At 64.4% G+C, this 57357-nt stretch carries 53 protein-coding genes, 1 tRNA gene and 1 riboswitch (1 of these 55 only partly in view); of the genes, 23 read left to right on the plus strand and 31 right to left on the minus strand.

The annotated features are described in order from the left end of the window. From VFG49_RS03980 to VFG49_RS04000, 5 genes are all read left to right on the plus strand, one after another. Positions 1-751 (plus strand): DUF5655 domain-containing protein (locus tag VFG49_RS03980; RefSeq protein WP_324858214.1); only part of this gene is annotated, 751 nt, incomplete at its 5' end. Positions 752-1012: 261 nt separating this feature from the next. Beyond that, the gene (locus VFG49_RS03985) at positions 1013-1546 is read left to right on the plus strand and encodes a MarR family transcriptional regulator (protein ID WP_324858215.1); all 534 of its coding nucleotides are present in this window, start codon (positions 1013-1015) and stop codon (positions 1544-1546) included. Continuing rightward, a complete protein-coding gene (locus tag VFG49_RS03990) occupies positions 1533-2228 on the plus strand; it encodes a hypothetical protein (RefSeq protein ID WP_324858216.1) in 696 nt (231 codons plus the stop codon). Before VFG49_RS03985 ends, VFG49_RS03990 begins: the two co-directional genes overlap by 14 nt. Before the next feature lie 53 nt (positions 2229-2281). Continuing rightward, positions 2282-5389 (plus strand): type I restriction endonuclease subunit R, encoded by a 3108-nt coding sequence (locus VFG49_RS03995; RefSeq protein ID WP_324858217.1) that lies wholly within the window; start codon positions 2282-2284, stop codon positions 5387-5389. A gap of 33 nt (positions 5390-5422) precedes the next feature. After that, positions 5423-6259 (plus strand): DUF3883 domain-containing protein, encoded by an 837-nt coding sequence (locus tag VFG49_RS04000; protein WP_324858218.1) that lies wholly within the window; start codon positions 5423-5425, stop codon positions 6257-6259. Positions 6260-6378: 119 nt separating this feature from the next. Here VFG49_RS04000 and VFG49_RS04005 read toward each other — a convergent pair whose 3' ends face one another. Together VFG49_RS04005 and gcvP are read right to left on the minus strand one after the other, a co-directional pair. Continuing rightward, on the minus strand, positions 6379-7938 hold the full coding sequence (locus VFG49_RS04005) for a carbohydrate-binding protein (RefSeq protein WP_324858219.1): 1560 nt from the start codon (positions 7936-7938) through the stop codon (positions 6379-6381). 561 nt (positions 7939-8499) lie between these two features. Beyond that, positions 8500-11499, minus strand: coding sequence for an aminomethyl-transferring glycine dehydrogenase (gene gcvP, locus VFG49_RS04010; RefSeq protein ID WP_324858220.1), 3000 nt, complete (start codon positions 11497-11499; stop codon positions 8500-8502). A 38-nt stretch (positions 11500-11537) separates the two neighbouring features. After that, positions 11538-11631: riboswitch (glycine riboswitch) on the minus strand. 201 nt (positions 11632-11832) lie between these two features. On the opposite strand from gcvP, the gene VFG49_RS04015 reads away from it, so the two are divergent. Then, positions 11833-12258: a VOC family protein gene (locus tag VFG49_RS04015; protein ID WP_324858221.1), complete on the plus strand. Its 426-nt coding sequence runs from the start codon at positions 11833-11835 to the stop codon at positions 12256-12258. Between the two features lie 85 nt (positions 12259-12343). On the opposite strand, the gene VFG49_RS04020 is transcribed toward VFG49_RS04015, so the two are convergent. The 5 genes from VFG49_RS04020 to napE are packed head-to-tail and all read right to left on the minus strand — an operon-like array spanning position 12344 to position 16526. Further along, a complete protein-coding gene (locus VFG49_RS04020; RefSeq protein ID WP_324858222.1) occupies positions 12344-12931 on the minus strand; it encodes a cytochrome c3 family protein in 588 nt (195 codons plus the stop codon). 14 nt (positions 12932-12945) lie between these two features. Beyond that, positions 12946-13524: a nitrate reductase cytochrome c-type subunit gene (locus VFG49_RS04025; protein WP_324858223.1), complete on the minus strand. Its 579-nt coding sequence runs from the start codon at positions 13522-13524 to the stop codon at positions 12946-12948. 1 nt (position 13525) lies between these two features. Next, a complete protein-coding gene (gene napA / locus VFG49_RS04030; RefSeq protein ID WP_324858224.1) occupies positions 13526-16030 on the minus strand; it encodes a periplasmic nitrate reductase subunit alpha in 2505 nt (834 codons plus the stop codon). An 11-nt stretch (positions 16031-16041) separates the two neighbouring features. After that, on the minus strand, positions 16042-16365 hold the full coding sequence (locus tag VFG49_RS04035; protein WP_324858225.1) for a chaperone NapD: 324 nt from the start codon (positions 16363-16365) through the stop codon (positions 16042-16044). Between the two features lie 2 nt (positions 16366-16367). Then, on the minus strand, positions 16368-16526 hold the full coding sequence (gene napE / locus VFG49_RS04040; RefSeq protein ID WP_343215347.1) for a periplasmic nitrate reductase, NapE protein: 159 nt from the start codon (positions 16524-16526) through the stop codon (positions 16368-16370). A 171-nt stretch (positions 16527-16697) separates the two neighbouring features. On the opposite strand from napE, the gene VFG49_RS04045 reads away from it, so the two are divergent. Beyond that, the gene (locus VFG49_RS04045) at positions 16698-17228 is read left to right on the plus strand and encodes a molybdopterin-dependent oxidoreductase (protein WP_324858226.1); all 531 of its coding nucleotides are present in this window, start codon (positions 16698-16700) and stop codon (positions 17226-17228) included. A gap of 9 nt (positions 17229-17237) precedes the next feature. Here the strand turns inward: VFG49_RS04045 and VFG49_RS04050 are convergent, their stop codons facing one another. From VFG49_RS04050 to VFG49_RS04080, 7 genes are all read right to left on the minus strand, one after another. Next, a complete protein-coding gene (locus tag VFG49_RS04050) occupies positions 17238-17471 on the minus strand; it encodes a formate dehydrogenase subunit delta (RefSeq protein WP_324858227.1) in 234 nt (77 codons plus the stop codon). Continuing rightward, positions 17468-18316: a formate dehydrogenase accessory sulfurtransferase FdhD gene (gene fdhD / locus VFG49_RS04055; RefSeq protein ID WP_324858228.1), complete on the minus strand. Its 849-nt coding sequence runs from the start codon at positions 18314-18316 to the stop codon at positions 17468-17470. The genes VFG49_RS04050 and fdhD overlap by 4 nt, the downstream gene beginning before the upstream one ends. Next, positions 18313-21213 carry a formate dehydrogenase subunit alpha gene (fdhF, locus tag VFG49_RS04060; protein ID WP_324858229.1) on the minus strand — a complete coding sequence of 967 codons (2901 nt, stop codon included), beginning with the start codon at positions 21211-21213 and terminating at the stop codon, positions 18313-18315. Before fdhF ends, fdhD begins: the two co-directional genes overlap by 4 nt. Positions 21214-21224: 11 nt before the next feature. Continuing rightward, complete coding sequence (locus VFG49_RS04065) at positions 21225-22784, minus strand: formate dehydrogenase beta subunit (protein ID WP_324858230.1); 1560 nt, start codon at positions 22782-22784, stop codon at positions 21225-21227. Continuing rightward, the gene (locus VFG49_RS04070) at positions 22781-23281 is read right to left on the minus strand and encodes a formate dehydrogenase subunit gamma (RefSeq protein WP_324858231.1); all 501 of its coding nucleotides are present in this window, start codon (positions 23279-23281) and stop codon (positions 22781-22783) included. The genes VFG49_RS04065 and VFG49_RS04070 overlap by 4 nt, the downstream gene beginning before the upstream one ends. A 23-nt stretch (positions 23282-23304) precedes the next feature. Next, a complete protein-coding gene (locus tag VFG49_RS04075) occupies positions 23305-24954 on the minus strand; it encodes an OFA family MFS transporter (protein WP_414649053.1) in 1650 nt (549 codons plus the stop codon). 144 nt (positions 24955-25098) lie between these two features. Further along, a complete protein-coding gene (locus VFG49_RS04080; protein WP_324858233.1) occupies positions 25099-25563 on the minus strand; it encodes a hypothetical protein in 465 nt (154 codons plus the stop codon). Positions 25564-25579: 16 nt separating this feature from the next. Between VFG49_RS04080 and glp the strand changes: the two genes are divergently transcribed. The 11 genes from glp (at position 25580) to VFG49_RS04135 (ending at position 33992) form a co-directional block, all read left to right on the plus strand. Continuing rightward, complete coding sequence (glp, locus tag VFG49_RS04085) at positions 25580-26842, plus strand: gephyrin-like molybdotransferase Glp (protein WP_324858234.1); 1263 nt, start codon at positions 25580-25582, stop codon at positions 26840-26842. Beyond that, positions 26839-27183, plus strand: a complete 345-nt coding sequence (locus VFG49_RS04090; protein ID WP_324858235.1) for a hypothetical protein — start codon at positions 26839-26841, stop codon at positions 27181-27183. The genes glp and VFG49_RS04090 overlap by 4 nt, the downstream gene beginning before the upstream one ends. Before the next feature lie 70 nt (positions 27184-27253). Further along, positions 27254-28027, plus strand: a complete 774-nt coding sequence (gene modA / locus VFG49_RS04095; protein WP_324858236.1) for a molybdate ABC transporter substrate-binding protein — start codon at positions 27254-27256, stop codon at positions 28025-28027. A gap of 17 nt (positions 28028-28044) precedes the next feature. Next, the gene (gene modB / locus VFG49_RS04100; RefSeq protein ID WP_324858237.1) at positions 28045-28722 is read left to right on the plus strand and encodes a molybdate ABC transporter permease subunit; all 678 of its coding nucleotides are present in this window, start codon (positions 28045-28047) and stop codon (positions 28720-28722) included. After that, positions 28715-29803, plus strand: a complete 1089-nt coding sequence (gene modC / locus VFG49_RS04105) for a molybdenum ABC transporter ATP-binding protein (protein ID WP_324858238.1) — start codon at positions 28715-28717, stop codon at positions 29801-29803. The genes modB and modC overlap by 8 nt, the downstream gene beginning before the upstream one ends. A gap of 88 nt (positions 29804-29891) precedes the next feature. Continuing rightward, positions 29892-31094, plus strand: coding sequence for a molybdopterin molybdotransferase MoeA (locus tag VFG49_RS04110; RefSeq protein ID WP_324858239.1), 1203 nt, complete (start codon positions 29892-29894; stop codon positions 31092-31094). A gap of 1 nt (position 31095) precedes the next feature. After that, the gene (gene moaA, locus VFG49_RS04115) at positions 31096-32145 is read left to right on the plus strand and encodes a GTP 3',8-cyclase MoaA (protein WP_414649050.1); all 1050 of its coding nucleotides are present in this window, start codon (positions 31096-31098) and stop codon (positions 32143-32145) included. A gap of 50 nt (positions 32146-32195) precedes the next feature. Then, the gene (moaC, locus tag VFG49_RS04120) at positions 32196-32711 is read left to right on the plus strand and encodes a cyclic pyranopterin monophosphate synthase MoaC (RefSeq protein WP_324858240.1); all 516 of its coding nucleotides are present in this window, start codon (positions 32196-32198) and stop codon (positions 32709-32711) included. Beyond that, positions 32708-33307 (plus strand): NTP transferase domain-containing protein, encoded by a 600-nt coding sequence (locus VFG49_RS04125; RefSeq protein WP_324858241.1) that lies wholly within the window; start codon positions 32708-32710, stop codon positions 33305-33307. Before moaC ends, VFG49_RS04125 begins: the two co-directional genes overlap by 4 nt. Continuing rightward, on the plus strand, positions 33304-33546 hold the full coding sequence (locus tag VFG49_RS04130; RefSeq protein WP_324858242.1) for a MoaD/ThiS family protein: 243 nt from the start codon (positions 33304-33306) through the stop codon (positions 33544-33546). Before VFG49_RS04125 ends, VFG49_RS04130 begins: the two co-directional genes overlap by 4 nt. Then, positions 33546-33992 carry a molybdenum cofactor biosynthesis protein MoaE gene (locus VFG49_RS04135; protein WP_324858243.1) on the plus strand — a complete coding sequence of 149 codons (447 nt, stop codon included), beginning with the start codon at positions 33546-33548 and terminating at the stop codon, positions 33990-33992. The genes VFG49_RS04130 and VFG49_RS04135 overlap by 1 nt, the downstream gene beginning before the upstream one ends. Before the next feature lie 385 nt (positions 33993-34377). Here VFG49_RS04135 and VFG49_RS04140 read toward each other — a convergent pair. Beyond that, positions 34378-34462 (minus strand) — tRNA-Leu (locus tag VFG49_RS04140). A gap of 260 nt (positions 34463-34722) precedes the next feature. Here VFG49_RS04140 and rnr point away from each other — a divergent pair. From rnr to sugE, 4 genes are all read left to right on the plus strand, one after another. Further along, positions 34723-37209 (plus strand): ribonuclease R, encoded by a 2487-nt coding sequence (rnr, locus tag VFG49_RS04145; protein WP_324858244.1) that lies wholly within the window; start codon positions 34723-34725, stop codon positions 37207-37209. Further along, complete coding sequence (gene rlmB, locus VFG49_RS04150) at positions 37206-37952, plus strand: 23S rRNA (guanosine(2251)-2'-O)-methyltransferase RlmB (protein WP_324858245.1); 747 nt, start codon at positions 37206-37208, stop codon at positions 37950-37952. The genes rnr and rlmB overlap by 4 nt, the downstream gene beginning before the upstream one ends. Then, positions 37949-38236: a CBU_0592 family membrane protein gene (locus tag VFG49_RS04155; protein ID WP_324858246.1), complete on the plus strand. Its 288-nt coding sequence runs from the start codon at positions 37949-37951 to the stop codon at positions 38234-38236. The genes rlmB and VFG49_RS04155 overlap by 4 nt, the downstream gene beginning before the upstream one ends. A gap of 126 nt (positions 38237-38362) precedes the next feature. Beyond that, the gene (gene sugE / locus VFG49_RS04160) at positions 38363-38686 is read left to right on the plus strand and encodes a quaternary ammonium compound efflux SMR transporter SugE (protein ID WP_324858247.1); all 324 of its coding nucleotides are present in this window, start codon (positions 38363-38365) and stop codon (positions 38684-38686) included. Between the two features lie 226 nt (positions 38687-38912). Here the strand turns inward: sugE and phoU are convergent, their stop codons facing one another. The 6 genes from phoU to rnt form a co-directional block, all read right to left on the minus strand. Further along, positions 38913-39644, minus strand: coding sequence for a phosphate signaling complex protein PhoU (gene phoU / locus VFG49_RS04165; RefSeq protein ID WP_324858248.1), 732 nt, complete (start codon positions 39642-39644; stop codon positions 38913-38915). Between the two features lie 95 nt (positions 39645-39739). Next, positions 39740-40555, minus strand: a complete 816-nt coding sequence (gene pstB, locus VFG49_RS04170; RefSeq protein ID WP_324858249.1) for a phosphate ABC transporter ATP-binding protein PstB — start codon at positions 40553-40555, stop codon at positions 39740-39742. Between the two features lie 35 nt (positions 40556-40590). Beyond that, positions 40591-41466 (minus strand): phosphate ABC transporter permease PstA, encoded by an 876-nt coding sequence (gene pstA, locus VFG49_RS04175; protein ID WP_324858250.1) that lies wholly within the window; start codon positions 41464-41466, stop codon positions 40591-40593. Further along, the gene (pstC, locus tag VFG49_RS04180) at positions 41466-42485 is read right to left on the minus strand and encodes a phosphate ABC transporter permease subunit PstC (protein ID WP_324858251.1); all 1020 of its coding nucleotides are present in this window, start codon (positions 42483-42485) and stop codon (positions 41466-41468) included. The genes pstA and pstC overlap by 1 nt, the downstream gene beginning before the upstream one ends. 190 nt (positions 42486-42675) lie before the next feature. Then, a complete protein-coding gene (pstS, locus tag VFG49_RS04185; RefSeq protein ID WP_324858252.1) occupies positions 42676-43710 on the minus strand; it encodes a phosphate ABC transporter substrate-binding protein PstS in 1035 nt (344 codons plus the stop codon). A 185-nt stretch (positions 43711-43895) separates the two neighbouring features. Next, positions 43896-44555 (minus strand): ribonuclease T, encoded by a 660-nt coding sequence (gene rnt, locus VFG49_RS04190; RefSeq protein WP_324858253.1) that lies wholly within the window; start codon positions 44553-44555, stop codon positions 43896-43898. Positions 44556-44767: 212 nt separating this feature from the next. On the opposite strand from rnt, the gene VFG49_RS04195 reads away from it, so the two are divergent. Further along, positions 44768-46396, plus strand: coding sequence for a hypothetical protein (locus tag VFG49_RS04195; protein ID WP_324858254.1), 1629 nt, complete (start codon positions 44768-44770; stop codon positions 46394-46396). Between the two features lie 172 nt (positions 46397-46568). Here the strand turns inward: VFG49_RS04195 and VFG49_RS04200 are convergent, their stop codons facing one another. The 10 genes from VFG49_RS04200 to metG all read right to left on the minus strand — a co-directional run. Next, entirely contained in the window at positions 46569-48044 is a 1476-nt protein-coding gene (locus VFG49_RS04200; RefSeq protein WP_324858255.1) for an efflux transporter outer membrane subunit, read from the minus strand. Between the two features lie 4 nt (positions 48045-48048). After that, on the minus strand, positions 48049-49224 hold the full coding sequence (locus tag VFG49_RS04205) for an efflux RND transporter periplasmic adaptor subunit (protein ID WP_324858256.1): 1176 nt from the start codon (positions 49222-49224) through the stop codon (positions 48049-48051). After that, positions 49214-52453 carry an efflux RND transporter permease subunit gene (locus VFG49_RS04210; protein WP_324858257.1) on the minus strand — a complete coding sequence of 1080 codons (3240 nt, stop codon included), beginning with the start codon at positions 52451-52453 and terminating at the stop codon, positions 49214-49216. The genes VFG49_RS04205 and VFG49_RS04210 overlap by 11 nt, the downstream gene beginning before the upstream one ends. A 317-nt stretch (positions 52454-52770) precedes the next feature. Further along, complete coding sequence (locus tag VFG49_RS04215) at positions 52771-54171, minus strand: ATP-binding protein (RefSeq protein ID WP_324858258.1); 1401 nt, start codon at positions 54169-54171, stop codon at positions 52771-52773. After that, a complete protein-coding gene (locus tag VFG49_RS04220) occupies positions 54168-54833 on the minus strand; it encodes a response regulator (RefSeq protein WP_324858259.1) in 666 nt (221 codons plus the stop codon). Before VFG49_RS04220 ends, VFG49_RS04215 begins: the two co-directional genes overlap by 4 nt. Positions 54834-54898: 65 nt before the next feature. Continuing rightward, a complete protein-coding gene (locus VFG49_RS04225) occupies positions 54899-55036 on the minus strand; it encodes a hypothetical protein (protein ID WP_324858260.1) in 138 nt (45 codons plus the stop codon). A 46-nt stretch (positions 55037-55082) separates the two neighbouring features. Beyond that, positions 55083-55385 (minus strand): hypothetical protein, encoded by a 303-nt coding sequence (locus VFG49_RS04230; RefSeq protein ID WP_324858261.1) that lies wholly within the window; start codon positions 55383-55385, stop codon positions 55083-55085. 141 nt (positions 55386-55526) lie between these two features. After that, a complete protein-coding gene (gene nth / locus VFG49_RS04235) occupies positions 55527-56165 on the minus strand; it encodes an endonuclease III (RefSeq protein ID WP_324858262.1) in 639 nt (212 codons plus the stop codon). Then, entirely contained in the window at positions 56162-56770 is a 609-nt protein-coding gene (gene rsxB, locus VFG49_RS04240; protein WP_324858263.1) for an electron transport complex subunit RsxB, read from the minus strand. The genes nth and rsxB overlap by 4 nt, the downstream gene beginning before the upstream one ends. A gap of 4 nt (positions 56771-56774) precedes the next feature. After that, a protein-coding gene (gene metG, locus VFG49_RS04245; protein ID WP_324858264.1) for a methionine--tRNA ligase crosses the window boundary here: on the minus strand, positions 56775-57357 show its 3' portion. 1514 nt of this gene lie beyond the right edge of the window; 583 of the gene's 2097 nt are visible here — the last part of the coding sequence; the start codon falls outside the window, past its right edge; it ends in the stop codon at positions 56775-56777.

The following is a 57357-nucleotide window of genomic DNA, read 5'->3' on the forward strand; positions in this document are numbered from 1 at the left end:
CTCGCTTGGGCTGGATGAAAACAGCTGCCCGGTAATCGTCGAATACAAGCGGCACAGCAACGAGAATGTCATCAATCAGGGCTTGTTCTATCTCGATTGGCTGCTGGATCACCAGGCCGAGTTTCGCTGGCTGGTGATGGAAAAGCTTGGCAAGCAGATAGCGGACGCCATTGATTGGAGCGGCACCCGTTTGCTGTGCATCGCTGGCGATTTCACCCGTTACGACGAGCACGCGGTGCAACAGATTCCGCGCAACATCGAGCTGTTGCGCTACAAGCTGTTCGCCGATGATTTGCTGCTGCTTGAACTGGTCAACACGGTCAGCGTGGCCGATGCCACAGCATCCAAAGCTGGAGCCAGCGATGCGGCAACGTCGGCGAAGCCTAAACTCGTCGGCAAGGACAAGACGGCGGAGGAACAGCTCAGCCAGGCGCAGCCCGTCATCAAGGCGCTTTATGCGAGTCTGGTCGGTTACCTGCTGGCCCTGGGCGATGACGTGCAGGAGAAGCACCTGAAACTGTACGTCGCCTTTCGCCGCCTGAAGAATTTCGCCTGTCTTATTCCTTATAAGGACAAGCTGCTGGTGATGCTGAAGCTTGACCCGGATACGGTCGCGCTGGAGACGGGATTCAGCCGCGACGTACGCAACATCGGCACGTGGGGAACGGGCGATCTGGAGCTGTGCCTGCGGACCCTCGCGGATCTGGAGCGGGCCAAGCCGTTGATTGACCGCAGCTACGGTGAGAGTTGATGGTCATGGCGGGCGCGAAACGGTCATGGCTGGTGTTGCCATGAAGGCAACCATCGTTGCTGATTGAGCAACAGGTTCTATCGGAGCGTTGCCCGCGCGGCGGGTTCCGGTGGGTCCGGTGGAATCAGCAGCATCATCATCGTCAGCAGCAGCAGCAGCCGATCAATCGCCACGACCGCTGCCGCCCCTGCATTGCACTTGCGTCCTGACACCCCTTGGGCAATATTCGCAATTCGCGAATGGCGAATATCGAGTCCCGCGATGGAACTGAAGCCCCAGGATCTGCTGGTGTTGTTCAAGGTGGCCGCGCATCCACGACAGCGCTGGACCTATGCGGCGTTGGGTGAGGCCTTGTCGATGAGCGCGTCGGAGGTGCACGCCAGCGTGAAGCGCGCGACGGCGGCCGGCCTTGCCGTGATGCGCGGTCCGGGTGACTGGTCGCCTGTACGGCCTGCGCTGCTGGAGTTTGCCTTGCATGGTGTTCGCTATGTGTGGCCGGCCGTGCCTGGGCCGGTCAAGCGGGGCGTGCCGACTGGGTTCGGGGCCGAACCGTTGGCGGGCAAGATCACGGCGACGCCTGGCGAAGCGCCGGTGTGGGCACACCCAAGCGGCAGCGCCAAGGGCCCCAGCTTGTCTCCGATCTATCGCACGGCACCGCTGGCCGCGCTGGCCGATCCCGTGCTGCACCGCTTGCTCGCCCTGCAGGATGCCCTGCGCGCCGGCCGCGCCCGCGAACGCGCGCTGGCCGCCGAGCTGCTGCCGAAGGAGCTGGAGGCTGCGCATGCGTCGCGATGATCCCAACCTGCCGTGGTTGCGTCTGGTCGCCGAGGCGCTGGGCGATCTTCGCGAGCAGGTAGTGTTCGTCGGCGGCGCGGTGGCAGGCTTGTTGGTGACCGACCCGATGGCGGAGGGCGTGCGCGCGACCCGGGATGTCGATGCGGTGGTCGAGGCGGCGCGTGCCAATTTCCACCGTATCGAGCAACAGATTGAAGCTCGCGGCTTCGTGCGTGACTTGGACAGCGCGGTCATCTGCCGTTGGGTCCATCGCGATTCCGGCGTGCTGTTCGACCTGATGCCGGTCGATCCGGGTGTATTGGGTTTCACCAATCGCTGGTACGCCTACACCGTGGCGACGGCCGAGCGACTCGAGCTGGCGCCTGGCATATCGATTCGTCTGGCGAGCGCCGTGGCATTTGTCGCGACCAAACTGGAAGCGTTCGCGGATCGCGGCGCGGGCGACATGCTGGCCAGCCACGATCTGGAGGACGTGTTGAACATCGTGGATGGTCGTGAGGCATTGGCTGACGAGCTGCTGCTCGCGCCACCCTTGCTGCAACAAGCCGTGGGCACGTCGTTCGAAAATCTGCTGGCTCGTCCGGATTTCGCCAACGTTCTACCGGGCCTGATCGCCGAGCCGGAGCGCGCCGGTATCGTGGAACAGCGTCTGCGGCGCATGAGCGGATCTGCAACAAACTAAGCAAGCCCGTGTGCCGTCACGCGGCGACGGGCGGATCAAGAGTCGGGGGATGAATGAATCTGCATCAGGAACACCACTTCGAACAGGAAATCTGCCACGACCTGGCAGCCAACGGGTGGCTGTATACCGAAGGCGATGCGGTCGGTTATGACCGGCACAACGCGCTGTATCTTGCAGACCTGCTGGCCTGGATCGAGGCGACGCAGCCCGACAGCTGGCAGCGCCTGAGCAAGACGCACGGCCCCGCGGTGGGCGAGCGCATCGCCGAGCGCGTGCGCAAAAGCCTCAACGAGCGCGGCACGCTGGAAGTGCTCCGTCGCGGCGTGGAAATGCTGGGGCTGAAGGAGCCGCTGTCGCTGGTGCAGTTCAAGCCGGCGCTGGCGATCAACGCGACGATCCAGCAGCGTTACGAGGTCAACCGGTTGCGCGTGGTGCGGCAGGTGCGGCATTCACCCAACAACCCGAACGATGCGCTGGACCTGGTGTTGTTCGTCAACGGCATGCCGGTGGCCACGGCGGAGCTCAAGTCGGATTTCACTCAAAGCGTGAACGACGCCGTGGACCAGTACCGCTTCGATCGCCTGCCGCAGCCCAAGGGCGGCGTGGCCGAACCGCTGCTCGGCTTTCCTGGTGGTGCCCTGGTGCATTTTGCGGTGAGCCAGGCCGAGGTGAGGATGACCACGCGGCTGGCCGGGCCGGCGACGCGATTCCTGCCGTTCAATCGCGGCAACGAGGGCGCCGCGGACAACCCGCCCAACCCGGATGGCTTTGCCACCGCCTACCTTTGGGAAGAGGTGTGGGCACGCGACAGCTGGCTGCAAATATTGGGTCGCTACCTGATCGGCAAGCGGGACGACAAAAAGCAGCTCACCAGCGTGATTTTTCCGCGCTACCACCAGCTCGATGCCACCCGCCGGCTGGTCGCCGACGTGTTGGACAAGGGGGCGGGCGAGCGCTACCTGATCCAGCATTCGGCGGGTTCGGGCAAGACCAACTCGATTGCGTGGAGCGCCCATTTCCTGGCCGATCTGCACGGCGCCGACAACGCCAAGCTGTTCGACAGCGTGCTGGTGGTGTCCGACCGCAACGTGCTGGATGCGCAGTTGCAGGAGGCGATCTTTGATTTCGAGCGCACCACCGGTGTGGTCGCCACCATCACCAGCGAGCATGGCAGCAAGAGCGCGCAGCTTGGCCAGGCGCTGAAGGAAGGCAAGAAGATCATCGTCTGCACCATCCAGACGTTTCCCTTCGCGTTGCAGGCCGTGCAGGAGCTTGCCGCCACCGAGGGCAAGCGCTTCGCGGTCATCGCCGACGAGGCGCACAGCTCGCAGACCGGCGAGGCGGCGTCCAAGCTCAAGCAACTGCTGAGCGCGCAGGAGTGGGCCGAACTGCAGGATGGCGGCGAGGTCGATACCGAGGCGCTGCTGGCGGCCAACATGGGCGCGCGTGCCGGCAGCAAGGGGCTGACCTATGTTGCCTTTACCGCCACGCCAAAGCAGAAGACGTTGGAACTGTTTGGACGGCCGGGCCCCGACGGCCTGCCGCAACCCTTCCATGTGTATTCCATGCGCCAGGCCATCGAGGAGGGCTTCATCCTCGATGTGCTGAAGAACTACACGCCTTACAAGCTCGCCTTCCGGCTGGCCCACGACGGCAAGGAGTTCGACGAGACCCAGGTCGAGCGCAGTGCGGCGATGAAGGGCATCATGCAGTGGGTGCGCCTGCATCCCTACAACATCGCGCAGAAGGTGCAGATTGTGGTGGAGCACTACCGCCAGAACGTGCAGCCGCTGCTGGAGGGCAACGCCAAGGCGATGGTGGTGGTGGCCAGCCGCAAGGAGGCCGTGCGCTGGCAAAAGGCCATCCGCGCCTATATCGAGCGGCAAAACTATTCCCTGGGCGTGCTGGTCGCGTTTTCCGGCGAGGTGGATGACCCGGAGAGTTACCCCGAGCCTGTCAGCGAAACCAGCGCGGCGCTCAACCCCGGCTTGCAGGGGCGCGACATTCGCGAAGCTTTTGCCAGGCCGCCGTTCCACCTTCTGCTGGTGGCCAACAAGTTCCAGACCGGCTTTGACCAGCCACTGCTGTGCGGCATGTACGTGGACAAGATGCTGGGCGGCATCCAGGCGGTGCAGACGTTGTCACGCCTGAACCGTGCGCACCCCGGCAAGGACACCACCTATATCCTGGATTTCGTCAACGACGCGGCGGAAATCCTCAAGGCGTTCAAGACCTACTACGAAACCGCCGAACTGGAAGCCACCACCGATCCGCACCAGGTGTATGACCTGCGCGCCAAGCTCGATGCCAGCGGCCATTACGATGATTTCGAAGTGGAGCGGGTAGCGAAGATAGAGACCGACCCGCGCGGTACGCAGGCGCAGCTGAGCGCCGCCATCGCCCCGGTGGCCGACCGGCTGCTCAAGCGCTACAAGGCGGCGCAGCAGGCGAGGGCGGCGGCACTCGAAGCAGGTGACGACAAGGCCGCGCAGGCAGGCAAGGACACGCTGGACGCGCTGGCGCTGTTCAAGAACGACATGGGCGCATTCGTGCGCCTGTATGCGTTCCTCTCCCAGGTGTTCGACTACGGCAACACGGATATCGAGAAGCGCTACCTGTTCTACAAGCGGCTGATCCCGTTGCTGGAGTTCGGCCGGGAGCGCGATACGGTGGATTTGTCCAAGGTCGTGCTGACCCACCATACGCTGCGCAGCGCAGGCCGCCAGTCGCTCAATCTCAACGCCGACGGCAGCTACAAGCTGGCACCGATGGATGCGGTGGGCAGCGGCGCCGTGCAGGAGAAGCAACAGGCCTACCTCGCCGAGATCATCGAGCGGGTCAATGGGTTGTTCGAAGGCCAGCTGACAGACGATGACCAATTGGTTTATGTCAACGGCGTGCTCAAGGGCAAGCTGCTGGAGAACGAGACGCTGATGCAGCAAGCCAGCAGCAACAGCAAGGAGCAGTTCGCCAATTCCCCGGATCTGAAGGATGCATTGCTGCACGCCATCATGGACGCACTCGAAGCGCATTCCAGCATGAGTTCGCAGGCGCTGGGTTCGGAGCGCGTGCGGGAGGGACTGAAGGACATTCTGCTGGGGCCAGGGCAGTTGTACGAGGCGCTCCGTGCCAGGTCGGGTGGGCCGGAGATCCGGCCGTGATGGCCGGCACGGGCAGGCGTTTGGTGGCTGGCCATGGCTGAGGCCTGGGCACGGCTTGAGGTCGAGGCTGCCGTGGCCGATTACCGGCACATGCTGATCCTTGAACTCAATGGGCAGTCATACAACAAGGCGGCGCACCGGCGGCAACTGATGGCGCGCTTGCAGCAGCGCAGCGAGTCGTCGGTGGAGCGCAAGCACCAGAACATCAGTGCCATCCTGCGTGATGCGGGTTGTCCGTACATCGATGGCTACAAGCCGCTGGGCAACTACCAGGTGTTGCTGGCGGACGTGGTCGCCGAAGTGATCCTTGATGATCCCCAGTTCGACCGGGCCGCGACGGCCGCCGCCGAACAACCGGCCCTGCCACGCATCGATATGGATTTCAGGCAGTGGACGGATCAGCCGCCGCGGCCGCGCGAAGTGCGTGAAGCGCCGGTTTCCTACGGATTCCAGCCTGTCCATCGCGATTATCTGGCGCTGGAAGCGCGCAACCGCAGTCTCGGGTTGGCGGGGGAGGAGATGGTGATGGCGTACGAGAGGGCGCGCCTGCTTCAGCTGGGCAAACCTTCGCTCAGCGATAAGGTCGAGCATGTTTCCAAGGCGCGCGGCGATGGCCTGGGTTATGACGTGCTGTCTTTCGAGCGCGATGGGCGTGAGCGTTTCATCGAGGTGAAGACGACGGCGTTTGCGAAGGAGTTTCCGTTTTTCATGAGCCGGCGCGAGCTGGACTTTTCTTCGCAGGTGGGCGACCAGTTTCACCTCTATCGGCTTTTCGAGTTCCGGCGCGAGCCGCGCATGTTCGAGCTTCACGGTGATATGCGACATCGGCTGTGGCTTGACCCGGTGAGCTACAGGGCCATGGTGGCCTGACGCGACCGCTGATTTGCCGTTGCCATGGCAATGGCGCGAGCTTGATGGGTCATGGCCGGCTTCGTCGATTTTGATGTGGAAAGCATGGAGCGGCGCATGGCCGCTCCATGCGATGGTGCTTATCTCCCCAGATCGCTCAGGAACCGTTTGGTGAACTGCAGCCGCGTACTCGAAGGCACCGAGTTGCAGGTAGGCGAGGCGGTGCTCTGGTTGCAGGGGTTGTCGCGGTCGAGCGACCAGAAGTGCAGGCCGGCGAGGCCGTTGCTGACGGCGTAGCTGGTGATGACGTCGGCGTTGGATACCGAGAAGTTCTCGCTGGAAACGTCGTTCACACCGATCATCGGCGTCAGCTCGATCTTGCTGGCCGGGATGCCGTAGGTGTGCTGCAGGTTGGTCACCGCCTGGATCGCCGACTGGCCCATGTCGCAGACGCCACCCGATACCACGCACACGCCGGCGCTCGGCCCGCCGAAATCCATCACCATCAGGTTGATCGTGTAATGGGTAAGCGAAGAAGCCTTGATGGCTTTCACCACCTGGTCGCCCACGCTGTTGAGGCCGCCATAGCTGCCGTCGGACGCGCCGAGCGTGGCCAGGGTGAAGGAGAAGCGCAGGTTGGGGTACACGCTCTGGCCGTAGACTGCGGCCGCCACCAAGGCATTGATCTGCGCCTGCGACTGGCCACCTTCGATATCGAAATCCACGCCGACCATCTGCGGTGACATGTAGCGCGTCAGGAAGGCCGCGAAGTTCGCGGTACTACCGCAAGTAAAGGCGCCTGCCTGGCCGCCGGTGGAGACCACATAGGGCAGGCCAGCATTGGCCAGCGCGCTGATGTTGGCGCTGGCGAAGTTGGCACCGGGCACGCCGCCCCAGTTCTCGCTGCCGCATTCGCCGGTGGCGAAGGCGAGGGTGATTGCGCTGAGGTTGGTGACGTAATTCGACTTCAGGCTGCCGCTGCCGACGACCGGAATCGACGCGCCAGTGGCCGTGGCCGTCTGCATCACGTTGGTGTTCCAGTTGAGGTTCACCGTGATGTCCTTGTACGGACTGAACAGCAGGTTGGCGCCGGTGCCGGGCGGATTCGCGGTGCCGCCACCGCCGGTTCCACCACCGCCCGAGCCGCCGCCGTCACCGCCGCCGCTGGAGCCGCCGGTACACGATCCTTGCGACGTCCACGGCTGGGCGGAGCCGGTTGGCCCGCTGTTGGTGGCCGGATCATTGCCTTGCGTCCACCAGTTGGCGACGTAATTGTTGCCGTTCTCGCTGGCGAGCTGGCCGCCCGTATACACCTGGCTTGCCACCCACGCCGCAGCGCAGGTGCCGCCCGAACCGGTGCCACCACCGCCACCACTGCCTCCCGTTCCACCACCGGAGCCGCTGCAGGCTCCCTGCGAGGTCCACGGCTTGCCGGACCCGCTGCCGCCGCTGCTGGTGGCAGGATCGTTGCCCTGCGTCCACCAGTTCGCCACGTAGTTGTTGCCGTTCTCGCTGACCACGGCGCCGCCGTTGTACGCGGTACTGGCGCTCCACGCTGCCGCGCAGGCTGGCGTGCTTTGCGCCTGTGCCGTCTGCACGGGCGCCATCGTCATCAGGCTCATGGCCATCACGCCGCCGGCAGTGCTGCCGAGTGCGTGAAGGGCCGTGCGAAACCACATCACCGATTGCTTTACACGCATAAGGGTTTCTCCTTGGGTGACTGCAATGTCAGGGTGGATGTACTGCGGCGACTGGCCGGTTCCTGCTGGCCCACCGGGTCCGATCGTTCCCATGTCCTTACACGCCATGGCGAGCGCCATGCCTGGAGCGATGTCGTCTTGTGTCCCCGTGATGACAACGTTGTCCTCAATGACTCGCGGCAACTGTGACGTGCGCCGTGAAATTGAAGAAGATGCGCGACGCCGATGAATGCCCGGCCAGGTTCCGCGCTGCAGCAGGAATCTCTTGCTATGCAGCATATTTATCGTGCGCATGGCGATAAAATGCCGCGAGTTGGATGTTGCGCCGCGATCAGTGCTGGCAGCTATCCAAAGGCGCCTCGGTCCTTCGGTGACAACGTTGTCCTGAAAGACTCTTCTGCAGGAGCGCACCCAGTGCGCGAAAAGCCAACGAAGCGGAAACGACATGGTGCCGTGGTCGCGCACCGAGTGCGCGCCTACACGGGCGAGCAGGCCCTCGGTCAGGACACAAGAAGGGCCCCGCGAACGGAGCCCTTCTTGATGACGACATGGTGCGGTGTGTTACGCCACGTTCGGCTCGCTGAACGCCTCGATCTCGCCCTTGAATGCTTCCACCGGCACGCAGCTGCAGAACACGTTCTTGTCGCCGTAGACATTATCCACGCGGGCCACTGGGCTCCAGTATTTCTGGAACTTCAAGCTGGGCAGCGGGAAGGCGGCCAGTTCGCGGGTGTAGGCGTGGGTCCACTGCGAGGCCGACACCATCACCGCGGTGTGCGGGGCATGCTTGAGCGGGTTGTCTTCGCGGTCCAGCTTGCCGCTTTCGATGGCGCGGATTTCGTCGCGGATCTGGATCATCGCGTCGATGAAGCGATCCAGTTCGTACTGCGATTCGCTTTCGGTCGGCTCGACCATCAGCGTGCCGGCCACCGGGAAACTCAGTGTCGGTGCGTGGAAGCCGAAGTCGATGAGGCGCTTGGCGACGTCTTCGGCGCCGATACCGGTGGCGTCCTTGATCGGGCGCACGTCGAGGATGCACTCATGTGCCACCAGGCCGTTGCGGCCGGTGTAGAGCGTCTCGTAGTGCGGAGCCAGGCGCTTGGCGATGTAGTTGGCGTTGAGCAGGGCTACCTGGGTGGCACGGCGCAGGCCGGAGGCACCCATCATGGTGATGTACATCCAGCTGATTGGCAGGATGCTGGCGCTACCGAAGCTGGCAGCCGACACCATGCCCACGGAGCCGCCGCTCTTGTGAGAAGTGTTGCCATGGATGGCAGCTTCTTGATCTTCGCCGACAGGGATGTCGGCATAAGTACGGGGCAGGAACGGAGCCAAGTGCGACTTCACCGCGCACGGACCGACACCCGGGCCGCCGCCGCCGTGCGGAATGCAGAAGGTCTTGTGCAGGTTGAGGTGCGAGACGTCCGAGCCCCACTTGCCGGGCTTGGCGACGCCAACCAGCGCATTCATGTTGGCGCCGTCGGTGTACACCTGGCCGCCGTGCTGGTGCACGATCTCGCAGATATTGACGATGTCTTCCTCGAACACGCCATGCGTGGACGGGTAGGTGATCATCAGCGCGGCGAGGCGGTCGCTGAACTTCTCCGCGGCACGCTGGATGTCGGCCACGTCCACGTTGCCGTTCGCGTCGCACTTGGTCACCACCACCTGCATGCCGCACATCTGCGCAGAGGCCGGATTGGTGCCGTGGGCCGATTCCGGGATGAGGCAGATGTCGCGATGGCCTTCGCCGCGCGAGCGATGGTAGGCGCGGATCGCCAGCAGGCCGGCGTATTCGCCCTGCGCACCGGAATTGGGCTGCAGGCTCACCGCGTCGTAGCCGGTGCATTCCACCAGCATCGCTTCCAATTCGTCGACCAGCTGCTTGTAGCCGGTGGCCTGTTCGGCCGGGGCGAGCGGATGGATGTTGGCGAACTCCGGCCACGTCACCGGGATCATCTCGGCGGTGGCGTTGAGCTTCATGGTGCAGCTGCCCAGCGGGATCATGGTGCGATCCATCGCCAGATCCTTGTCGGCCAGCGAACGCATGTAGCGCAGCAGCTCGTGCTCGCTGTGGTGCGTGTTGAAGGCCGGGTGGGTGAGGAACTTGCTCTTGCGCACCAGCTGGGGCGGCAGCGCGTCATGCACGCTGGCATCGAGTGCATCGATGGTCGCTTTCGGCGTCCTGCCTTCAGCGACACTCGCGCTGTCCTGCGCACCGTCCGCAATGGCACCGCCGAACACCGCGACCAGCGCAACGATGTCAGCACGCGTGGTGGTTTCGTCGAGGCTGATGCCGACGCTGTTGGCATCGATCGCACGCAGGTTGAGGCCGGCAGCACGTGCCTTGGCATGCAGGGCGGCAGCATCGACACCGGTGATGTGCAGCGTGTCGAAGAAGTCGGTGCCGACGGTTACGCCGGCCTGGCGCAGTGCGACGCACAGGATCGCGGCGAGGCGATGCACGCGACGCGCGATGCGCGTGAGGCCTTCCGGACCGTGATACACGGCGTACATGCTGGCCATTACCGCCAGCAGCACCTGCGCGGTACAGATGTTGGAGGTGGCCTTCTCGCGGCGGATGTGCTGCTCGCGGGTCTGCAGGGTGAGACGGTAGGCCGGCTTGCCCTCGGCGTCGATGGACACGCCGATGAGGCGGCCCGGCATCGAACGCTTGTAGCTGTCGCGGCAGGCCATGAAGGCGGCGTGCGGGCCGCCGAAGCCGAACGGCACACCGAAGCGCTGGGTGTTGCCCACCACGATGTCGGCACCCCATTCGCCCGGCGCGGCGATCAGCGTGAGCGCGAGCAGGTCGGTGGCCACGCAGACCACGCCGTGGCGCGCGTGCACATTGTCGGCCAGCGCCTTGTAGTCGTTGATGCGGCCGAAGGTATTGGGGTACTGCAGCAGCACGCCATAGCAATCGACGCTGGCCGCTTCGCTGTCGTCGCCGATGTGCAGGTCGATGCCCATCGCCTCGGCGCGGGTCTTGATCACTTCCAGCGTCTGCGGGTGCACGGCGTTGGAAACGAAGAACACGTTGGACTTGGACTTGGCCGAGCGCTTGGCCAGGGTCATCGCCTCGGCGGCGGCGGTGCCTTCATCGAGCAGGGAGGCGTTGGCGATCTCCATGCCGGTGAGGTCGGCGCACATGGTCTGGAAGTTGATCAGCGCTTCCATGCGGCCCTGCGAGATTTCCGCCTGATACGGCGTATAGGCCGTGTACCACGCCGGGTTCTCCAGGATGTTGCGCAGGATGACGTTCGGCGTGTGCGTGCCGTAGTAGCCCTGACCGATGAAGCTGCGGAACACCTGGTTCTTGTCCGCGATGGCGCGGATCTTGGCGATAGCCTCCACCTCGGTGATCGGAGCGGGCAGTGCCAGCGGAGCCGGCGACTTGATCTTGCCCGGCACGATGGCGTCGGTCATCGCTTCCAGCGAGTCATAGCCGACCACGCTGAGCATGGTGGCGATTTCCGCATCGTTGGGGCCGATGTGGCGCTCGATGAAGGCGTCGTGGTGCTCGAGGTCGCGCAGGGAAGGATTGGCGTTCTGGCTCATGGCAGGGGCGTCCGAAAGTAGCGTGCAAGCCGCACGCGAAGCGCCCCTCTGTCCTTTTGCCTGAGAGTTTGGAAGCTTTCGCTTCGTGCCCCTTCGGCGCCGGATTGAACCGGTCTCTCCAGAGTGTTTGTGCGAATGATGGTATGGGGCCTGAGCGATTACGGGCTTTTGCGCCTTCGGCAGCGGCTCTCGCCGCTTCTCCCACCACACGCTAAACGCCGATTATAAGGTGCCGGGGCCGGCTTTGCCTCTCTTGACTGCCATCCTTTCCGTCGCGATGTGGCGCGAGTCTCATCCCGCGTAAGATGGGACTTTCTTCGCCCAGGTCATGCCATGACGCCTCCCTTCCAGCTCGCCCGGATCGACCACGTGGTGCTGCGCGTGCGCGACGTGCCCGCCATGCAGCGCTTCTACTGCGAGGTGCTCGGGTGCAGGGAGGAGCGTCGGCAGGACGAAATCGGGCTGGTGCAGCTGCGGGCCGGCGATTCGCTGATCGACCTGGTGGCACTGGATGGCAAGCTGGGCCGGCTGGGCGGAGCCGGACCGGGCGAGCAGGGGCACAACATGGATCATCTGTGCCTGCAGGTGGAGAACTACGACGAGGACGCCATCGTGGCGCATCTCAAGGCACATGGTGTGCGCGTCGGCGACATCGGCTCGCGCTACGGCGCGAAAGGCGAGGGCCCCTCCATCTACCTGTATGACCTGCAGGGCAACATGGTGGAGTTGAAGGGGCCGCCGACGGCGCCGCGCGCGTGACTGAGCGCGATATACGGAGGGCAAAGTCATCCAGTGACTTTCGACCGTTGCCTCAGCGCCCGTTGCACAACCACGCGCCGTCCATTCAACCCTGCGGAATCCCCGCCATATCCGGCAGGTGATGCGCGATGCCCTTGTGGCAATCGATGCAGGTCTTTTCGCCCGAACCCAGCCATCGCTTGTGGATTTCCGCTGCGCGCGACGATTGTCGCGTGAGATCCATCGACGTGTAGTTGTGGCAGTTGCGGCACTCGAGCGAATCGTTCGCTTTCAATCGCGCCCATTCATGCTCGGCCAGTTCGAGGCGATGGTCGAGGAATTTCTCGCGCGTATCCACCGTGCCAAACAGCTTGCCCCACACTTCCTTGGAGGCCTGCATCTTGCGGGCGATCTTGTTGGTCCAGTTGTGCGGCACATGGCAATCGGGACAGGTGGCGCGCACGCCGGAACGATTGCTGTAGTGGATGGTGGTCTTCAATTCCTGGAAGACGTTGTCGCGCATCTCATGACAGCCGGTGCAGAACGCTTCCGTGTTGGTCGCTTCCAGCGCGGTATTGAAGGCGCCCCAGAAGATCAGGCCGGCAATGAAGCCGCCGAGCGTGAGAAAGCCCAGGCTGTAGTGCACGCTCGGCCGGCGCATGGTCCGCCACAGGGCGAGGACCCAGGACTTCATCCGCAGCCACATGGTCAGTTCGCCTTCTTGTCGGGTTGCTCGGACAGGATGGTGTCGATGTCCTTGAAGTTGTTGGCGACCAGCGGTTTGGCGTCCGTCTGCACGATGTGGCATTGGTTGCAGAAGTAGCGACGCGGCGAAATGGTGGCGAGGAACTGGTCGTCGCGATCCATGTAGTGCGTGACGCTGACGGGCGGCGCCTGGAACTTGTCCGCATTGGCTCGCGCATGACATAGCAGGCAGCGGTTGGAATTCTTGTCGATCTGGTAGTTGTCGATGGAGTGCGGAATCGTCGGCGGCTGCATCGGGTACGCGCGGTTGCGCTTGATGTCGGCGTTCTCCACGTGCGCCAGCAAAGGTGCCATGCCTTCCTGGTTGATCGGCACGCCACGGCGGATCGCATCGATCTGGTTGCCTCGCGGCGCCTCTTCACCCGCCGGCCTGGGGCCGGGCGAGGGCTGGTTGGCGGTGGTCTGCACGGCCGTATTGACGGGCGGCGGCGTGTTGCTGGTTTTCCTGCCGGCCACGAAGGCCACTGCGGCAACCACGATCAGGACGAGCAGGCCAATGGCGATAAGCGGCTTGTCGCGCATGTCATGCCTCCTGAACAGCCACGACCTTGACGGCACACTTCTTGTAGTCGGTCTGCTTGGAAATGGGATCGGTCGCATCCAGCGTGACCTTGTTGATCAGCTGGCCCGCGTCGAACCACGGAACGAACACCACGCCGGGCGGCATGCGGTTGCGCCCGCGCGTCTCGATGCGTGATCGCATGTCGCCGCGCCGCGAAATGACGCGCACCTCGTCGCCGCGCTTGAATCCGCGGGTACGCGCATCGTCGGGATTCATGAACACCACGGCCTCGGGAAAGCTGCGGTACAACTCAGGCACGCGCATCGTCATCGAGCCGGAATGCCAATGCTCAAGCACGCGCCCAGTCACCAGCCACAGGTCGAACTCCTTGTCCGGCATTTCCGGCGGCGGCTCGTACGGCAACGCCCAGATCACCGCCTTGCCGTCCTTGTTGCCATAGAACTGGAAGCCAGTTCCGGCCTTGACATACGGATCGCTGCCTTCGCGGTAGCGCCAGAGCGTCTCGTGGCCGTTCACCACCGGCCAGCGCAGGCCGCGCGCCTGGTGGTAGGCGTCGAACGGCGCCAGGTCATGACCATGGCCTCGCCCGAACTCCGCGTATTCCTCGAACAGTCCTTTCTGCACGTAGAAGCCGAACGCCGCCGATTCGTCGTTGTCGTAGCCGGCCTCGATCTGTGAGGTCGGGAATTTGTCCACCTTGCCGTTGCGATACAACACATCGAACAACGTCTTGCCCTTGAACTGCGGATTGGCAGCGAGGATTTCGGCCGGCCAACACTCATCGGTGGTGAAGCGCTTGGAGAATTCCATCAGCTGCCACAGGTCCGACTTCGCATCGCCTGGCGCCTTCACCAACTGGTGCCAGAACTGCGTGCGCCGCTCGGCGTTGCCATAGGCGCCTTCCTTCTCCACCCACATTGCCGCCGGCAGGATGAGATCGGCCGCCTGCGCAGTGACCGTGGGGTAGGCATCCGACACGACAATGAAGTTGCGCGGATCGCGGTAGCCCGGATACGTCTCCTGCATCAGGTTCGCACCGGCCTGCATGTTGTTGTTGACCTGCACCCAGTACGCGTTGAGCACGCCGTCGCGCAGCTTGCGGTTCTGCTCCACCGCGTGGAACCCCGGCTTGGGCTGGATGATGCCCTGCGGGATGTTCCAGATTTCCTCCGCATGCTTGCGATGCTCGGGATTGGTCACCACCATGTCCGCCGGCAGGCGATGGCTGAAGGTGCCCACCTCGCGCGCAGTGCCGCAGGCGGAAGGTTGCCCGGTGAGCGAGAACGGGCTGTTGCCCGGCGTGGCGATCTTCCCGGTCAAAAGATGGATGTTGTAGACCATGTTGTTGGCCCACACGCCGCGCGTGTGCTGGTTGAAGCCCATGGTCCAGAACGAGACGACCTTGGTGTTTGGGTCGGCGTAGAGCTCGGCGAGCTTCTCCAGCCAGCCTTTTTCCACGCCCGTCATCTCGACGGCCTTTTCCAGCGTGTACGGCGCCACGAACGCGGCAAATTGCTCGAAGTCGATCGGATCGCTCGCCGTAGGATCCTTGGAGTTCTTGGCATTCACCTCCAGCGGATTGTCCGGACGCAGGCCATAGCCGATGTCGGTGACACCGCGCTTGAAGGTGGTGTGCTGGTTGACGAAATCCTTGTTGACGCGGTTGGTCTTGATGATGTGGTTGGCGATGTAGTTGAGGATCACCAGATCCGTCTGCGGCGTGAACACGATCGGGATGTCGGCCAGCTCGAAGCTGCGATGCTCGAAGGTGGACAGCACGGCCACTTTCACATTCGGGTTGGACAGGCGGCGATCGGTGACGCGCGTCCACAGGATGGGATGCATCTCTGCCATGTTGGAGCCCCACAGCACGAACGCATCGGTGGCTTCGATGTCGTCGTAGCAACCCATGGGCTCGTCCATGCCGAACGTACGCATGAAGCCCATCACGGCCGAGGCCATGCAATGGCGTGCGTTGGGATCGAGGTTGTTGCTGCGAAAGCCCGCCTTGAACAACTTGTTGGCGGCGTAACCTTCCCACACGGTCCATTGGCCGGAGCCGAACATGCCGACCGAGCCGGGACCTTTTTCCTTGAGCACGCGCTTGAATTGCGCGGCCATCACGTCGAAGGCTTCGTCCCACGAGACGGCTTCGAACTCACCATCCTTCGCGTAAGCGCCGTTCTTCTTGCGCAGCATCGGCTGCGTCAGTCGGTCGGTGCCGTACATGATCTTGGAGAGGAAATAGCCCTTCACGCAGTTGATGCCGCGGTTGACCTCGGCGTGCACGTCGCCGTGCGTGGCGACCACGCGGCCGGCCTTCACCGCCACGTTGACGCCGCAACCGGTGCCGCAGAAGCGGCAGGGCGCCTTGCTCCATTTGAGCTGGGTGAGATCCCCTTCGAGAAGCACGTTGGTGGCGCTTGCCGGCAACGCGATGCCTGCCACGTTGGCGGCGACGGCAACGGCGGTGTTACGGATGAACTCGCGTCGCGTCATGATCATGCGTCGAATCCTCAGGTCGGCATGCCGAATTCGACGGGAACGTCGAGCTCGGCGCGTGGCTCCGCGTGGTGATAGACCAGCGATACGTTGATGACGCCAGGCAAGAGGCCCAGCGCGTCGATGAGGTCCATGAGTGCGCGCTGGTCATCCGTTTCGCACAGCAGCACGCAGCGGCTATCGCCGGTTGCGGCGATCTCCAGCGCGTCGTGCGAGGCGGCGAAAGTCTGCAGCGCGGCTAGCGCGTCCGGCCGGTGCATGACCAGCAGGCTGGAAATGTGGTCTTCGCCATGGCGGGCGTGAGCCTGCGAGAAAGGTGTGTCGTTTCCCCTGTTCACGATCAGCTCCCCGGCGGGCCGTTGAACATCTGCCAGATCCAGACGGCGAAGCCGTAGCTGACGACGATGGCGATGGAGAGCACAGGGAACAGCGCGACGGTGAGCAGCAGGAAAGCCCTGCGCTCCTGGCGTTTGGTGCTCGTCTCCGGTGACATTTCCATGTGCACCTCGATGAGGCGGGGAAAGTTGGGGCTGGCGCCCCGGACCGGCGCCCTCATCAGCGCATCCGGAGGGCAGGCACGTGCCGTCACGTTCCCGGGGTACATTGCCCGACGGCGATGCTGCGCTCGACCGCAGTGAAAACCATGTGAACCGGGAGTGGAGAGGCGGATATGGCGAACACGGCACTATCGTTATGGCGTTACCTGAATAGCGCACTGATTTTATGTTTCGCACTGGCCGTCGATGCGCAGGATGCCGCGCCTGCGCCCGACAGCGTGCATGTTGCCGTGCCGGGCAAATCAGCCATCGACGTGGACCGCGCCATGATGGCGACGATGGAGCGCATCAGCGTCACCGCGGCCGCGCACGAAGAGAAATCCAGCGAATGGCGCGGCGTCGCGCTGCGGGACATCTTGCTGCGCGCGGGTGCGCCGCTGGACAAGCCGCTGCGAGGAAAAGCGCTGGCCATGGTCGTGCGGGTAACAGCGACAGACCACTATCAGGTGGTGTTCGCGCTCAGCGATTTCGATCCCTCGCTGGGTAACGCGCCCGTGCTGCTGGTGGATCAGCGCGACGGGCAGCCGCTGGCCAGCGATGGACCGTTTCGCCTGCTGGTGAAGGGCGATCAGCGTCCCGCGCGCTGGGTGCGCAGTGTCAGCTCGATCGAAGTGGTGGACGCATCCACCGCACGTCAGCCGTAACGAAGTGGGTCATGCTGCATCGTTGCGCGGCATCTCCAGCGCATCGACGGCCTCGCGGGCGAGGGGCAGCAGCCCTTCGCCATCATGCGCAAGACTATGTTCCTTCAGCTGGCGCCGCATGCCGGGTTCCCAGAAGCGCCTGAGGTGATCGCGCACGCCATTAACCGCCGTGGCGTGATCCGGCTCCACGGCAAAGTAGGTGGCGATGTCGTTGGCCATCGTGACCAGTCGCTCGATTCTCATGGTGCCTCCGGCGACGCTGCAGCCAGCAGGCGTTGAGGATGGGTATAGACGTTATGGCTGCCCGGCCGCGTGAAGCCGACCAGCGTGATGCCGGCACTGCGCGCAAGCTCGATGGCCAGCGCGGTCGGCGCGGAGATCGCCGCGAGCAGCGTGATGCCGGCACTGGTGGCCTTGGTCACCATTTCGTAGCTCGCGCGACTGGTGACGAGCGCCATGCCATCGGCAGGATCCACTCCCGCGCGGACCATGGCGCCAATCAACTTGTCGAGCGCGTTGTGGCGGCCGACATCCTCGCGCACCAGCTGGATGTTTCCTTCACGATCGGCCCAGGCCGCCGCATGCACGGCACCGGTCGCTGCATTCATCGGCTGCAGCGCTTGCAGCTGCTGCAGCGCATGTTCCAGAGCATCGCGCGTGATGGTGGTTCCGGCCGCCACAGCGTTGCCTTGACGGATCGCGTGCTCCAGGTCACGCGTGCCGCAGATGCCACAGCCGCTTCGGCCGGGCAAAAGGCGCTCGCGTTCCTTTTCGATATTCGCGCCCGCTGCATTGCCGGTAACGTGCATGGACAATTCCATGCCTTCAAGAAGTGCGTGGATGTCCAGTTGAAGCAATTGCGCGGGCTCGCCGATCAGTCCTTCGCTGAGCGAAAAGCCCAGGGCGAAATCATCCAGGTCCTGCGGTGTTGCCATCATCACGGCGAAGGTAGTGCCGTTGTAGACCATCGCCACCGGCACTTCCTCTGCAATGAAGTCGATATCGTTCGACGACGCGCCGTGCCGCCAGCGATCGACCGGCCGGCGGACGTAACCCTTCGCTTCCTCTTCGTGTTCTTGCGTGCTCAAGCGGGCTTCGCCGATTGTTCGAGCAAGGCTTCCTGCGTCTCGCTGAAGGCACGATGGCGTTTCTGCCATTCCGACGGCTGGGTGACGCGCGTGACCTGCACGGCCGTCACCTTGTACTCGGGACAATTGGTCGCCCAGTCCGAATTCTCGGTGGTGATGACGTTGGCACCGGAGCCCGGGAAGTGGAAGGTGGTGTACACCACGCCCGCCTGCATGCGCTCGGAAATGAGCGCCCTCAACACCGTCTCGCCCGCGCGGCTGGCGATGCCGACCCAATCACCATCGCCAATGCCGCGCTCTTCGGCGTCGTGCGGGTGGATCTCCAGACGGTCCTCGTCGTGCCACATGACATTGGCGGTGCGCCGCGTTTGCGCGCCCACGTTGTACTGGCTGAGGATGCGGCCCGTGGTGAGGATGAGCGGGAACTCCGCGCTGACCTTTTCCGAGGTCGGCACGTATTCGGTGAGCATGAAGCGGCCCTTGCCGCGCACGAATTCGTCCACGTGCATGACCGGCGTGCCTTCCGGATGCTCGTCATTGCAGGGCCACTGCACGGAGCCGAGCCGGTCGATCTTTTCGAAGCTCACGCCGTGGAAGGTGGGCGTGAGCCGGGCAATCTCGTCCATGATCTCCGAGGCGTGGCCGTAGTTCATGGGATAACCCATTGCTTGCGCGAGCAACTGTGTGATCTCCCAGTCCGCGTACCCGGCCTTGGGCTCCATCACCTTGCGTACGCGTGATACGCGCCGCTCGGCATTGACGAAGGTGCCGTCCTTTTCGAGGAAGGAGCTGCCGGGCAGGAATACATGCGCGAATTTGGCCGTTTCGTTGAGGAACAGGTCCTGTACCACGATGCATTCCATCGAGGTGAGTGCCGCCGTGACGTGCTGCGTGTCCGGGTCGGACTGGGCGATGTCCTCGCCTTCGATGTACAAGCCCTTGAAGCTTCCATCGAGCGCAGCCTCGAACATGTTGGGAATGCGCAGGCCCGGTTCGCTCAGCAAGGTCACGCCCCATGCCTGTTCGAACGATTGCCGTACCGCATCGTCGCTTACATGGCGATAACCGGGGAATTCGTGCGGGAACGAACCCATGTCGCACGAACCCTGCACGTTGTTCTGCCCGCGCAACGGGTTGACGCCCACGCCCTCGCGGCCAATGTTGCCGGTGGCCATGGCGAGGTTGGCGATGGCCATGACGGAGGTGGAGCCTTGCGCGTGCTCGGTGACGCCCAAACCGTAGTAGATCGCCGCGTTGCCGCCCGTCGCATACAGGCGCGCGGCCGCGCGAACCAACGCCGCGGGAACGCCGGTGACGCTTTCCATGGCCTCGGGGCTGTATTTCTCCTGCGCCACGAAGGTCTTCCACTTGGCGAACGCCTCGGGCTCGCAGCGGCGAGCCACGAAATCATCGTCGAGCAGGCCTTCCGTGACGATCACGTGCGCAAGGCTGTCCAGCATGGCGACATTGGTGCCAGGGCGCAGCTTGAGGTGGTAATCGGCTTTCACATGTGGCGTGCGCACCAGATCGATGCGACGCGGGTCGATCACGATCAGGCGCGCACCCGCACGCAGGCGACGCTTCATCTGAGAGCCGAACACGGGGTGCGCATCGGTGGGATTGGCGCCGATCACCAGTACGACGTCGGTCGCTTCGATCGAATCGAAATCCTGTGTGCCGGCCGATTCGCCCAACGTCGCCTTCAACCCGTAACCCGTCGGCGAATGGCAGACGCGCGCGCAGGTATCCACGTTGTTGTTGCCAAAACCCGCGCGCACCAGCTTCTGCACGAGATAGGTTTCCTCGTTGGTGCAGCGGGACGAGGTTATGCCACCGATGGCGTGCTTGCCGTAGGTCGTCTGGAGTCGCTTGAACTCGCTGGCAACGTGCGCGATCGCTTCCTCCCAGCTCACCGCGCGCCAGGGATCGGAAATCTTCGCGCGGACCATCGGCGTGGTGATGCGGTCGGGATGCGAGGCATAGCCGATGGCGAAGCGGCCCTTGACACAAGAGTGGCCGTGGTTCGCATGACCGTCCTTGTTGGGCACCATGCGCACGATGTCCTGGCCTTTCATCTCGGCGCGGAAACTGCAGCCCACGCCGCAATAGGCGCAGGTAGTGACCACGCTGTGCTCGGCCTGACCTTTGTCGATCAGTGACTTTTCCGACAGCGTGGCTGTCGGGCAGGCCTGCACGCAGGCGCCGCAGGACACGCATTCGGAATCGAGGAAACGTGCGTCCTGGCTGGCGGCGACCTTCGACTCGAAGCCGCGGCCCTGGATGGTGAGCGCAAAGGTGCCTTGCACTTCGCTGCATGCGCGCACGCAGCGCGAACACACGATGCACTTGGACGGATCGAAGGTGAAATACGGGTTGGATTCGTCCTTGGCGACGAACAGCGGATTGGGAATATTCGAGCCTTGGCCAGAATTTGCACGGGTGTTCGGCTGAACATGGTTGGCGCCGTCGTAGCCGTAGCGCACTTCGCGCAGCCCGACCACGCCGGCCATGTCCTGCAGTTCGCAATGGCCGTTGGCGGGGCAGGTGAGGCAGTCGAGTGGATGATCGGAGATATAGAGCTCCATCACGCCGCGGCGTATCTCGGCCAGCTTGGATGTCTGCGTGTGCACCTTCATGCCCACGCCGACAGGCGTCGTGCACGAGGCGGGGTAGCCCTTGCGCCCTTCGATTTCCACCAGGCACAGCCGGCAGGAGCCGAAGGCTTCGAGCATGTCGGTCGCGCACAGCTTGGGAATGGCGATGCCGGCCTGTGCGGCCGCGCGCATCACCGAGGTGCCCTCCGGCACGCGGATGCTGCGACCGTCGATGTCCAGCTCCACCATGGTTTCGGAGCGGGACGGTGGCGTGCCGTAGTCGATCTCGACGATGGATAGCATGTCGATGCTCCTCAGGCGGCGGCCGTGTCGGCCTTGCCTGCAAAATCTTCGGGGAAATGATCCAGCGCGCTCAGTACTGGAAACGGCGCCATGCCGCCCAGCGCGCACAACGAACCGGCCACCATGGTCTGGCAAAGGTCGCGCAGCAGCACCTCGCTGCGTTCGCGCTGTTGCGCATCGCCGGCAACCAGGCGGTCGATTACTTCCACGCCACGGGTGGATCCGATGCGACAGGGCGTGCACTTGCCGCACGACTCGATGGCGCAGAACTCCATCGCGTAGCGCGCCTGCGCTGCCATGTCGACCGTGTCGTCGAACACCACCACGCCGCCGTGCCCCAGCATGCCGCCGATGGCAGCAAAGGCCTCGTAGTCCACCGCAACGTCGAGCTGCGATGCGGGAATGTATGCGCCCAACGGCCCGCCTACTTGCACCGCGCGCACCGGCCGGCCGCTGGCCGTGCCGCCGCCGTAGTCCTCGACGAGCTCGCGCAAGCTCAGGCCGAAGGCGCGCTCGACCAGGCCCGGTCGCTTGACGTTGCCAGCCAGCTGGATCGGCAGCGTGCCGCGCGACCTGCCCATGCCGAAGTCGCGGTAATGCGCGGCGCCGCGTTCCAGGATCAGCGGTACGGAGGCGAGCGTCACTACGTTGTTGATCACGGTGGGCTTGCCGAAAAGCCCTTCGATCGCCGGCAGCGGCGGCTTGAAACGTACCTGTCCGCGTCGACCTTCCAGCGATTCGAGCAGCGAGGTTTCCTCGCCGCAGATATACGCGCCGCCACCCATGCGTACTTCGAGCCGAAACGCCTTGCCGCTGCCGCACACATCGTCACCCAGATAGCCCGCGGCTTCGGCGGCAGCGATGGCCGATGCCATGGCGCGCTGCGCATGTGGATACTCCACGCGCAGATAGACGTAACCCTGCGTGGCTCCGACCGCGAGTCCGGCAATGGTCATGCCTTCGATCAGGACGAACGGGTCGCCTTCCATGAGCATGCGATCCGCGAAGGTGCCCGAATCACCTTCGTCCGCATTGCAGACGATGTACTTCTGCGCAGCGGGAGCGTCCAGGCAGGTCTTCCATTTGATGCCGGTCGGGAAGGCCGCGCCGCCGCGCCCCCGCAGACCCGAGTCGAGCACGGCCTGCACGACCTCAGCACCTGCCATGCGCAGCGCCGCATCGAGGCCGCGATAGCCACCGTGCGCGAGGTAATCGTCCAGGCTGCGCGGATCGACGACCCCCACGCGCGCAAAGGCCAGTCGCTGCTGGCTGTGCAGATAACTGATGGACTCGGTCGCGCCGTGGCAGAGCGGGTGTGCGCTGCCGTGGAGGAAATCGGCATCGAATAGCGAAGCGACATCCTGCGCGTCTACGGGACCGTAGGCGATGCGACCGTGCGTGGTCTGCACTTCCACCAGCGGATCCAGCCAGTAGAGTCCACGCGAACCATTGCGCACGATGTGCAACTCCTCGCCGCGCCGCGCCGCCTCGGCGACGATGGCCGCGGCAACCTCATCGGCGCCAAGCGAAAGCGCACCGGCATCGCCAGGGATGTAGATCGTCACGCTCATGGCGTCTCCGCGGCGAGCCAGGCGTCGAAGCGTTCGGGTGTCATGCGGCCCTTCAGTTGGCCATCCACCATGGCGGCCGGCGAACACGCGCACAGGCCGAGGCAATAGACCGGTTCCAGCGTGTAGGCGCCGTCGTCCGTGGTCTGGTGAAACGCCACGCCCAGGCGTTGCTTGACGTGTTCTTCCAGCGCCACCGCACCCATCGCCTGGCACGATTCCGCGCGGCACAGCTGGATCACATGCCGGCCGGCCGGTTGCTGGCGAAAATAGTGATAGAAGCTGATCACGCCGTGCACATCGGCGCGCGAGAGATTCATCTCGCGCGCGATGAGCGCCACGGCTTCCTCGGGTACGTAGCCCAGCGCGTCCTGCACCCCGTGGAGTACGGGGAGCAGGGCGCCCGGGCGATCCTTCAGCGTTCCCGTGACGTCGAGCACGACGGTGCGGATGTGCTCCGGGATGGGAGGCAATACGGCGATATCGATCGCTCGCTTCATGGTGGCACCGTCGTGACGCGTTTTTAGAACAGGGCAGCAGCCTTGGTGATCGCTATCCATACACCGATCAGGAAGGGAATGGCAACCAGCGCCCAGGCCACGATACCCACGATGCCGAAGGGCCCGCGCGCAGCTTCCTGCGCCCGTTCCGAAACCGTGACGGATTCGTGTTGGAGCGAGCGTTCGCGTTCCAGCTCGTCATCGGACATCAGCGCCGTTTCCTTCACCGGCTTGATGAGCAGGTTGCAGACCATGCCCACCAGCAACAGGACGGCGAGGATATAGAGCGTGCGGTCGTAAACCAGGTTCTTGGCCACGCCGGCGTTGAGCTGCGCCTCGCGCACGGCAGCAATCAGGAACGGCCCCACGATGCCTGCCACCGACCAGGCCGTGAGCAGCCTTCCGTGGATGGCCCCGACCATCTGCGTGCCGAAGATGTCCGACAGGTAGGCCGGCACGGTGGCAAAGCCGCCGCCGTACATCGAGAGAATGACGCACACAGTGATGACAAAGGCGCCCGCCAACCCCATGTGGCCAAGCGAGGGCAGCGAGCAGTACAGCACGATGCCAAGGGCGAAGAAGATGAAGTAAGTGGTCTTGCGCCCGATGAAGTCGGACGTCGACGCCCAGAAGATGCGCCCGAGGCTGTTGAACAGGCTGATCAATCCCACCAGTCCGGCCGCGGAAGCGGCAATGGCCGCCTTTTGCGCGGCGCTGAGCGTAACGGAGGTGTCCAGACCCAGCAGCTTGCCGCCGAATACATCCTGGAACATCGGGCTGGCCATGGAGAGCACGCCGATGCCCGCCGTCACGTTCATGCACAACACCACCCAGATCAGCCAGAACTGCGGGGTTTTCCACGCGCGGCTGAGGTGCACGTGACGATGCGTGATCAGCTTGTTGGCCGACTCGGCCGGCGGCGTCCAGCCCAGCGGACGCCAACCGTTCGGCGGCACGCGAAAGCCGAAGGCGCCGGCGGACATCGCAACGAAATAGAGCAGGCCCATGCAGACCAGCGTGGACGCCACGCCCGGCACGCCATTGGCGGTGAACTTCTGCATCAATGCCACCGCGATCGGAGCGCCGATCATCGCGCCACCGCCGTAACCCATGATGGCGAAACCCGTGGCAAGCCCTCGCCGGTCGGGAAACCATTTGATCAGGGTCGACACCGGCGAGATGTAACCCAATCCTTGCCCAATGCCTCCCAGTACGCCCGCACCCAGATAGACCAGCCACAACTGGTGCATCGACACGCCGATGCCGCCGATCACCAGCCCGCCACCCCAGCAGAGCGCCGCAATGAACCCCGCCTTGCGTGGGCCGGCGTGTTCCAGCCACGCGCCCCAGATCGCCGCCGAGATGCCGAGCATCGCGATGAAGGTTTCGAAGATGTGGTTGACCGCGGGCACCGTCCAGTTGCAATCGGTGGCAAACAGCTGTGCCAGGAAGCCGAGCTTGGCGCAAGCCGCCGGATCGGCTTCGGTAAGCAGCTTGGTCATCGGCAGCCAGAACACGGAAAAGCCGTAGGCCATGCCGATGCTCAGATGGATGGCCAAAGCCGCGGGTGGTACCAGCCATCGGTTGAAGCGCGGGCCTGCAATGGTGCGTTCCCTGGCCAGCAACCCCGGCGTTCCTCCCTTCGCCGCACTCAGGACATCTGCTTCCGGCACGCTAACCATAAGCAACTCCCCCGTTGTCGCCTGGCCGGGAGGCCTGGCATCAGGCGCGATCTTTAGGGCGACAGCGCGGGCGACGCCACCCTACTTAAGTCGAAGATCAGCCAAGGTGGGTGCGGTTGACCCGGGAACAGGTTGTCATGCTGCGTTGCAGCGTGGTTGTAAGTGCATGAAGCAGACAGTGGGCGCGACCACGGCCAGCGTCAGCAGAAGAAGATGATGGCGCCACCATGCATGGCGATGGGTCCACATGCTCAGCGGAACGCGAATCAGCGAACCGGTGAGCGCCGGCGTCGCGGCAACGAGGCCGAAAGGGGTATCGCTGAAACCGACCTTGCTGTTCAAAGGCGCGCACGGGTGGCGAGCATCATCCACAAGGGAAAGCCGATGACGAAAGCGAACTCCCAATGGCTGGGCGTAAGGCCAGGAAGTGGATGCAGCCATATCTGTTTGTCCGTACACGGACATGCAACCGGCAAGCGCGGCGTTGCGAATCATTTGATATTTCGACCGAATAATGGCCGCTTGCGCGCTGGCCGCCTTATGCTTGGCCGCAGTTCCACCATGGTGGGTTGCATCCACCGCCCCTTCACCGCTGCCCACCTAGCGTTCACGGAACATGATCACTTACGCCCAGGCACTGGAACGGCTCAGCGCGCACGCACGGCCATTGCCGGGCGAGACATGCACATTGGACGTGGCCTGCGGCCGGGTGCTTGCCCGTGAGCTCACCAGCCCGATGAACCTGCCTTCGTTCGATCACGCGGCCATGGATGGTTATGCGTTGGGCGCGGACGATTCGCTCGCTGCCGGTTCCGAACACGAGGTCGGCGGTTCGCAGGCGGCCGGCGACGTGGCGCTGGGCGCAAAACGCGTCGCCTGGGAGATCATGACCGGTGCGCAGCTGCCCGACGGGCTGGACACGGTGGTGCCGGTGGAGTGCACGCAACTGCTGAGTCAGGCCAGCGATGGCATGCCGGCGCGCATCCGTCTGCAGGAAACCATCACTCGAGGTGCGAATGTGCGCCGTGCGGGCAGCGATGTCGAGGAAGGTGCGCGCGTGCTGGCCGCAGGAACTCGCCTCGATCCCTCTCGCATCATGTTGCTGTCAGCGCTCGGCATGGCGCGTGCCGACGTCGTGCGGATGCCGCGCGTCGCCATCGTGTGCACCGGCAAGGAACTACAGCCCGATCTGGATCGGCCACTCGCAGCCGGGCAGATCTACAACTCCAATGGACCCTACCTGCGTGCGGCGATCGCCGCGATGGGGGCTCAACTGGTGTCATGCGATACCGTCGATGACACTGCCGACACTTACGCGCAGGCCGTGCAGCGGGCACGCGACGCCGGTGCCGACCTTATCGTCAGCACCGGCGCGGTATCCATGGGCCGCTATGACTTCGTGCCCGACACGCTGCGACGGCTGGGCGCAGAAGTGCTGTTCCACAAGGTGGCGATGCGCCCGGGCAAGCCGTTGCTTGCCGCGAGACTGGGTGGCGGGCCGCTAGTGCTGGCGCTGCCGGGTACGCCGATGGCCGTCGCAGTGGGCTTTCGCTTTTTCGTGGTTCCCGTGCTGCGGGCCATGCTTGGCCTGGGCAGCGAACCGACGCTGCGTGCGTACCTGGACACGCCGCAGCAGCCCAAGGCGGGCCTGCGGCATTTCCTGCGCGCGACCTTGGCGCAGGATGCAGGCGGCCGCCTGTGCGCCGCGGTCGCCGGCCTGCAGCAACCTTTCCGTATTCAACCGTTCGCCGATGCCGGCGCCTGGGTGGTCCTTGCCGAAGACGCGGGTGACTGCCCTGCAGGCACACAGGTCGAGATCGCCAGCGTGCACCCCGATTCGGCCCTGGCCATTACACCGCACCATGGAGCGTCGGCATGAAGCTGCAGATCGAAGGGCAAAGCTTGCGCGTGCGCATTGGCGAGCGCGAACTTGCGCAATTGCTGGCGGGACAGTCCGTCGATCTGCGTACGCTCTTCGCGCAGGCTTTCGCCATCAGCTGCAGCTTGCGACTCGGACCGCATGGAGATGCCAGATTCAGCGGAACTCCGGACGCATGGTTGATCGAACTGCCCGATGGCGCGGTGCGCGAGCACGCATCGCGATTGCCCACGCGCGAAGGTCTGACCTTCGCGCTGCCGACGATGCAGGACGACGAACCGCTGCAACTTCTGTTTGATGTGGACGTTCGCGACAGCGTGCGGCAACGCCGTTCGTCCTGAGTCATGCCATGTGCTTGCGTGCCACTTCCACCACGATCATGCGCAATCCTCGACGCGGAGACATGACGGGATGAAACGCTTCCTGATTTCCTGCCTGCTGGCGTGCGCGGCGCTATTGCAACCGTGGTCGAAAGCCTCCGCCGAGGACCAGCACATCACCATTGCCGCGGCCGCGGACCTGCACGATGCGATGGACAAGCTCATCGCGTCCTATCGCCGCAACCATCCCGGCGCCACGTTGGAGGTCGTCTATGGCGCCTCGGGCATGCTGTTGAACCAGATCGAGCAGGGCGCTCCGTTCGAGCTGTTCTTTTCCGCTGACAGCAGCTATCCCCAGCAGCTGGTGGCACATGGCAAGGCCGGTGGCACGCCCGTGCCCTATGCCATGGGGCATTTGGTGATGTGGAGTGCGAGCATCGACATGAGCCAGGTAAAGGTGGCCGACCTCAGCCAGCAACGCTTCGGCCGCATCGCGATCGCCAATCCGCAACATGCGCCCTACGGCAAGCGAGCGGAACAGGCATTGCGCGCGGCGGGGGTGTGGGACGCCGTGCAGGCGCGGCTGGTGTACGGCGAAAACATCGCGCAGACCGCCCAGTTTGCGCAAAGCGGCAATGCCACCGTGGGGCTCATCGCCGAATCACTGGCGAAAGCCTCGCCGGTGAAGGGCAGCTACGCGCTGGTGCCCGCCACCATGCACGAACCTCTGAAGCAGAGCTTCGTGCTTACCCAGCGTGGCGCTGGCAATGCGCTGGCGAAGGATTTCGCAAGTTACGTGCAGAGTCCTCCGGCGCGGGCCATCCTGGCGGGCTATGGTTTCAGCCTGCCGGGTGCCGGTCACTGAGCGCGGAGGCGACCACGTTGTTTTCCGCACAGGACCTGCAGGCGCTCTGGCTCACCTTGAGGCTGGCCTCGGTGGTCACGCTGCTGTTGCTGCTGCTCGGTTGCCCGCTGGCCTGGTGGCTGACGCATACCTCATCGCGCTGGCGTCGTCCGGTGGCGGCCCTCGTCGCGTTGCCGCTGGTACTTCCGCCCACTGTGTTGGGTTTTTATCTGCTCATGCTCTGGGGGCCTGAGGGCGCGGTCGGTCGGCTCATTGCGGCAGCGGGACTCTCGGCGCTGCCGTTCACCTTTCGCGGACTGGTGGTGGCATCGATGCTGTATTCGCTTCCCTTCGTGGTGCAGCCGCTGCACAACGCTTTCGAAGCGGTGGGCGAGCGTCCGCTGGAACTGGCATCGAGCCTCGGAGCGGGTCCATGGGATCGTTTCTTCACCGTGGCATTGCCGCTAGCGTGGCCTGGCGTCATTACGGCGGCCGTGCTCGGTTTTGCGCATACGGTGGGCGAATTTGGCGTGGTGCTGATGATCGGCGGCAACATTCCCGGGCAGACGCGCGTGTTGTCCATGCGCATCTACGATCACGTGCAGGCCGGCGAGTATCACCAGGCCAACGTGCTTTCGTTGTGCCTGTTGGTGGTGTCGTTCGCGGCACTGCTGGCGATGACGCTGCTGCGACCGCGCAGGTACGCGCGTGACTGAAGCGACGCCTGGGCTGGCCGTCAAGTTGTCGTTGCGCCGTGGGGCGCTGGCGCTCGATGTCGACATGGCATTGCCAGCGCGCGGCATCACGGCACTTTTCGGTCCCTCGGGTGCCGGCAAGACCGCCTGCCTGCGTACCATCGCCGGTTTCGAACGCGACAGCGTGGGGTCGGTGACGTTCGGGCACGCGATCTGGCAGGACACGGCGCGGCGCATATTCGTGCCGACGCATCGGCGACGCCTGGGCCACGTGTTCCAGGAAGCCAGCCTGTTCGCGCATCTTTCCGTAGCGGGCAACCTCGATTATGGATATCGCCGTGCCGGGCGCCCGGAGCATCTGGATCGAGAAGGCCTGATCGAGCGCTTCGGACTGCGTCCACTGCTGGAGCGCCGCGTGGGCGCGTTGTCCGGGGGAGAGCGTCAGCGCGTCTCGATGGTGCGCGCGTTGCTTTCCGATCCTGCGCTGCTGCTGTTCGACGAACCACTGTCCGCGCTGGATGCCGCCGCGCGCACCGACCTGCTGGGCTGCCTAGAAAGCCTGCACGGCACGCTCGAAACGCCAATGATCTACGTAAGCCACAACATCGACGAGGTGGCACGGCTGGCCGATCACATCGTGCTGCTCGAAGCGGGCCATGTGGTTGCGCAGGGCGATCTGCAATCCACCCTGACCCGCGTGGACCTCCCCCCCGCGCTGGGCGAGGCGCTGGGGGCGGTGATCGAAGGCGAAGCGGTTGGCCTCGATGCACACGATCAGCTGGTCGAACTTGCCTTTCCCGGCGGGCGGCTGTGGTTGCCCCATCGGCAGGAGACGCTGGGGCAAAAGGTGCGTTGTCGCGTGGCAGCCCGCGACGTGGTGCTGTTGCGCCAGCCCGAAGCGGCCACCAGCGCGCTGAACCAGATCCGCTGCCGCATCGTGGCCATGGCGGACGCGGACCACGCCTCGCAATGCCTCGTACGGCTGGATGCCGGCGGCAGCGCGTTGCTGGCGCGCATCACGCGCCGTTCATGGCACCACCTGTCGCTGTCGCCCGGGGACGAGGTCTGGGCGCAGGTCAAGGCCGTGGCGCTGGGCGCATGAACACGAAGAACGCGTCGATTGTGCATCCCCGATGCCGACACCATAATCATTCACGACTCCGCCGACTTGGCGCCACCGTGGCGTGCCCATGACCGAGCTGATCAGCGTCGCGCAGGCCGAGGCCCTGGTGGCCGAGCACATGCCCTCGTTCGGCAGCGAGAGCGTGCCGCTGGCGCAGGCGGCCGGCCGCATTCTGCGACAGGCGGTGCATGCCGAGCGCGATCAGCCGCCGTTCGACCGGGTCATGATGGATGGCATCGCCATCCGCTGGCAGGAAGTCCTGCCGCTGGACTTCGCGCTGGCAGGCGTGCAGCTGGCCGGCATGGCGATGCAGACGCTGGCCTCCGGCGGTGCCTGCCTGGAGGTCACCACGGGCGCCATATTGCCTGCCGGATGCGATTGCGTGATTCCGATCGAACACCTGCAGCGTGAAGGCGATCGCTACCGGACCGTCGAGGGTTATCAGCCTGCGCGTGGCCAATTCATCCATTCGCGTGGTTCCGACTGCGTAGCGGGCGAGCTGCTGCTCGAACCGGGTGCAATCATCGGCGCACCCGAGATCGCGTTGCTGGCGGCCAACGGTTTCGCCCACGTCGACGTGGCGCGGATACCATCGATTGCCATCGTGTCCACCGGCGACGAACTGGTCGACGTGGATTCGCCGCTCGGCGAAGGACAGATCCGTCGCTCGAACGACATCGCGGTGGGCACCGCACTGCAACTGCGCGGGCTGGCCCGTCTGACGTTTGAGCACGTAACCGACGACGAAGCGGCGACGCGTGCCACCCTGACCCGCGTGCTCGCTGCTCACGACGTGGTGATCCTTTCCGGTGGCGTGTCGATGGGGCAGCGCGATTACGTGCCCACGGCGTTGGAGGCGCTCGGCGCGCGCCGCGTGTTTCATCGCATCGCCCAGAAGCCGGGCAAACCGATGTGGTTCGGCGTCGGCCCGGATGCGCAGGTCATCTTCGGCTTGCCGGGTAACCCCGTGTCTGCGCTGGTCTGCGCCATCCGCTACGTTTGCCCTGCGCTGTTGTCTGCCATGGGCTTGTCGCACGCACGTCCCGAGACGGTTTGCCTGGCCGCCGCGATGGATACGCACGCCATGCTGTGCAGCTTCGTGCCCGCGCACGTGCACACCGACCTGCAAGGCCTCGCCATGGCGCATCCCGTACCGTCACGCACGTCGGGCGATTTTTCCTCGCTGCCGCGCACGCACGGCGTGGTGCAGTTGCCGCCCGGACTAGGGCCTGTGCCGGCAGGCACGGCCGTCGAGTTCTACCGGTGGTGAGATGAACATCATGCGCGCCAGCCACCAGGCTTCGACCATGCTGCCGCTCGACCGGCACGGCCGGCCGTTGCACGACCTGCGCATCTCGGTGATGGATCGCTGCAATTTTCGCTGTCCGTATTGCATGCCCGAATCCACCTATGGCGAACACTTCACTTTCCTGCGCAACGACGAACGCCTGGACTTCGATGAAATCGCACGCCTGTGCCGACTGGCTGCACCGCTGGGCGTCAGCAAGCTGCGGCTGACGGGTGGGGAACCATTGCTGCGTCCGCATCTGGCCGAACTGGTGGCGCGGCTGCGTCGCGTGGAAGGCATCACGGACTTGGCGATGACCACCAACGGCGTGCTGCTGGCGCGCCACGCAAGCGAGTTGCGTGACGCCGGACTCGATCGCATCACGGTGAGCCTGGACACGCTCGATCCCGCGTTGTTCCACCGCATGAGCGGCGGACGCGGTGCGCTGGAAGACGTGCTGGCCGGCATCGAGGCAGCGCAGGCCGTGGGCTTTGCGCATGGCGTCAAGATCAATACCGTCGTGCAGCGCGGCGTCAACGAGCACACCGTGCTCGAACTGGTCGAGCGCTTCCGCGGCACCGGCACGGTGGTTCGCTTCATCGAATACATGGACGTGGGCAACCACAACGCATGGAGCGCGGACGACGTGGTGCCTTCGCAGGCACTGATCGAGCGCATCGGCGCGCGCTGGCCGTTGCAGCCGGTGCCGCCCAAGTACGCCGGTGAAGTAGCCACGCGTTATCGCTTTGCCGATGGCGCCGGCGAGATCGGCACCATTGCATCCATCAGCCAGCCCTTCTGCGGCGGATGTACGCGGGCGCGGCTGTCGTCGGAGGGCAAGTTGTACACCTGCCTGTTTGCCGCCCACGGCACTGATCTGCGCAGCCTGATGCGCGAAGGGGCCGGCGACGACGCCATCACCCAACGCCTGCGCGAGGTCTGGCTGCACCGCAGTGACCGCTACAGCGAGGAGCGTGCCGAACGGCACGGTCGACGCAAGCGCAAGATCGAAATGCATTACATCGGAGGCTAACGACGACGGTTTCTTCATGCCGCCGCCGTTGGCCGTATGGATAATCACCCATGCCTGAGCCCGAATTCCACGTGACCACTCCCCCCGCCAAACTTTCCCACGTCGACGATGCGCAGCAACCGCGCATGGTGGATGTGGGCGGCAAGCCACAGACCCATCGCGTTGCGCAGGCGCGGGCACGCGTGACCTTTCCACCCGAAGTCGCGCAGGCGTTGCGCGAGGCTGGACATGTCACGCGCAAGGGTGCCGTGATCACCGTGGCGCAGATCGCGGGCGTCATGGGCGCGAAGGCGACGCCGCAACTGATTCCGCTGTGCCACCCGCTGGCCATCGACCGCTGCGACGTGGCCATCCGCATGGAAGGCGATGAAGCCCTCATCGACTGCACCGTCTCCTGCCATGGCAGCACGGGCGTGGAAATGGAAGCACTGACCGGCGCCAGCGTGGCGGCACTGACCATCTACGACATGTGCAAGGCGCTCTCGCATCACATCGTTATCGGCGACATACGGCTGGTAAGCAAACACGGCGGCAAGCACGATTTCGAAGCGGGGGAGCCGGCATGAGCGCAGCGCGAGCACCGCTCTATGGCCTGCTGCTCAGTGGGGGCGCGAGCCAGCGCATGCGCCAGGATAAGGCCGCACTTGCGTACCTGGGCGAGCCGCAGTTGCTGCGCGCCTGGCACTTGCTGGAAAGAGTGACGGAACGAGCCTTCGTTTCCGTGCGTGACAGCCAGCGCAACGATGCCTTGCGTGCATCGTTACCGCAAATCGTGGACAGCTACGACGCCATCGGCCCGGCTGCAGGCATCCTCTCCGCGCAGGAGGTGCATCCCGAGGCGGCATGGCTGGTGTTGGCGTGCGATCTTCCGCTGCTGGACGAAACAACGCTGCGCCGCTTGATTGGTGCACGCGATCCGTCTGTCGATGCCACCGCCTTCATAAGCCGCCACGATGGCCTGCCCGAACCGCTGTGCGCGATCTGGGAACCATCCATTCACGCCTTGCTGAAGCAGCGCCACGATGCGGGCAGCTATTGCCCGCGCAAGGCGCTGATCCAGTCGAACACGATCCTGTTGCCAGCGCCCGGTGATGCGCTGGACAACGTCAACACGCCCGAAGAGAGGAGCGATATGCAGCTTCGCCTGGAGTCGACGACATGACGACGGTGAATCTCCAGTACTTCGCACAGTTGCGTGAGCAGGCGGGGCGTTCGACCGAGCAATTCAGCACCGGCGCGGCCTCTTTGCGCGAGCTGTACGAAGAATTGCGCGAACGCCACGGCTTCACGCTGGGCGCCGATGCACTCAAGGTGGCGGTGAATGCCCAGTTCAGCGCGTGGGATCACGCGGTGAGCGACGGCGACACGATCGTTTTCATTCCTCCAGTGGCGGGCGGCTGATGCGTTTCGGGCTTTCCAGCGTGGCCATCGACATCGCGCCATTGCATGATGAACTCAGGCACGGTGGCAGCGGCGGCTTCTGTTCCTTCGAAGGTTGGGTCCGCAACAGCAACGAAGGGCGCGAGGTCGGCGGCCTCGACTACGAGGCGTATGCCGATCTGGCCGAGCTAGAGGGCGAGCGCATCATCGCCGAGGCGATAGCGCGCTATGGCGTGACCGCCGCGCGGTGTGTGCATCGAACCGGCAGCCTCAAAGTAGGTGATGTCGCCGTGTGGGTCGGCGTTTCATCGCCGCATCGCGACGAGGCTTTTCGCGCGTGTCGCTACATCATCGACGAGATCAAGCATCGCCTGCCGATCTGGAAAAAGGAGCACTATCTCAGCGGCGAGTCCAACTGGGTGGCGTGCACGCATGTGCATCGCGAGCACGAGCATCAGGGCGGATGATCGTAGGTTGCGGTCGCGCTGGATTGCTCCCTGAAGACGTGGCTACGTGGGGTAGGCGGGCAGGCGAAGCTGGCGGCGGTGCGCGTGCCGGTGCGAGATCGAGGAGATGGCCGTCGAGCCGCTGGTTGCGGTCTTCACCGCATATTCGGTCCACCCAGATCCACGCGCGCGCTGCCGAGCTGAAAGCTGGACGCACCTTGCCGGTTTGCGCCAGCGGAGACACAGCGCAACTCTTGTTCGAGAAAGGCCTGCGCGACGTGCATTCGCTGGCTGGTGACCTGAGGGCGTTGCGCGTTGCCGGTTGAACCCGATCGCCGGACGGCGCGCGCGGAACCGATGTCCCGGAAACGAAAAAGCCCGCATCGCTGCGGGCTTCTTCTATAATTGGTGCCCAGGAGAGGACTCGAACCTCCACGGTTTTACCCGCTAGTACCTGAAACTAGTGCGTCTACCAATTCCGCCACCTGGGCAGGTGTCACGCTGTGCTTTATCAGCTGCGTGAGCCGCGTAGATTAGGCATGTGAAGGTGGGTTGTCAACTATTCTTTCACTGATTTTTTATCGGGCCGCGGTGTTCGCGGCCCGAAACCCATAAAGGCACGGATGTGACCAGAAAAAAAGAACCACGCAACGGCAAGCAGGACGCCCCATTTCCGCCGGCTGCGACCAAAAAGGGCACGACGCGTGGCAAGCGCTCGACGGCGGAGCCGCCCAGGGCGAAAGCCGGAAAGGTGGGCGATCCAAACGCCGAACGCGAGGCGCAGCGTTATGAACGCCCCATCCCCAGCCGCGAGGCCATCCTCGCGTTGCTGGAGGCGCGCGGTGAATTGCTGACTGAGGCGCGCATCGCCGAGGCGCTTTCCCTTCATGACGAATACGAACTCAATGCGTTGCGCAAGCGCCTTGGCGCCATGGTGCGCGACGGCCAGCTGCTGCTCGGGCGTCGCGGCGGCTATGCGCCGGCGCAAAAGCTGGACCTTATTCCTGGCGTGATTCTGGCCAATGCTGAAGGCTACGGGTTCCTCCGGCCGGACGGCGGTGGCGAGGACCTGTATCTGTCGCCGCAGCAGATGCGCACGGTGCTGCATGGCGATCGTGTGCTGGCCAGCATAGTCGGCATCGATCGGCGCGGCCGCAAGCAAGGTGCCGTCGTGGAAGTGCTGCAACGGCGCTCCCCGCGTCTGGTGGGGCGCGTGGTGGTGGAGAACGGCGTCACCCTGGTGGCGCCCGACGACCGCCGACTGCACCAGGACGTGATGATCCTGCCCGGCAAGGACATGGGCGCGCGTCCGGGCCAGATCGTCGTCGCCGAGATCACCGATCCGCCGACGCCGCACCGTGGTCCGCTCGGCGCCATCCACGCCGTGCTCGGCGAGCGTCTGCAGCCCTCGCTGCTGGTCGAGATGGCGATTGCCAGCCATAACCTGCCGCACGACTGGCCGGATGCCGTCACGCGCGAAGCGGCACAGGTGGAACCGCAGGTCACCGCCGCCGAGCGCCAAGGGCGCACGGACCTGCGCTCGCTGCCACTGGTGACCATCGACGGCGCGGATGCCAGGGATTTCGACGACGCTGTCTACGCCGAGCCGCGACGTGGTGGGGGCTACCGCCTGGTGGTGGCCATCGCCGACGTGTCGCATTACGTGAAGGTGGGTTCGGCGCTCGACAAGGAAGCGTACGAACGCAGCACGTCCACGTATTTCCCGGGTTTCGTGGTGCCGATGTTGCCGGAGACGCTCTCCAACGGCATCTGCTCGCTCAATCCCAAGGTCGAGCGCCTGTGCATGGTGTGCGACATGGTCGTCGACGCGGAAGGCGAGGTGACCAAGTCGAAGTTCTATGACGCGGTGATGCGCTCGCACGCGCGCTGCACCTACGACCGCGTGTGGCAGGCCATTGGCCTGCAGGATGCGGATGCGCGCCACGAGCTGGCCGACGTGATGCCCCAGCTGGAGCACCTGCACGGCCTGTATCAATTGATGGCAGCACAGCGAAAGCGCCGTGGCGCCATCGACTTCGAAACGCCCGAGGTGAAATTCCGCCTCGATCAGCGCGGCGAAGTGGAAGCCATGGGCGCCACCGAGCGTAACGACGCACACAAGTTGATCGAGGAATGCATGATCGCCGCCAACGTGCAGGCGGCACTGTTCCTCGAGAAGAAGAAGATCCCCGCGCTGTTCCGCGCCCATGAACCGCCGCCGGCGGAGAAGTACGAGGATCTGCAGCAGTTCCTGCGCGAGTTCAAACTGCGCATGCCATCGGTGGAGGACGTGACGCCGGCGGATTTTTCCGATGTGCTGCGACTGGTGAAGGATCGCCCCGAGCGGGAGCTGATCCAGTCGGTGCTGTTGCGTGCGCAGAGCATGGCGGCTTATCAGCCCGACAACCGCGGCCATTTCGGCCTGGCGCTGGAGGCCTATGCCCACTTCACCTCGCCGATCCGCCGCTATCCGGATTTGCTGGTACATCGCGCGATCCGCTATGCCATTTCGGGTGGCAAGCCCGCCGGCTACAGCTACACGCCTGCTGAAATGGCGGCCATGGCCGTGCACTGCTCGCAGCGCGAACGCCGTGCCGAAGAGGCCGAGCGCGATGTGGACGAGCGCTTCAAGTGCGCCTGGATGTCCAAGCACGTGGGCAGCGAGTTCGATGGCACCGTTACCGGCGTCACCTCGTTCGGCCTGTTTGTGGAGCTGGATGATTCAAAAGTGTCGGGCCTGGTGCATATCAGCCAGCTTTCCAACGATTACTACCATTTCGATCCGGTGCGCCACTTGCTGAAAGGGGAACGCAGCGGTGCGCAATTCCGGCTGGGCGATCACGTGCGCATCCAGGTACTGCGCGCCTCGCTGGAGGATCGCAAGATCGACTTTCGCCTGGTATCGCCGCGCAAGGAAAAAGCCGTTGCAGCGCCCCGCACCGAGCGTCGTTACGACTATGCCGCTGCGGGCGAGCGCTATTCGTTGCCCAAACAGGGGCGCAAGGCGACGGAACGTCCGGCTGCGCGCGATAATGCCGGCCCCGCCGTGACGCTGCCCCCCTTGCCTCCGGCTGGCCACAAGGCGACACCGAAGGCGACAGGCAAGCCGGCCGAAGGCAAGAGCATGTTCGCCAAGGTGAAGTCGGCGGCCAAGGGCAAGCTCAAGGCTGCCAAGGCAGCAGCGTCCAAGGTCACATCCAAGGCCCGCAAGGCCGGCAAGAAGAAAGGCAAACCATGAGTGATAGCTGGATCGTCGGGATCAACCCGGTCGAGGGCGCGTTGAGCAACGACGCCTCGCGCGTGCGCGAAGTGCTGGTGGAGCAGGGGCAGCGCAACGCGCGCGTACAGGAGTTGGCCACGCGCGCCAAAACGTTGAACATCCCGGTGCACCACCGCCCGCGCGAGCAACTGGAGAAGATCGCTGGCGAGGCCCGACATCAAGGCATCGTGGCGCTTTATGAAGCGCCACCGATGGGCGGCGAGAACGATATTTCCGGCCTGCTGGAAGCAGCGGGGCAGGAAGCATTGGTGCTGGTGCTGGACGGCGTTACCGACCCTCACAACCTGGGTGCATGCCTGCGCAGTGCCGCCGCGGCAAAGGCCACCATGGTGATCGTGCCGAAGGATCGCGCAGTGGGCCTCACGCCGGTGGTGCGACGTGCGTCGGCCGGTGGCGCCGACCGCGTACCGCTGATCGCGGCCACCAACCTGGCGCGCGCGCTGCGCACGCTGAAGGATGCGGGCGTGTGGATAACCGGCCTGGCCGGCGACACCGACACCAGCGTTTACTCGATCGACATGAAGGGGCCGGTGGCACTCGTGCTGGGCAGCGAAGGCGAGGGCATGCGCCGGCTCACACGGGAAACGTGCGACTTCGTGGCGAAGATTCCGATGCCGGGTGTCATGGAGAGCCTCAACGTTTCCGTGGCGGCGGGTGTCGTACTGTTCGAAGCGCTACGGCAAAGGAGTGACAGGCGATGACTTTCCTCTGGCATGACTGGTGCGGCTATATCGGCGTGATATTGGTGCTGCTCGCGTTCCTATTGCTTCAGGCCCACAAGCTGCACGGCAACGGGCTGATGTACCAGCTGATGAACGTGCTGGGCGCACTGGGTGTGATCCTGTCGCTGGTGTTCGGCGTCGCGATGAACTGGCCGGCGTTCCTCATGCAGGTCGCATGGATCGTCATCGGTGTCTTCGGCATCGTGCATTCGGCGCGTGCGCGGCGCGAGGCCCGTGAATTGGGCAGCAAGATCACGTCCTGACTGGGCGTTCAGGCCGCTGATGTAAAATGACGCCGCTGGCCCTGCAACGGGGCCAGTCTGCGGGGACGGCCCCGCACGCATGCTTCATTGCGGGGACGACCCTGCTCTTTCCAGAGGCGCGGTCTCATGCCCTGGTTCTATCTTGCCCTTGCTGGACTGTTCGAGGTGGTCTGGGCCGTAGGGCTCAAATACACCGAAGGCTTCAGCCGCCTGTGGCCGAGCGTGATCACGCTTGCGGCGATGACGGCCAGCATCATCCTGCTGGCGATGGCCGTGAAAACCTTGCCGATCGGTACCGCCTATGCGATCTGGACCGGCATCGGCGCGGTAGGCGCAGTGTTCCTCGGCATCGTGCTGTTTGGTGATTCGGCGTCGCCGTTGCGGTTGGCCTGCGTCGGGCTGGTGGTGCTGGGCATGGTGGGGTTGAAGCTCACCAGCGGAGCGAGCTGATCCCTGCTGTTGCAGGAACGCACGCTGTGCAGGGCCTGCCATTGCCGCTGCGAGGGCGTTTCGCGCACAGGTGCGCTCCTACAGAAGAGCAGTGATGGAGGTTACGCAGGCTGCCGGTCCCTCAGGGACTCGCTTCGGTCGCAGCGGAAGGGGGTGCGGGCGGCGCGAAGAGTAAAAGGTGGGGCAAGCGCCGAACCCTCTCCCGGGAGGGAGAGGGGCTCAAGGCTCAGTCCTTGTTGCCCAGCTTGGTCAGCTCGGGACTCGACGTGAAGTCGCGCTTGGCGCGCTGCGCCGTGAGCGGTTCGCCGTTGACCTGGTACCAGATGCTTTCCGCGATGTTGGTCGCGTGGTCGCCGATGCGTTCGATGTTCTTGGCCATGAACAGCAGGTGCGTGCACGGCGTGATGTTGCGCGGGTCTTCCATCATGTAGGTGAGCAGCTGGCGGAAATAGCCGGTATAGGCTTCGTCCAGCTCGGCGTCGTCCTTCCACACTTGATAGGCACGCTCGGCGTCGCGGTCGCGATAGGCGATCAGCACGTCACGCACTTCCTGCGCGGCCAGCTCGGCGAGGTAACCCAGGCCGCTGGTCGGGCTGACCGGTGCCACCATCGACAGCGGGATGGAACGCTTGGCCACGTTGGCGGCGTAGTCGCCGATGCGCTCGATGTCGGCCGCAATGCGCAACGCCGCGAATACGTTGCGCAGGTCGCCAGCGATCGGCGCGCGCAGCGCGAGCAGGCGTACCACGTCGTGGCTGATTTCCTGTTCGAGCAGGTCGATGGCGTCGTCGTTGTTGACCACGTGCTGCGCCGCGCGCTCGTCACGGCGGTCGATCACGTCGATGGCCGCTTCCAGCTGGCTCACCGCGAGCTCGCCCATGCGAACGATTTCACCGGTGAGGCGGGTCAGCTCGTCGTCGTAGCTCTTGATGATGTGTTCTTTGCTGCTGCCGCTCATGGTCAGGTTCCGTAGTGTTCAGTAGGGAAGGGTGTCGCGGGGTGGCCCCTCACCCTAGCCCTCTCCCCAAAGGGGAGAGGGAATGTCGCCATGCCTTAACCAAATCGACCGGTGATGTAGTCCTCGGTCTGCTTCTTGCCCGGCTTGGTGAAGATCTGCTCGGTGCGGTCGAACTCGATCAGCTCGCCCAGGTACATGAAGGCGGTGAGGTCCGAGCAACGGGCCGCCTGCTGCATGTTGTGGGTGACGATGACGATGGTGTACTCGTTCTTGAGTTCTTCCACCAATTGCTCGATGCGGCCAGTGGCGATCGGGTCCAGTGCCGAGGTCGGCTCGTCCAGCAGCAGCACTTCGGGCTTCAGCGCGATGCCGCGGGCGATGCACAGGCGCTGCTGCTGGCCACCGGAGAGGCCGAGCGCGCTCTGCTTCAGCTTGTCCTTCACCTCGTCCCACAAGGCGGCGCTGCGCAGCGCCTGCTCGACGCGGATGTCCATGTCGGCGCGCGAGAGCTTCTCGTGGTGGCGGATGCCGTAGGCCACGTTCTCGAAGATGGTCATCGGGAACGGCACCGGCTTCTGGAACACCATGCCCACCTTGCTGCGCAGACGGTTCATGGAATAGCTGGGATCGAGGATGTTCTCGTCGTCCAGCACGATTTCGCCCTTGGCTTCCAGCTTGGGATAGATCGCATAGATGCGGTTGAAGATGCGCAGCAGGGTGGACTTGCCGCAACCCGACGGGCCGATGATGGCCGTCACCTTCTTCTCCGGAATATCCATGCTGATGCCTTTCAGCGCATGGAACCCGTTGTAGTAGAAGTGCAGGTCACGCACCTTGATCTTGGTGGGCGCGATCGGTGCATGCGTGGCCGCGGACTGCGGATGGATACCGGCGGCGGCGGACTCAGTCATGGGACACCTTGTTACTTGAGAGGACCAGACTGCACTCAGTCATGGGACACCTTGTTGCGTGAAAGGACCAGACGGGAAGCAAGGCTCAGCAGCAGCACGAACATGGTGAGCACGAACGCACCGGCCCAGGCGATGGCGTGCATCCCTTCGCCCGGATCGTTGGCGTACTGGTAGATCACCTGGGGCAGGCTGGACATCTTGTCCATCGGGTTGACGGTCATGTAGTTGTTGCCGAACGCGGTGAACAGCAGCGGCGCGGTCTCGCCGCTGATGCGCGCGAGCGCCAGCAAGATGCCGGTGATGATGCCCGAGCGCGCCGAGCGCATCAGGATCTGCGTGGTCAGTTTCCACTGCGGAATGCCCAGCGAAAGAGATGCTTCGCGCAAGGTGGACGGCACCAGGCGCAGCATTTCGTCGGTGGTGCGCACGATCACCGGCAGCGCGATCAGCGCCAGCGCCACGCCGCCGGCAAGGCCGGAAAACGTGGTGGATCCGGAGGTGAGGGACGTGGTCGGCAACACGATGATGGTGTAGACGAACAAGCCCAGCACGATCGACGGCGCAGACAGCAGGATGTCGTTGAGGAAACGGATCGACTCGCCAAGGCGCGTGCGGTTGGCGTACTCGGCCAGCCACGCACCGGCCATCACGCCGATGGGCGTGGCGATGGCAATGCCGATGAAGTTGATGATCAGGCTGCCGATCATCGCATTGGCCAAACCGCCTTCCTCTCCGTAAGCGGTGATCTTGGTGAACAGCCGCGGCGTGAGCGCACCGATGCCCTGTCGCAGCGTTTCCCACAGGATCCACGCCAGAAAGATCAGGCCCAGCACCGTGGCGAACGTGCTGAGTGTCAGGGCCAGCGCGTTGGTGAAGCGGCGACGCAGGTAGAGGCTGGAGTTGTTGCTCATCAGCGGCCTTCCTTATGCGCAAGCTGGCGCAGCATCCAGCGCGCGATCAGCAGCACGATGAAGGTCACCACGAACAGCAGGAAGGCCAGCGCCATCAGCGTGGATTTCTGCAGGCCTGCGGCCTCGCTGAACTGGTTGGCGATGGTGGAGGCGATGGATGCACCCGGATCGAGGATCGAGAACGACAGCTGCATCGCGTTGCCGAGCACGAAGGTGACTGCCATCGTTTCGCCCAGCGCGCGGCCCAGGCCAAGGAAGATGCCGCCGATCACCGCCGAACGCGTGTAGGGCAGCACGATGTCCCAGGAAACCTCCCACGTGCTGGAGCCCAGCGCATAGGCCGATTCCTTCAGGCGCGTGGGCACCGTCTGGAACACTTCGCGCATCACCGAGGAGATGAACGGGATGATCATCACGGCCAGTACGATGCCGGCGGTAAGCACGCTGGCGCCGAAGGGATAGTCGCTGCCGAACAGCTTGCCCACGAGGGGCACATGCGCGGCCACCCATGACAGCTTGCCGTCATCGGGTTTGTCGCCGAGGTAATTGGTGAGCCACGGCTTGATGTGGTCGGCGAAGAAGGGCGCGAAGATGAAAAGGCCCCACATGCCGTAGATGATCGAAGGGATACCGGCGAGCAGCTCGATGGCCGAGGCCACCGGCGCTCGCAGCCAGGCCGGCGCCACTTCGGAAAGATAGAGTGCGACGCCGAAACTGATCGGCACGGCGATGAGCAGGGCAATCAGCGAGGTGGCGATGGTGCCGTACACGGGTACGAGCGCACCGTAGGTGTCCGAGCTGGGATCCCACGTCGAGCTGACCAGGAAGTGCCAGCCAAAGGTGCCAAACGCATGGCGGCCGCCCCACAAGGTGGCGCCGGCAGCGCCGAGCAGGCACGCCAACACCAGCAGTGCGCAGCCCTTGAGCAGCCAGCTGAACAGGCGGTCGTGTCGCGCATCGCGATGCGCGCGTTCCTCCTGTACGGCGGTCGAGGCGATAGCGCCTACATTCGCTTGCATGTGAATGCGATCCCTCTCTTGGCCGACCGCGGGGTAGCTGGCGCCCGGGCCGGTCCGTGGACGATGCGCCGTATGGTGGCGCCTTTCAACAACAGGCCGCCCGAGATTAATCGGGCGGCCGTCGTCATGCGATCAAGCCCCAAGGGTAGGTCGCGCCGGTTGCCGTAGCATGACCGGCGCGGCGAATCCCTCAGTGCTTGTACTCGGTGCTCCAGTAAGCCTCGATCTTCTTGACCAGGCTGTCCGGCAGTGCGACGTAGTCGAGCGAGGCGGCATCCTTCTGGCCGTTTTCCAGCGCCCACTTGAAGAACTCGAAGGCCACCTTGGTGTGCTCGGCGTTCTTCGGCTTCTTGTACATCACCACCCAGGTGGTCGCGGTGATCGGCCACGCCTGGGCACCCGGGGCGTTGGTCATGATCACGTTGAAGTCCTTGGCGCTGCCCCAGTCGGCGGTGGCGGCGGCGGCGGCGAAGGCATCGGCGCTCGGCGCGACGACCTGGCCGGCGGCGTTCTTCAGGTTCACCCAGCTGATCTTGTTCTTCACGGCATAGGCGTATTCGACGTAGCCGATCGAGCCCTTGATCTGCTTGACGTACTGCGAGACACCTTCGTTGCCCTTGCCGCCCACGCCGGTCGGCCAGTCAACAGCGGTGCCGAACTTCACCTTCGTCGCCCAGTCGTTGCTGACCTTGGACAGGTAGTTGGTGAAGTTGAACGACGTGCCCGAACCATCCGAGCGATGTACGACCGTGATCTTGCCGGCGGGCAGGGTCAGGCCGGCATTGAGCGCGGCGATCTTGGGATCGTTCCACTGCGTGATCTTGCCGAGGAAGATGTCGGCGAGCGTGGCGCCATCGAGCTTGATCTGGCCGGCTTCGATGCCGTTGATGTTGACCACCGGCACGATGCCGCCCACCACGACCGGGAACTGGCCCAGGCCGAACTGCGCGAGGTCTTCAGCCTTCACCGGTGCGTCGGTTGCGCCGAAGTCGATGGTGCCTTCCTTGATCTGCGCCACGCCGGCGCCCGAGCCGACGGACTGGTAGTTGAGCTTGTTGCCGGTCTTCTCGGCATAGCCGGCGGACCACTTCGAGAGCACCGGATAGACGAAGCTCGAGCCCGCACCGGTGATGTCGGTGGCGTGCGCGGACATGCCGAACAGCGAAGCCGCAGCGAACACGGCAGTGGTGCCGATGCGAGACAGAGATTTGGTTGAGGTCAACACGGTGGCTCCTTAAGCGTAAGGGTCTCGGGGGATTCCCGCCCTCCGTTATTTCATGCGTGCCGTGTTGCAATGAAATGAGTTCAATGTTTCAGCGGTATGACAGTGCAGGGGTCACTGTCATATGGCACTGATAAAAAAGGGATTAAGCCGGCGGGGCAAAACAGTTCCCGGGCTGGCCTTTTTCTTTACAGGGACTCAACACCGGTCTGCTCGCGCTCGAACATCTCCAGCCGGCGCCACCGATTGATGATGGTGCAGAACAGTTCGGCCGTGCGCTCGGCGTCGTAAATGGCCGAATGCGCCTCGCGCGTATCGAACGGGATGCCCGCCGCCTGCACCGCCTTGCTGAGCACGGTCTGGCCGAACGCAAGCCCGCTCAGCGTGGCCGTATCGAAGCAGCTGAAGGGATGGAACGGATTGCGCTTGTGTCCCACGCGGCGCACCGCCGCATTGAGAAAACCCAGGTCGAAGGCCGCATTGTGGCCCACCAGGATCGCGCGCTGGCAATCCATGTCGCGCATGGCGTCGCGGATGGGCTTGAACACATGATCGAGCGCCACGCGCTCATCCAGCGCCCCGCGCAACGGGTTGTCAGGATCAATGCCGGTGATTTCAAGCGCACGCGGGTCGATATTCGCACCCGGGAATGCGTGGACATGCGCGGCGACCGCCGGCATGGGCTGCAGGTAACCCTCGGGCGTCATGTGCAGGATGACCGCAGCTATTTCAAGCAACGCGTCGCGCTCGGCGTCGAAGCCACCTGTTTCAACATCCACGATGACCGGCAGGAAGCCGCGAAACCGCTCGGCCATGCGGCCGGCCATGCTGTTGCAGAGATTTTCCATCGGCAAAGCATAGCAGCCGGCGCAGAAGGGCCGGCCGCGGGCATTCGTCAAGCGGTTGTGAGGAGGGCAAGACAGTGGTGTCTTGGTTCTGTCACATAACGTGCATGTAACGGTAAAGACGCAGCCGCATTCTGCGCTCCGATCGTGCTTGGACAGCCGGAGATCGAAAGGGGGCGGTCCAGGTGGTTCCTACCTACATGCGGAGAATATCCATGCGTTCCAAGTTGCTCGCGGTAGCCGTTGCTGCCGGTTTGGGCGTTACCAGCTTCCACGTCATGGCCGACCCGGCCCAGGCGTCCTCGAAGACCTCGCAGTCCACGCAGAACGCCGAGATCGAGGCGCTGAAGGCCCAGTTGCAGGCCCTGCAGGCCAAGGTGATCGAACTGGAACAGCGCACCGACGCCCAGTCCGACATCAATGTGTCCACCGGCCAGGCCGTGGAACAGGTACAGAAGCAGGTTGCTGCCACCGACACGCAGGTGAAGAAGTCGGCTGACAAGATTGCCTACAAGGGCGTCAACATCACGCTCGGCGGCTTCCTGGCGGCCGAATCCATCTACCGCTCGGCCCAGGAAGGCGCGGACATCGCGTCGAACTGGAGCGCGATGCCGTACAAGAACGTGCAGACGGCCCACATGGCCGAGTTCCGCATGAGCGCCCGCCAGAGCCGCCTGTCGGCCCTGGCCCAGGGTGACGTGAACCCGAACACGCATCTGGCCGGCTACATCGAAATGGATTTCCTGGGCGGCGCCCAGACCGCGAACTCGAACGAGTCCAACTCGTTCAACCCGCGCATCCGCAACGTGTACCTGACCTCCGATTGGGACAGCGAAGGCCTGCACCTGCTGGCCGGCCAGAACTGGTCGCTGCTCACGCTCAACAGCAAGGGCATCATGCCCCGCACCGAGCTGACCCCGCCGCAGATTGACGCCCAGTACCTGCCGGGCTTCACCTGGGCACGCCAGGCACAGATCCGCCTGGTCAAGGATTGGGGCAAGAAGTACTGGCTGGGTATCTCCCTGGAGAACCCGCAGACCACGTTCTACACCAGCCCGAACCAGGCCAAGGCGCCGGTGCAGCAGACCGCCTACAACATCACGGCGGGCTCGGGCTTCGACTCGGCCAACACGCTGTCGCTCAACCATATGCCGGACGTGGTCGTGAAGTTCGCGGCTGACCCGGGCTTTGGTCACTACGAACTGTTCGGCCTGGGCCGCGCCTTTTACAACCGCTACGCCGTCAACGGTTCGTACCAGAACCATGACACCTACGGCGGTGGCTGGGGCGCCGGCATGATCCTGCCGCTGATCGAGAAGACGCTGGACTGGCAGATCTCCGGCATGTCGGGCAAGGGCATTGGCCGTTACGGCAGCGCCCAGCTTTCCGACGTGACCTTCAGCCCGAACGGCAACCTGGCTCCGATCAAGGAGACCATGGTGCTGACCGGCCTGACCTGGCACACCAACCCCGACCTGGACATCTACCTGTTCGGCGGTCGCGAGTCGGCCAGCAAGAAGGACTTCACCGCTTACAACGGCGGCACGGTGCAACTCGGCTACGGCAACCCGGCCTACAACAACAGCGGTTGCGACACCACGGGTGCCGCTTCGGCGACCTGCGTCGGCAACGCCAAGGACATCTGGCAGGGCACGGCCGGCTTCTGGTGGAAGTTCTACCAGGGCAAGTTCGGCAAGATGCAGTTCGGTGCACAGTACTCGCACACCGAGAAGGAAGCGTTCGCTGGCCAGGGCTTTGTCAACGGCGTGCTGACCAACGGTGCCGCTTCGCCGAAGGCCAAGGAAGACATGTTCTTCACCTCCTTCCGCTACTACCCGTTCTAAGCAACACGACTATCGCAAGGGAGTTCGACCCAGGGACGGAGAGGCGGCGGGCATTGCCCGCCGTTTCTTTTTCTGCGACAAAAGAAATGGACGTCCATACGGCCAATGATATGGATGAGCGGCCTATTCGACATCGGCATGAAACACGCCCGTGCTGATCCGGGTGGCGAAGTCAGCGTGCTTGCGGCGCGGTGCCGGACATGGGCGTGCGGCCTTCCGCCAGCTGCGAGCTATCCCAGCCGCCGCCGAGGGCACGGATAAGATCCACGCTGGCCTGCAGCCGGCGCGTGCGTACCTGTTCGGCGCTGCGTTCGGCCTGCAGCGCAGCCGTCTGGGCGCTGACCACGTCGAGGTAGTTCACCGCGCCTTCGCGGTAACGGTTGGTGGCGATGGCCTGGGAATCGTGCGCGGCGCTGGCCGCGTCGTCCTGCTGGTGCGCTTCCTTGCCCAGTTGCTGCAGCAAGGTGAGGTTATCTTCCACCTGCTGGAACGCGGCGAGCACGGTCTGCCGGTATTGGCCCGCCGCGGCATCGAGGTTCGCTTGCGCCGCCTGCACGCGCGAGTGGCGCAGGCCACCGTCGAACAGGCTCATGGCGAGTTCCGGGCCAAGCGCCCAATAGCGGTTGCCTGCCGTCAGCAGTTCGCCGCCGGTGTCCTGCCAGCCATAGGCGGCATCGAGCGCTATGCGTGGAAAAAACGCGGCTCGCGCGACGCCGATCTGCGCGTTGGCGGCAAACACGCGGCGTTCCGCGGCGGCGATGTCCGGACGACGTTCGAGCAGCGTCGAAGGGACGCCCAGCGGAATCGCCGGCACGGGCAAGGGTGCATCCGTGGTGGCCAGCGTGAAGCGTGAAGCGGGTTCGCCCACCAGCGCGGCGATGGCGTGCAGAATCAGGGCGCGCTGGGCTTCCACTTCCGATACCTGCGCCATCGCATCGGAAAGCTGTGTCTTCGCACGGCTGACGTCCAGACCGGAGGCCACGCCGCCCTGGAAGCGACGTTCGGTCATGTCCAGGCCCTGGCGATAGGCGTCCAGCGTGTCCTTGAGGATGCGGTCCTGCACGTCGTAGCCGCGCAGGCGGATGTACAGATCGGCCAGCTGCGCCTCCAGGCTCAGTTTTGCCGAGGCGAGATCATCCGCGGCGGCAGCTTCATTCGCCTTGCCGGCGGCCACTTCGTTGCGCACACGACCCCACAGGTCCAGCTCGTAGCCCGCGGCAAATCCGAATGTTTCCGCACTGTATTCATTCGGCTGGTTGCTGCCGCGCAAGGGACGGTTGTCCGACTGGCGGTTGCGCAGGTCGCTGGCGCCGACGCCCAGGTGTGGGTAGAGATCCGAGCGCACCTGACCGGTGAGCGCGCGCGCTGCGTCATAACGGGCGAGCGCGACCGAAAGCGAAGGGTTGGAGGCATCGAGTTGCTTCTCCAGGCGATCCAGTTCGTCGTTGCCGTAGACCGACCACCACGGGCCTCGCGAGGCGGTATCCGCAGGATGTGCAGGAGACCACAAGCCATCCTGCGTCTGTCCCGCGAACGATGCGGGCAGCGGTCCCACATCGGGTTTCTGGTAGGCAGGCGCCAGCGAACAGGCCGGCAATACCGCAACCAGCAACAAGGGCAGCAACCGTCGCGCGGGGAAGGGGATCATGGCGCTACTCCTTCGTCGCCGGTGCTGCGGCCTTGGCCAGTTGCACGCGATCGCCCTGCATCAGCGAATCGGATGGGTGGTCGATGATGCGGTCGCCGGGCTTGAGGCCCTGGTCGATCTGCAAGTGTTCGCCAAGATCGAGTGCGATGTGGACATTGCGCAGTTCCACTTTGTTGCCTTCGCCCAGCACAGCCACCTGCGGGCCTTGCGCGCGGAAGATCAGCACGGTGGCCGGCACGGTGATGATGTGGCCGGCATCCTGCATCGGCAGATGCACCTCGGCATACGCGCCCGGCAACAGCGCGTCGTGGGCGTTGTCCACCTCGAACTGTGCAAGCACGGTGCCCGACGCCTGGTTCACCGCGCCGGAGTTGCCGATCAGGCGTCCCGTGAATTGCTGGCCGGGACGATCGGGTACATCGAGTTGCACGGTCATGCCCGGCTTGATCGCATTGGCGTAACCCTGCGGCACATCCACGTACAGGCGCATGCGGCTGGTATCGGATACGGTGAACAAGGCGGGGCCGTTGTCGTTGGCGCTGATCAGGTCGCCGATGTCGGTGTGGCGCGCGGTGACCGTGCCGGCGAAGGGTGCGGTGACATGCTTGAACGCCTGAAGCGCGGCAATGCGATCGACATCGGCCTGCGCAGCAAGCACGTTGGCTTGCGCCGCTTCCGCTTCGCCGGCCTTCTCGTCGGCTTCCTGCTTGGATACCGAGTTGGAGGCGAGCAGGTTCTTCCAGCGCTTGTCGGTGAGCGTGGCAAGCCGTGCGTTGGCGCTGGCGCGGGCGAGGTTGGCCTTGGCCTGTTCGTATTGCTGGTCCAGTTCCGGCGTGTCGATCACCGCCAGCGTGTCATTGGCTGCCACCTCGCTGCCGATGTCGTGCGTCCAGCCTTTGAGATAGCCGCCCACGCGCGCATGGATCGGCGCGCTGATCCAGGCATCGAGATGGCCGGGCAGGATCATGCTCTGGTTGCCCGCACCCACGACGGGCGCAATCAGCTGCACGCTGGGCACCACCTGCGCATCGGTCCACTTCACCACGCGGTGGTAGTCGTACGCGCGCACCGATACACCGGCGATCACGGCCAGCACGGCCAGGGTGAGGCCCACGCGCAGCGCCCTGCGCGTATTGGGCATTCGCTTGGGCGCGGCGGCGGCGTGGGCGTCATGCGACATGGATGGGTTCTCCAGGGAGGGAATCGGGAATCGCACGGATCTGCTCGCGGCCATGGACGATGCTGAAGATCACCGGCACGAACAGCAGGGTGGCGAACGTGGCAAACAGCAGGCCGCCGATGACGGCGCGGCCCAGCGGCGAATTCTGTTCCTGGCTCAACGCCATGGGCAGCATGCCGATGATCATCGCCAGCGCGGTCATGCAGACCGGGCGGAAGCGGGTGAAGCCGGCTTCCAGCGCGGCCTTGATCGCATCGCCATGTTCGGCTAGTCGTTCGCGGCAGAAGCTCACGACAAGGATGGAGTTGGCGGTGGCCACGCCCATGCACATGATGGCGCCGGTCAACGCGGGCACCGACAGCGTCGTGTGTGTGATGAACAGCATCCACACGATGCCTGCCAACGCCGCGGGCAGGGCGGTGATGATCACGAACGGATCCAGCCACGACTGGAAGTTCACCACGATCAACAGGTAGATCATCACCACCGCGCCGATCAGGCCGAAGATCAGGCCGCCGAACGCCTCGTTCATGGTGCCCACCTGTCCGTGCAGCGCGACCACGGTGCCCTTGGGGCGCGAGGCGGCGAAGTGGTCGAGCACCTTCTGCACGTCGCCGGATACCGCGCCGAGATCACGATCCTGCACGGTGGCGTAGATGTCGTACGCCGGCATGATGTTGTAGTGCGATACCACCGCCGCGCTGGGCTCGCGCGTGAAGGTGGCGAGTCCGCCAAGAATCTGGCTGGCGCCCTTGCCGGCCGGCGTCACCGGCAGGCTGGCGAGGTCGGCCATGCTGTCCATGCGGTACTGCGGCATGGCGGCCACGATGGCGTAAGAGACGCCGCTCTTGGGGTTGAGCCAGAACGCCGGCGCCACCTGCGAGCTGCCGGCGAGCGAAGCGACCATGCTGTTGGTGACGTCGCGCTCGGTCACGCCAAGCTGGTCGGCGCGCGTGCGGTTCACCTTGACGTTGAGCTGCGGATAGCTGGAACTCTGCTGCAGGCGCACGTCGGCGATGCCCGGCACCTTGCGTAGCTCCTTCATGATCTCCATGGCGTACGACTCGTTCGCCTCGCGATCGCGGCCGGTGATGTTGATGTCCAGCGGCGCGGGAGCTCCGAAGTTGAGGATCTGCGTGCTCATGTCGGCGGGAAGGAATGCGAATTGAGTGCCCGGGAATTCGCGCGGCAGTTGCGCACGCAGTTCACGGATGAAATCGGCGCCGGGCGCATGGCCATCCTTCAGCACGATCTGGATGTCGCCGTCCTGCGGACCGATGGTGCCGCTGGCGTTGTAGACCAGATTCACGCCGCTCAGCGGCAGGCCTATGTTGTCGATCACGGTTTCCAGTTGGTCGGAAGGAATCACGCGGCGAATGGCGGCTTCGATGCGATCGAATTCCGCGGCCGTTTCCTCTACGCGCGTGCCCATGGGCGCACGCACGTGCAGGGCGATGGAACCGGCATCCACGTCGGGGAAGAAATCCCGGCCAAGGAACGGCACCAGCGCAAACGAAACCAGCACGAAGCCGAGGAAACCGAGCACGAATCTGCGGCGATGGGCGAGCGCCAGGCTCAGCGTGGCATAGTAAAGATCGCGCGTGCGGGTGAAATGGTGCTCGAAACGCTGCTGCATCGACACCAGCCGCATCATCAGCGTGGAGCGCCGGCGTTGCGCGGGCTGGTCGCCTTCGTGGTGGTTGATGTACGGATCTTCCGGATGATCGCCCTTGCCGTGCTCCGTGTGGTGCGGTTTGAGCAAATACATCGCCAGCGTGGGCACCAGCGTGCGCGAAAGCAGGAACGACGAGGCCATGGCGAAGATCACCGCCAGTGCCATCGGCCGGAACAGGAAGCCGGCGATGCCGTTGAGCATGAACATCGGCACGAACACGATGCAGATGCACAGCAGCGACACGAAGGCCGGCGTCACGATCTGCCTGGCGCCATCCATGATGGCCGTATGCACATCCTTGCCCTGCTCGAGATGCCAGTTGATGTTCTCGATGGTCACGGTGGCATCGTCCACCAGGATGCCCACGGCGAGCGCCAGACCACCCAGCGTCATCACGTTGAGGGTTTGCCCGAACGCCGCGAGCAACGCGATGGCGGACAGGATCGACAACGGAATCGACAGGGCGATGATCACCGTGGAACGCCAGCTGCCGAGAAACACCAGGATCATCACCGAGGTAAGCAGCGCCGCGATGATGCCTTCACGCGCCACCGAGCTGATGGCAGATTTCACGAACACCGATTGATCGGCCAGCAGCGAAATCTTCAGCGACGAGGGCTGTGTTTCCTTGATCAGAGGCAACAGTTTCTTGATGCCGGCGACGACGTCGAGCGTCGAGGCGTTGCCGTTTTTCAGCGCAGGCATCAGCACGGCGCGCTTGCCGTCCACGCGCACCACGTTGTTCTGCGGTGGGTTGCCGTCGCGCACATGGGCCACGTCACCGATGGTAATGGTGGCGCCGTTGACCGTCTTCACCGGCAGGGTGTTGAGTTCCTCAATCGCCGTCGGGCTGTTGTTGAGCTGCACGTGGTATTCGTAGGTGCCGATCTTGGCGGTGCCCACGGGGATGATCTGGTTCTGCACGGCCAGCGCATTGCCCACGTCCTGTGCAGAGAGACCCTTGGCGGCGAGCGCCTGGGGATCGAGGTCCAGCGTGATCTGCCGCTGCTTGCCGCCGTACGGCGTGGGGATGGCCACGCCCGGCACGGAGATCAGCGTAGGGCGCATGAAGTTCTGTCCGATGTCGCGGATCTTCGCTTCGGACAGCTCATTGCTCGACAGCGCCATCTGCAGCACCGGCACGGTCGAGGCGTTGTAGTTGAGGATCAGCGGTGGCGTGATGCCAGGCGGCATCTGCTTCACCACCGTCTGCGAGATCGAGGTGACCTGTGCCGTGGCGGTGCGGATGTCCACGCCCGGCTGGAAGAAGATCTTCACGATGCCCACGCCGGGCAGCGATTGCGACTCCATGTGCTCGATGTCGTTGACCGACGTGGTGAGCTGGCGCTCGTAGTAGTAGATGACGCGACCGGACATCTGGTCGGGCGGCAGGCCGTTGTAGGACCACACCACGCTGATCACCGGAATGCCGATGTTCGGGAAGATGTCGGTGGGCGTGCGCACGGCCGCCAGCGGGCCGGCGATCAGAATGACGATAGCCAGCACGATGAAGGTGAGCGGTCGCGACAGGGCGATTCGGACTAGACCAAGCATGGAGATTCCAGCGGAACGTGGGCGCACGGGCGCCGCCGGGCAGGCGGCGCCGTGGAGAGATCACGGCAGGGGCGATTTCGTCCGAGGTGGTCCGGAGGCGCTGGAGCGAGGAGAAGCGTGCATGTCATGGCTCGATGCAGGCGCAGGGCCCGATGAGCCCATGATCGCAACGCAATCTTGTGGAAAGCTTTTGGATGGCTGAAATGAGGAGGTGCTATCGCGGCGAGCTACAGCGAAGGAGCCCTTCTCCCTTCGCTTGAGGCCAGGTCACCCTCACCCCAACCCCTCTCCCGGTGGTAGAGGGCTTCAGCGCGCGCCTAGGCCGTCTGCGCAGCCATCCTGATCCTCACCAGCAACCCCCGCCCCAGCGGCGACTCCAGCAGCTCGATCGACGCCTCATGCAACTCAATCGCACGCTGCACGATGTTCAATCCCAGCCCATATCCGCGCGTGGCGCTTTCTTCCTCGCGGTGGAAGCGCTGGAAGACGGCTTGGCGTCGTCCCTCGGGGATGCCGGGGCCGTTGTCGCAGATGTCGATGACGGCGATGTGGCCGTCGCGCCGAATGGCCACTTCCACCTGTCCACCAGCCTCGGTGTAGCGGAGGGCGTTTTCGATCAGGTTGCGGAACATCGCGGTGAGCGCCACTTCGTGGCCGCGCACGATCACCGGTTCATCGTCATGGCTCAGGCTGGCGGCAATGTCTTTTTCGGCGATCAGCGGCGCCAGTTCCTCGATCACCTCGGTGGCAATGCGGACCAGATCCAGTCCTGTGCGCTGCTGGGACGCCGCACCGGCCTCAAGTCGCGCCATGGCAAGGATCTGTTCCACGCGCCTGCCCAGCCGCACCATGCTCTGCTGCGCGTTGCGCACGGTGAACTCCACCTCGGTGGGGTCGTCCGAGATCATCGCGCTTTCCAGATGGATCATGGTCGCGGCCAGCGGCGTGCGCAGCTCGTGCGCCACGTCGGTGGCGAAGCGGTGTTCGCGTTCCAGTGCGTCTTCCAGGCGCTCCAACTGCTGGTTGAGCGCGACGATCAGCGGCTTGATCTCCTGCGGAGCGACGTCGGCGGGCATTGGCTTGCGGCTGCCGGGCGTGCGTCTATCCAGCATCTCGGTAAGCAGCGCGACAGGGCGCAGGCCACGTTTCACCGCGAAGCTCACCAGCAGTGCGAGCAACGGGAGTCCGATCAGCAGCGGAAGCGTGTGCTCGATCACCAGGCCGCGCGCGATGTCCTGGCGGTTGTCCGATCGCTCGCCAATGCGTATCACCAGGTTGGCGCGGTTCTGCAGCGTGAACGTACGCCACAGGCCGCCGCCATGCTGGATATCGCGGAAGCCACGCTCGTCAGCCGAAGGCGGCGGAAGATCGGACAAGTTGGACGTGGCGGCGATCAACTCGCCGTGCGGGTCATAGGCCTGGAAGCCCACTTCCGGCTCGTAGTTGTGTGGATGCACCGACACCACCACGCCGTGGTGACGCGTCTCGGCATCCTGATTGATGCCGGGCAGTTCGGCGTCACGTTGCGGCAGCTCGCCATGCGCGATGAGCGTGCCCAGCGTGCGGCCGGCCTGCGCAAGTCGGCCGTCCAGCAGCTCGTTCATTTCGCGCAGCTCGCGTCGGTAACTGATCCAGCCAAGGGGAATCAGCACCACTACCATCACTGCGATGATGAGCCATGTCAGGCGTGTGCGAAGGCTGGCGGGCTGGGGCGTCATTGCGGCTCGCGGGGAATCATGTAGCCGATGCCGCGCACGGTGTGGATCACTTCCGGGCTCAGTTTGCGGCGCAGCCAGTGCACCTGCACTTCGATCGCGTTGCGCTCCACGATGGTGTCGAGCCCGTAGACCGAGTGCTCCAGCGCTTCGCGGCGCACGATGCGCCCGGCGCGCTCCATCAGCACCCGCAGCAGTGCGAATTCGCGGCGCGTGAGCGTGACGCGCTCGCCACGGAATTCTACCTCGGCCGTAGCAAGGTTCAGGCGCAGGCCGCCCACTTCGACGAGGTTGTCCGCCAGTCCCTGCGTCCGGCGGGTGAGCGAGCGGATGCGTGCAGACAACTCGCCCAGATGGAATGGTTTCACCAGATAATCGTCGGCACCCAGGTCCAGGCCGCGGATGCGCGTTTCCAGCGCGTCCCGCGCGGTCATCACCAGCACCGGCGTCTTGTTGCCGGCGCGACGCGCTTCGGCCAGCACTTCCAGGCCGTCCTTGCCCGGCAGGCCAAGATCCAGCAGCACGAGGTCCACTGGCGTGCCGCGCAACGCTTCGGCGGCCTCGCGGCCGTCGCGAAGCCAGGTCACCGCGTAGGACTGGTGCTCCAGCGCATGCCTGATGGCACCGCCCAGTTCGGCATCGTCTTCGACCAGCAGAATATGCATGCACCGACACCCGAAACGGCCCGGCAGGGGCCACCATGCCACGATCCGCCGGCATGATCCCGGAGCTACCTTTTGTGGATCTTTTGCCGGAAGCGGATGGCGACACGTTCGCCGCTGCCGCGGGTGCCGTCAATCGTGGGGTCGATAATCGTCGGGTCGATGTTCACGCAGACATGACGGCGGGTGGGGAAGTCCGCCGTCATGCACCCTGCGATGGCGCCACCAGCGTGGCGTCGGGTGAAGCGATGCTTACGGGCTCTTGGCCAGTGCCGCGTTGACGATGGCCTGCTGCAACTGGGCCTGGCTCAGCGCGCCGCTGGACTGGTCGATCGCCACGGCCTTGATGGACTGTGGCTTGAGCATGAGATGACGTTGGGCTTCCCAGCTGGCAGCCTGGCGCTGGGCAAGGCCATATTCTTCTGGAGTGGAGCCGACGAACCCGATCACGGCGTAGCCGTTCAGGTCGACGGTGTAAGTTTCGACAGCGGCGGTTGCCTGCGTTGCACAGGCGAGACCTAGCGCGATGACGGCGGGGAGGATCAGGCGCTTCATGGTGGTGCCTCCTAACGGGGATGCAATCCGGGGGAGGTTTTACCTTAGGTCTTCGATGCCCCGCAGGCTTGATGAAACGCTGAGGAAAACATGATGTTTCGCGCCGTGAGGGCCTCGCGCTGTGCCATTCGTCATGCTTTTTCAGTCTTCGACAGTCTTGTCCTTGTAACGGCAAAGATCGCGTATGACACAACGCGGACAGTCGGGCTTGCGTGCCTTGCACACGTACCGCCCATGCAGGATCAGCCAGTGGTGCGCGTCCTGCTTGAACTCCAGCGGCACCAATTTCTCCAGCTTGTCCTCCACCGCGTGCACGTCCTTGCCTGGCGCCAGCCCGGTGCGGTTGGAGACCCTGAAGATGTGCGTATCCACCGCGATGGTTGGATGGCCAAACGCCGTGTTGAGCACCACGTTGGCAGTCTTGCGCCCCACGCCGGGCAACGCCTCCAGCGCCTCGCGCGTGTCCGGCACCTTGCTGTCGTACTGCTCGACGAGAATGCGGCACAGCGCGATCACGTTCTTGGCCTTGCTGTTGAACAGGCCAATCGTGGCGATGTACTGCTTGAGCTTCTCCTCGCCCAGCGTGAGGATCGCCTGCGGCGTGTTGGCAACCGGATAAAGCTTTTTTGTAGCCTTGTTGACGCCCACGTCGGTGGCCTGCGCCGACAACACCACGGCCACCAGCAGCTCGAATGGCGTGGTGTAGTGCAATTCCGTCGTGGGGTGCGGATCAAGTTCGCGCAGTCGGCTGAACAGCTCGACGATGTCGGCCTTCTTCACGAATGCTTTCCTTCCTGTTTGGCGCGTGCGCGGGCGAGCGCAGCCAGCACGGGATTGGTTTCCGTCGTAACCGCTATCTGTGCCTTGCGCGCGGCAAGTTCCGCATCGCGCCCGGCCTGTTCGCGTGCCAGGCGCGCCTCGCGGCGTTGGAAGTGCGTGCGCGAAGCATCGGCATGTGCCGGATCATTCACGCGCGAGAGCGGCATCGGTTCGAGCACGATGCAATCCACCGGGCAGGCCGGCACGCATAGCTCGCAGCCGGTGCAGTCCTCGGCGATCACCGTATGCATCAGCTTGGCCGCACCCACGATGGCGTCGACCGGGCAGGCCTGGATGCACTTGGTGCAGCCGATGCAGTCGGCTTCCACGATGCGCGCGAGCATGCGGGGCTTTTCAACGCCGTGGTCCAGATCGAGCGGAAGCGTCGGCACGTCCAGCAATTGGGCGAGACGCGCGATACCGGCGGCGCCGCCCGGCGGGCACTGATTGATCTTCGCCTCGCCGCGCGCGATCGCCTCCGCGTAGGGGCGACAGCCGTGGTAACCGCATTGTTCGCATTGCGTCTGCGGCAGCAGGGCGTCGATGCGGTCGGCCAGCGGCGTCATGGGGTCAGCGAACGGTGGCGCCCGGCTTCGCTCCCTGGTCGGCGTCCAGCAGGAACAGGTCGCTGCCGCCGTCGCCGGCCGAGAGGATCATGCCTTCGGAAACGCCGAAGCGCATCTTGCGCGGCGCGAGGTTGGCGATGAACACCACGTTGCGGCCCACCAGCTTTTCCGGTTCGCCATAGCCGGCGCGGATGCCGGAGAAAATCTGGCGGGTGCCCAGCGGGCCGGCATCGAGTTCGAAGCGCAGCAGCTTGTCCGAACCGTCCACGAATTCGCACACGGTGACCTTGCCCACGCGCAGGTCGAGCTTGGCGAAATCGTCGATGCCGATCAGGGCGGGGCCGTCGTTGGTGGTCGGGGCGGGGCTGGCGTCGGTCATGGTCTTGCGGGTGTCCTTGGCTTTCTTCGGGGCAGGTTTGCGTTCGGCCGGAGCGAGCGAGTCCTTGGACTGCTCCACCATGGCCTCGACCTGCTTGGGGTCGATGCGGCCGAGCAGCGGCTCGAACGCGTTGATGGTGTGGTTGTGCAGTTCAGCGCGCGCGTCGTCGAAACCGCTGATGGGTGCAGCAAGGAAACGCTCCGCGGCT

It is taken from the genome of Dyella sp. (genome assembly GCF_035685885.1).
Taxonomy (GTDB): domain Bacteria; phylum Pseudomonadota; class Gammaproteobacteria; order Xanthomonadales; family Rhodanobacteraceae; genus Dyella.

Bases quoted from the DNA above. Each gene is read 5' to 3' on its own strand.
- VFG49_RS04070 (WP_324858231.1), bottom strand. From the start codon at position 23,281: ATGAAGCGAGCGATCGATATCGCCGTATTGCCTCCCATCCCGGAGCAC.
- VFG49_RS04025 (WP_324858223.1), bottom strand. From the start codon at position 13,524: ATGCGCGACAAGCCGCTTATCGCCATTGGCCTGCTCGTCCTGATCGTG.
- fdhF (WP_324858229.1), bottom strand. From the start codon at position 21,213: ATGCTATCCATCGTCGAGATCGACTACGGCACGCCACCGTCCCGCTCC.
- rsxB (WP_324858263.1), bottom strand. From the start codon at position 56,770: ATGACGCCGCTGGCCGACCGCATCGACGCCCTGCTGCCGCAGACGCAA.
- VFG49_RS04050 (WP_324858227.1), bottom strand. From the start codon at position 17,471: ATGAGAATCGAGCGACTGGTCACGATGGCCAACGACATCGCCACCTAC.
- VFG49_RS03990 (WP_324858216.1), top strand. From the start codon at position 1,533: ATGCGTCGCGATGATCCCAACCTGCCGTGGTTGCGTCTGGTCGCCGAG.
- VFG49_RS04125 (WP_324858241.1), top strand. From the start codon at position 32,708: ATGAGCGCAGCGCGAGCACCGCTCTATGGCCTGCTGCTCAGTGGGGGC.
- glp (WP_324858234.1), top strand. From the start codon at position 25,580: ATGATCACTTACGCCCAGGCACTGGAACGGCTCAGCGCGCACGCACGG.
- VFG49_RS04155 (WP_324858246.1), top strand. From the start codon at position 37,949: ATGACTTTCCTCTGGCATGACTGGTGCGGCTATATCGGCGTGATATTG.
- VFG49_RS04200 (WP_324858255.1), bottom strand. From the start codon at position 48,044: ATGATCCCCTTCCCCGCGCGACGGTTGCTGCCCTTGTTGCTGGTTGCG.
- moaC (WP_324858240.1), top strand. From the start codon at position 32,196: ATGCCTGAGCCCGAATTCCACGTGACCACTCCCCCCGCCAAACTTTCC.
- rlmB (WP_324858245.1), top strand. From the start codon at position 37,206: ATGAGTGATAGCTGGATCGTCGGGATCAACCCGGTCGAGGGCGCGTTG.
- moaA (WP_414649050.1), top strand. From the start codon at position 31,096: ATGAACATCATGCGCGCCAGCCACCAGGCTTCGACCATGCTGCCGCTC.
- pstB (WP_324858249.1), bottom strand. From the start codon at position 40,555: ATGACTGAGTCCGCCGCCGCCGGTATCCATCCGCAGTCCGCGGCCACG.
- VFG49_RS04110 (WP_324858239.1), top strand. From the start codon at position 29,892: ATGACCGAGCTGATCAGCGTCGCGCAGGCCGAGGCCCTGGTGGCCGAG.
- VFG49_RS04005 (WP_324858219.1), bottom strand. From the start codon at position 7,938: ATGCGTGTAAAGCAATCGGTGATGTGGTTTCGCACGGCCCTTCACGCA.
- VFG49_RS04220 (WP_324858259.1), bottom strand. From the start codon at position 54,833: ATGCATATTCTGCTGGTCGAAGACGATGCCGAACTGGGCGGTGCCATC.
- VFG49_RS04045 (WP_324858226.1), top strand. From the start codon at position 16,698: ATGGCGAACACGGCACTATCGTTATGGCGTTACCTGAATAGCGCACTG.
- VFG49_RS04130 (WP_324858242.1), top strand. From the start codon at position 33,304: ATGACGACGGTGAATCTCCAGTACTTCGCACAGTTGCGTGAGCAGGCG.
- gcvP (WP_324858220.1), bottom strand. From the start codon at position 11,499: ATGAGCCAGAACGCCAATCCTTCCCTGCGCGACCTCGAGCACCACGAC.
- napE (WP_343215347.1), bottom strand. From the start codon at position 16,526: ATGGAAATGTCACCGGAGACGAGCACCAAACGCCAGGAGCGCAGGGCT.
- VFG49_RS04230 (WP_324858261.1), bottom strand. From the start codon at position 55,385: ATGAAGCGCCTGATCCTCCCCGCCGTCATCGCGCTAGGTCTCGCCTGT.
- pstA (WP_324858250.1), bottom strand. From the start codon at position 41,466: ATGAGCAACAACTCCAGCCTCTACCTGCGTCGCCGCTTCACCAACGCG.
- VFG49_RS04065 (WP_324858230.1), bottom strand. From the start codon at position 22,784: ATGAGCGTGACGATCTACATCCCTGGCGATGCCGGTGCGCTTTCGCTT.
- VFG49_RS04020 (WP_324858222.1), bottom strand. From the start codon at position 12,931: ATGAAGTCCTGGGTCCTCGCCCTGTGGCGGACCATGCGCCGGCCGAGC.
- rnt (WP_324858253.1), bottom strand. From the start codon at position 44,555: ATGGAAAATCTCTGCAACAGCATGGCCGGCCGCATGGCCGAGCGGTTT.
- VFG49_RS03995 (WP_324858217.1), top strand. From the start codon at position 2,282: ATGAATCTGCATCAGGAACACCACTTCGAACAGGAAATCTGCCACGAC.
- phoU (WP_324858248.1), bottom strand. From the start codon at position 39,644: ATGAGCGGCAGCAGCAAAGAACACATCATCAAGAGCTACGACGACGAG.
- modA (WP_324858236.1), top strand. From the start codon at position 27,254: ATGAAACGCTTCCTGATTTCCTGCCTGCTGGCGTGCGCGGCGCTATTG.
- sugE (WP_324858247.1), top strand. From the start codon at position 38,363: ATGCCCTGGTTCTATCTTGCCCTTGCTGGACTGTTCGAGGTGGTCTGG.
- pstC (WP_324858251.1), bottom strand. From the start codon at position 42,485: ATGCAAGCGAATGTAGGCGCTATCGCCTCGACCGCCGTACAGGAGGAA.
- VFG49_RS04210 (WP_324858257.1), bottom strand. From the start codon at position 52,453: ATGCTTGGTCTAGTCCGAATCGCCCTGTCGCGACCGCTCACCTTCATC.
- VFG49_RS04195 (WP_324858254.1), top strand. From the start codon at position 44,768: ATGCGTTCCAAGTTGCTCGCGGTAGCCGTTGCTGCCGGTTTGGGCGTT.
- VFG49_RS04215 (WP_324858258.1), bottom strand. From the start codon at position 54,171: ATGACGCCCCAGCCCGCCAGCCTTCGCACACGCCTGACATGGCTCATC.
- VFG49_RS04000 (WP_324858218.1), top strand. From the start codon at position 5,423: ATGGCTGAGGCCTGGGCACGGCTTGAGGTCGAGGCTGCCGTGGCCGAT.
- VFG49_RS04015 (WP_324858221.1), top strand. From the start codon at position 11,833: ATGACGCCTCCCTTCCAGCTCGCCCGGATCGACCACGTGGTGCTGCGC.
- VFG49_RS04090 (WP_324858235.1), top strand. From the start codon at position 26,839: ATGAAGCTGCAGATCGAAGGGCAAAGCTTGCGCGTGCGCATTGGCGAG.
- VFG49_RS04135 (WP_324858243.1), top strand. From the start codon at position 33,546: ATGCGTTTCGGGCTTTCCAGCGTGGCCATCGACATCGCGCCATTGCAT.
- VFG49_RS03985 (WP_324858215.1), top strand. From the start codon at position 1,013: ATGGAACTGAAGCCCCAGGATCTGCTGGTGTTGTTCAAGGTGGCCGCG.
- napA (WP_324858224.1), bottom strand. From the start codon at position 16,030: ATGATCATGACGCGACGCGAGTTCATCCGTAACACCGCCGTTGCCGTC.
- VFG49_RS04205 (WP_324858256.1), bottom strand. From the start codon at position 49,224: ATGTCGCATGACGCCCACGCCGCCGCCGCGCCCAAGCGAATGCCCAAT.
- VFG49_RS04225 (WP_324858260.1), bottom strand. From the start codon at position 55,036: ATGACGGCGGACTTCCCCACCCGCCGTCATGTCTGCGTGAACATCGAC.